19 protein-coding genes (1 of these 19 running past the window's edge) are annotated in these 57671 nt (G+C 39.3%); 16 read left to right on the forward strand and 3 right to left on the reverse strand.

What is annotated here, in order from left to right; all coding sequences use genetic code 11:
* The first annotated feature begins 270 nt into the window (after nucleotides 1–270).
* The 6 genes from C0W29_RS03470 to C0W29_RS03495 all read left to right on the forward strand — a co-directional run bounded on the left by C0W29_RS03470 (nucleotide 271) and on the right by C0W29_RS03495 (nucleotide 4266).
* Nucleotides 271–663, forward strand: a complete 393-nt coding sequence (locus tag C0W29_RS03470; protein ID WP_235862078.1) for a DUF2170 family protein — start codon at nucleotides 271–273, stop codon at nucleotides 661–663.
* A 3-nt stretch (nucleotides 664–666) separates the two neighbouring features.
* A complete protein-coding gene (locus C0W29_RS03475; protein WP_045045054.1) occupies nucleotides 667–1350 on the forward strand; it encodes a PspA/IM30 family protein in 684 nt (227 codons plus the stop codon).
* A gap of 65 nt (nucleotides 1351–1415) precedes the next feature.
* Entirely contained in the window at nucleotides 1416–2042 is a 627-nt protein-coding gene (locus C0W29_RS03480) for a YjfK family protein (RefSeq protein ID WP_036792200.1), read from the forward strand.
* Between the two features lie 18 nt (nucleotides 2043–2060).
* Nucleotides 2061–2474, forward strand: a complete 414-nt coding sequence (locus tag C0W29_RS03485) for a DUF350 domain-containing protein (protein WP_036792203.1) — start codon at nucleotides 2061–2063, stop codon at nucleotides 2472–2474.
* Nucleotides 2475–2493: 19 nt separating this feature from the next.
* A complete protein-coding gene (locus C0W29_RS03490) occupies nucleotides 2494–3096 on the forward strand; it encodes a DUF1190 domain-containing protein (RefSeq protein ID WP_045042133.1) in 603 nt (200 codons plus the stop codon).
* Between the two features lie 3 nt (nucleotides 3097–3099).
* A complete protein-coding gene (locus tag C0W29_RS03495; RefSeq protein ID WP_036792207.1) occupies nucleotides 3100–4266 on the forward strand; it encodes a glutathionylspermidine synthase family protein in 1167 nt (388 codons plus the stop codon).
* A 102-nt stretch (nucleotides 4267–4368) separates the two neighbouring features.
* On the opposite strand, the gene C0W29_RS03500 is transcribed toward C0W29_RS03495, so the two are convergent.
* Nucleotides 4369–4941: a cytochrome b/b6 domain-containing protein gene (locus tag C0W29_RS03500; RefSeq protein WP_045045053.1), complete on the reverse strand. Its 573-nt coding sequence runs from the start codon at nucleotides 4939–4941 to the stop codon at nucleotides 4369–4371.
* A 194-nt stretch (nucleotides 4942–5135) separates the two neighbouring features.
* Here C0W29_RS03500 and C0W29_RS03505 point away from each other — a divergent pair, with 194 nt between their 5' ends.
* The 5 genes from C0W29_RS03505 to C0W29_RS03525 all read left to right on the forward strand — a co-directional run bounded on the left by C0W29_RS03505 (nucleotide 5136) and on the right by C0W29_RS03525 (nucleotide 11552).
* Nucleotides 5136–6977: a hybrid-cluster NAD(P)-dependent oxidoreductase gene (locus C0W29_RS03505; RefSeq protein WP_107174114.1), complete on the forward strand. Its 1842-nt coding sequence runs from the start codon at nucleotides 5136–5138 to the stop codon at nucleotides 6975–6977.
* Nucleotides 6978–7233: 256 nt separating this feature from the next.
* Nucleotides 7234–9222, forward strand: coding sequence for a bifunctional metallophosphatase/5'-nucleotidase (locus C0W29_RS03510; protein WP_045042130.1), 1989 nt, complete (start codon nucleotides 7234–7236; stop codon nucleotides 9220–9222).
* 485 nt (nucleotides 9223–9707) lie between these two features.
* Entirely contained in the window at nucleotides 9708–9917 is a 210-nt protein-coding gene (gene cspE, locus C0W29_RS03515; RefSeq protein WP_036792221.1) for a transcription antiterminator/RNA stability regulator CspE, read from the forward strand.
* A gap of 191 nt (nucleotides 9918–10108) precedes the next feature.
* The gene (locus tag C0W29_RS03520) at nucleotides 10109–10768 is read left to right on the forward strand and encodes an ABC transporter ATP-binding protein (RefSeq protein WP_235868992.1); all 660 of its coding nucleotides are present in this window, start codon (nucleotides 10109–10111) and stop codon (nucleotides 10766–10768) included.
* Nucleotides 10769–10772: 4 nt separating this feature from the next.
* Nucleotides 10773–11552 carry an ABC transporter permease gene (locus C0W29_RS03525; RefSeq protein WP_045045051.1) on the forward strand — a complete coding sequence of 260 codons (780 nt, stop codon included), beginning with the start codon at nucleotides 10773–10775 and terminating at the stop codon, nucleotides 11550–11552.
* Nucleotides 11553–11624: 72 nt separating this feature from the next.
* On the opposite strand, the gene pdxY is transcribed toward C0W29_RS03525, so the two are convergent.
* Nucleotides 11625–12479: a pyridoxal kinase PdxY gene (gene pdxY, locus C0W29_RS03530; RefSeq protein ID WP_045045050.1), complete on the reverse strand. Its 855-nt coding sequence runs from the start codon at nucleotides 12477–12479 to the stop codon at nucleotides 11625–11627.
* 624 nt (nucleotides 12480–13103) lie between these two features.
* On the opposite strand from pdxY, the gene C0W29_RS03535 reads away from it, so the two are divergent.
* A complete protein-coding gene (locus C0W29_RS03535; protein WP_036792228.1) occupies nucleotides 13104–13304 on the forward strand; it encodes a hypothetical protein in 201 nt (66 codons plus the stop codon).
* A 326-nt stretch (nucleotides 13305–13630) separates the two neighbouring features.
* Nucleotides 13631–14278, forward strand: coding sequence for a helix-turn-helix transcriptional regulator (locus tag C0W29_RS03540; RefSeq protein ID WP_045042128.1), 648 nt, complete (start codon nucleotides 13631–13633; stop codon nucleotides 14276–14278).
* 137 nt (nucleotides 14279–14415) lie between these two features.
* Here C0W29_RS03540 and C0W29_RS03545 read toward each other — a convergent pair whose 3' ends face one another.
* Nucleotides 14416–18477 carry a GEVED domain-containing protein gene (locus tag C0W29_RS03545; RefSeq protein ID WP_052671643.1) on the reverse strand — a complete coding sequence of 1354 codons (4062 nt, stop codon included), beginning with the start codon at nucleotides 18475–18477 and terminating at the stop codon, nucleotides 14416–14418.
* A gap of 415 nt (nucleotides 18478–18892) precedes the next feature.
* Between C0W29_RS03545 and C0W29_RS03550 the strand changes: the two genes are divergently transcribed.
* The 3 genes from C0W29_RS03550 to C0W29_RS03560 form a co-directional block, all read left to right on the forward strand.
* Nucleotides 18893–38755: a GEVED domain-containing protein gene (locus C0W29_RS03550; RefSeq protein ID WP_146146380.1), complete on the forward strand. Its 19863-nt coding sequence runs from the start codon at nucleotides 18893–18895 to the stop codon at nucleotides 38753–38755.
* Between the two features lie 198 nt (nucleotides 38756–38953).
* A complete protein-coding gene (locus tag C0W29_RS03555) occupies nucleotides 38954–39868 on the forward strand; it encodes a DUF6929 family protein (RefSeq protein ID WP_045042125.1) in 915 nt (304 codons plus the stop codon).
* Nucleotides 39869–39968: 100 nt separating this feature from the next.
* Nucleotides 39969–57671, forward strand: partial view of an L-type lectin domain-containing protein gene (locus tag C0W29_RS03560; RefSeq protein ID WP_107174112.1) — the 5' portion only. It continues 936 nt past the right edge of the window; only the first 17703 of its 18639 coding nucleotides appear in the window; its start codon is at nucleotides 39969–39971; its stop codon lies beyond the right edge, outside the window.

Raw genomic sequence — 57671 nt, forward strand, 5'->3', positions numbered from 1 at the left:
TCTTTTTATTTTCCCTTTTAAATTGTATTTAAATTCATAATATTACGTTTAATGAACTGAGAGTAAATATCTTCCTCTATGATTTGCAGGTTGTGTACAGAGTTATCATTCTTTTTATAAGAATCAGAGTAAGAAAAAATCGATAAACTCTCATGTTATGAAAGATTATGACCATTGATTAAATAATAACCCTTGAATTATTTGCTTTCTGATACCATTTAATGATGATATATCAATATTTTTTGATTATTAACTCAAAGGAAAATGAATATGTGGACTGTTGATCAATTAGTAGAAATTTTAAGTAAAAATGATCAGTGGAAAATTGAGCAAACGGATCAGACGATTATTATTCGTAATCAAGATGGTGTTTCAGCTTATGTGGCGCTTGCCGGCGAGCAAATTTTGGTGGAAGCACCTTTATTTCCAATGGCGATGGTTACTGACGTAGCAAAGCTTAATGATACGATTTTACGTACTCATGAGATGTTTCCATTAACCAATATTTCGATCCATACGGTTGATGGTGATGATTATTATATCGCATTTGGCAGTTTGAGTAGCCAATCTAAGCAAGAGAGCATTTTAATTGAAGTAACAACATTATTTGTGAATGTTGAGGGCTTTCTTGAAATGTATCAACCATTATTAACCGAGGCGTAATCCATGAGTGTATTTAAAAAATTGTTTAATTTAGTGCGTGGTTCGGTGAATACCGTTGCAGAATCTGTTGCTGATGCTAATGCTATTACGATTTTGAATGAAGAATTACGTCAAAGTAAGATTGAGTTGCGTAAATCGGATGAAGCGCTGGTTTCAATTATCGCAAAACGTAAGCTCTCACAACAAAAAGTGGATAGCTTTGATGCTAGCATTAATGAATATGAAAAACATGCTCGTACAGCAATGGAAAAAGGCCAGCAAGAGTTAGCGCTTGAGTGTGCACAAAAGGTCGCTGAGTTACGCAGCCAGCAATCCACAGAGCAAGCATATTGTGATGGATTTTTAAAATCTGAAACAACGATGAAAAGTAAAATCGCTCAGGCAAAAGAACGCTTACGTCAAATCGAACAACAAGTTGATGTTGTTGCGGCGCAAGAGAGTGTCATTAAAGCACAAAGCTCTGTGGCAGCCGCTAATGCAGGTAGTAACAGTAAAATGAGTACCGCATTAGATTCTCTAGATCGTATTAAAGCGCGTCAAGCAGAAGCCTCTGCTAAGTTTGAAGCGGCAGAAGAACTAGAGTCTGAGTCTTCATCATCGTCATTAGATAAAAAGTTAGCTGAGGCGGGTATTTCAAAATCAACGTCATCAGCAGAAGATGAGCTTGCTCGAATTTTGGGTAAATAGCATCATTCCTTGTGCGTCTTTTTTATACCTTTTATCGCGAGGTAAAAGGTATTTTTGGTGTTTATATGTTCGATTTTTTTAAGAAAAAACCAGTAGAGAAAAAGTCTCTCATTCCTGAAGTTCTTGGGTTGAGATTAGGCGGTGTCATCGAATTAGATGCGTTAAAAATGAAAATCATTGAACCAGATCTAACCATTTCTGGTGCAGCAAAAACCCAATTAATTCAGGCTGTCGGTGTGGTGCAGTTAGATAATTCGACGCGATTGATTCGTTATTACACTGATGATGAAGCGATGGTTCAGGTTTTGATGAATGGAGAGTCGGATGCTGATGTGCAGCAGTGCATGCTTTCTTATTATTATTCAACGACCCCGATTGATACTGATATGCGCTGGAATGAATGGTTATCAAAAGGTGTTGTAAAATCACATTGGGATCTTGATGGTGTGAATTTTACAAAGTTATGGGAAAACGAATTACCTGTCGCTATGACAGAAACAACATGGACTTCTGAAACTGAGTGTAGTCGAACTGATCAATTTGTGATGTTGTATAGCCGTGACGTAAACGCAGATTTATGTGAGGTGTTGATCGTGTCAGCAGAAGAACAGGTAGTTAATAATAGTGTTGATCGTTGCTTGGTATTAAGTACGGCATTTGAGCTACAACCAAGTGATTTTACAGTTAATTAAAAATACAAGGAATAGTAGATGTCGGATTTAATGGTGAGTTTATCGACCCTCGGTGATTTTGGGTTGTATTTTGGGATCTCTTTAATTTTCTTGGTCGTTTTTCGTTTTATTTTCCCATTAGTGACGCCTTATAAAGAATGGGAATTGATTAAAAGTGGTAATGTAGCGGCAGCTATTGGAATGGGTGGTTCGTTTATTGGATATGCCCTTGCTGTTAGCTCTGCGATTTCGAATAGTCAAAGTGTGTTAGATTTTTCTGTTTGGGGTGTTGTAGCACTCGTATCACAAGTGATAGCGTATTTTATTATTCGTATTATCTTCCTTCCTAAAATTGCTGAGCGTATTGAACGTGATGAAGTGTCTGCAGGCGTTATTTTAGCGTCTATTGCGATTGCTGTTGGTTTGTTAAATGCTGCGTGCATGACGTATTAATGACTTTGAGGATTATATTATGAAACGTAGTAGTAATATTCATCGTAATCAGATGCGTAAATCGTACCAGTATCAGAATTGGGCTCCGATCACGATAGTTGCTTTAGGGGCAACCATAGTGTTAGCTGGCTGTAAGGATAACGAAACGCTAGCGCAAACCCAATATGATTCCTTACAAGATTGTATTAATGCTGACAGTTCCAACCCCAAACAAGTAGAAATGTGTGCAACGGCTTATCAACAGGCTGTGGATGCTGCACCAAAGTTTGATTCAGAAAGTGATTGTCAGTCTTCTGGCACTGATAATTGTCGTCAGATACAAGGCAGTAATAACACGAGTTATTGGGTTCCGGCACTTGCAGGTTTTATTGTTGGACGAATGATGGACAATGGTCGTCAGTATTCATCTCAGCCCATTTATTATCCATCCTCAAAGCGAAACTCTGATATGGGTCAATGGACTCAGGGTCGCTATAAAGAATCGACATCTCAGAATTATAAAAGCAAATATAAAAATGAAAAACCTGCTGTTAGCCGTACAATTTCACGCGGTGGTTTTGGCTCTAAAGCGAGTGCAAAATCGAGTTGGGGTGGCAGTCGTAGTCGTGGCTGGGGTGGTTAATTAATGTTACGGATCCCAATAAAAGAGCGCTCAGATTGGCGAATTACGGCCAATGAATTTGGCTTTCGATTCCATACTTTTGATGGAGAGGAATACTGGACAGAACGTTATTACTATCAATTTTCTTTAAAGCAAATTGAACACGATCTCGAAGCTCCAACGGAAGAACTTAATCAAATGTGCCTTGCTGTTGTGAATGATGTCGTAAACAGCGATGTTCTAATGGAAAAATTTGCTATACCTAAGGCGAACTGGGAACTTGTACGGAATAGTTGGTATAACAAAGAACCATCGCTTTATGGACGGTTTGACTTTAGTTATGACGGCAAAAATCCGGCTAAATTGCTCGAAGCTAATTTTGATACACCAACCTCAGCATATGAGTGTGGTTTCTGGCAGTGGATTTGGTTAGAAGACAATGTGAAATTAGATCGAATATCACGCGCTGCAGACCAATTTAATTCATTTCAAGAAAAGTTTATTGAGCGTTTGTCGACGTTAGCTAAAAAAGCCAAAACAAAAGTATTGTATTTTGCATGCAGCCTTGAGGGGGGTGAAGAAGATTATGGAACCATAACATACTTTGCTGATTGTGCTCGTGTTGCAGGATTAACACCCAAAATTATTTATCTTGAAGATATTGGAGTTGATGCTCAGGGTAAGTTTACGGATCTAAATGATCATGTTATTCGATGGATTTTTAAGTTGTACCCGTATGAAATGCTATTTCGAGAGGATTTTTCGAAATATTTAGATAATGGTACATTATATTTAGAACCACCGTGGAAAGCGATTATCTCAAATAAAGCGATTTTGCCGTTATTATGGGAGAAATATCCTCATCATCCTAACTTATTACCTGCTTATTTTTCAGATAAGAAACATTTACTCGATGATAAAAAAGGTATTGTTAAAAAGCCAATCTTTTCACGAGAAGGGGCCAACGTTAAAATAAAAAAAGAGGGCAAAGTTATTGCTGAATCCGATGGCGACTATGGTGAAGAAGGTTATATTTATCAGGCGTTTCATCCTTTGCCTAAATTTGGAGACGATTATACCGTTATTGGTAGTTGGGTTATTGGTGATCAAGCTGCGGGTCTTTCTATCCGTGAAGATAATACTTTAATAACTAAAGATTCATCTCGTTTTATTCCTCATATTATTCTATAAGACGAGAGTGTGGGATCTAAGAAAATCGGTAGCTAATTATAGCCTACCGAATTTTGGTACTCAGACTCTAGTTATTGTCGAGTAGCTCTCATATTGATGTACTTAATTAAAACGTTTGCGTTCAATCAAGAAATGCAACACTGCCATTCCACCATGGCCAATTAAATAAGCTTCAATTAGCCCTGTGAGTGATTTATGTATTTCACGTGCGTCATTGGCATAAGGGGAGTTATTTAGCCACAGTACTAACCATAGTAATGCCGCTACCTCAATTAAAATTAATGCGCCAATTCCTAAACCTTGAATAATATTACCTAAACCTTGTTCTCGTGGTTCTGGTAATTTCCCTTTTATAATCTGCTTTAAATCATCTTTTAAAACGGTGTTATCACCAAAAAGATAAGGGAAAAACTGCCTAAAAGATTGCTTAGTTAGCATGAAAATAATCATTCCAAGCGTAGCAATGACGGTCAGTGAGCCTAAAATAATATGCAGCCATAAAAAAAGCGTATTAAACATACCTGCTTTTACTGCTCCGGCATGCGTCATGTGCAATAGGTTGCTATTTAATATTTGGAGAATAATTAATCCAGCAAGGGTGGTGTGTAGATGGCGCAATCCGACATTAGGAAAGTAATAACTAATATAACGCCAAAAGGAACGTAAAAGGGGCATGCTGTCTCCAATAAAATAATAACGAAGGGGATTGAATTTTTATAAATTTAGCATAAGTGGTCGTTTTCGAGATGTAATTATCTGTCACTACAAAGCAAAATAATTATTCATAAATAAAGCTATTAGCTGTTTATTTGGCGATAAATGTTAAATAATTGCAGTTAAGTCTGTTAGGGATATTTTGTTTTCTGTGTATGGAGATCACCGTGAGTCAACCTTCAATAGTACCGACATTATCACAAATACATGTTTATCCAGTAAAATCGATAGCTGCGTTAACCCAATCTCAAGCTTGGGTTGAAAAGCAAGGGTTAGCCTTTGACCGTCGTTTTATGGTGGCCAGTGACGATGGGATAATGATAACCGCTCGTAAATATCCGCAAATGGTTAAAATTACCGCAACCCTGACGATGACAGGGTTAGTACTGCAATACCCTAATAAAGCCGATTTAGTCTTACAGTATGCTGATTTTGCGATGGAGGATGCTGCAGCGACAGTATGGAATGATAATTTTTCTGCATACACAACGACGGCATTAGCTAACCAATGGTTCAGCGAGATTATTAGTCATTCGGTACAGTTACTTTTTTGTGGTCAACAATCAAATCGGGTTCGACCTAAAATTGGTCATAATGTCAGTTTTGCTGATGGCTATCCGCTGTTGGTTATTAGTGAGGCATCATTATCAGCGTTAAATGAACGTAGTAGTGAGCGACATACAATGGCACAATTTCGAACTAATTTAGTCGTATCTAATACTGAACCATTTGCCGAAGATGGTTGGAAACGGATCCGTATTGGTGAGGTAGAATTTGAAGCTGTCAAACCGTGTGCACGCTGTATTCTTACGACGGTTGATCCACTTACTGGATATTTTAGTCCCCTTAAAGAACCTTTAAAAACGATGGCTACCTTTCGCGCAGATGCGATGGGGGAAGTGTTTTTTGGACAAAACTTAGTTGCTCTTAATGAAGGTATTATTTGTGCAGGGGATGAGATTGAAATACTAGCAACAAAGCCAAAAGAAATTTACGCTGATAATATTGAAACGAAATTATTACTTACCTGCGTAGAGCGTGAGGATATTGCCGCTGATTTTACAACCTTTTGGTTTGAGTCGCATCAGCAGCTACCTTTACCGCCTTATTTGCCGGGGCAACATTTACCGTTGCAACTTGAAATTAATGGTGAATTTATTTCACGACGTTATACCTTATCATCTAGTCCTTCTCGACCTGGACGCTATGCTGTTTCTGTAAAGAGGATTGATGATGGACGAGTCTCTAATTGGCTACATCAACATTTCCAAGTTGGGGATGTACTTGTCGCTGACAAACCAGATGGTGATTTTCATTTAGGTATTCATACCGATAAATTATTATTACTGTCAGCGGGGAGTGGTATCACGCCGATGCTATCGATGCTGAGGTATTTATCTGATCACGATAATATTCGTGATGTTGTGTTTTATCATCAATGTCGTACAGAAGCTGATATTCCTTCTCTGCAAGAATTACATCAACTTGAAAATATGCATCCATCACTTGATTTACGCATTGTTCTTAGTCAACCAAGACGCGATTGGGAGGGGGAATCTGGGCGATTAAGTATTAGTCACTTAGCGATGATCAGTGATTTAGATAAACGACAAGTGTTTGTATGTGGACCCGATGCATTTATGGTTGCCGCTAAAAAACTATTGTTAAAAATGGGCGTATCCCCAGCGCGTTATCATCAAGAAGCTTTTGGTCCTTTACGTGGCACATTAGCGCCTAAACAAACATTAAATCTTAATATTAATGGGCATATATTTAGTGGTGACAATCAGAAAACGTTGTTAGAGCAAGCGGAAATTGCGGGTATTGGCCTTAATTACAGTTGTAGAGCTGGTTTTTGTGGTGTGTGTAAAGTGACATTAGCCTCAGGGCAAGTTGAGCAGCCTGATGTTCCTGGGTTATTACTACAAGAAAGACAGCAAGGTAAAATATTAGCCTGTTGCTGTATCCCTAAAACAGATCTTGAAATCACAAAGTAAGCTTTTTCTCTATAAAAAGAGCGCGGATATTATTGTCTTTGTTGAGTTTGAAAAATATTGACTGGTGAATATAACGGCAAACTGTCGTAATAAACGAGTTGATTTAAACGGCTTCTTATTCAAGAGGCCGTTTTTGTATAAATTCACAATAAAAAAGTCATTTAAAAGAAGAATATTTTGATACTTGCTGCTGAAAAGGTATTTAATGTGGAGTATGCTTGCGACGCAAACGATTACAATAAAGTAAGGATCTCGTATGTTCAATAAGCCACTTATCGCATTATCTATCGCTTTAGCTCTTTCTGGGTGTACAACAACACCAGCCGTTCAGCACCAACCTTTCTCACTGACTGTCGCTCATATTAATGATACCCATTCTAATTTTGACCCAGTGAAGTCAAGCTTTAAAGCTGATGGTACGCGTGTCTATAACGAATTTGGTGGCTATCCTCGCCTACAAACTATGGCGAAAGAATATAAAGAAGACGCGAAGAAAGAGAATCAAAGTCTACTGTTTCTACATGGTGGCGATGCATGGCAAGGTAGTGCGTACTTTAAGCTAAATCATGGTGCTATGAATGCTGATATGCTAAGCAAAATGGGCTTAGATGCAATGGCATTGGGTAACCATGAATTTGATCTAAATAATAAAAAACTCAATGCTTTTATTAGTAGTATTAATTTCCCTGTATTAGCTGCAAATATCGATGCTAGCCAAGATGCAGATCTGAAAAATCAAACCAATTTACGCCCTTACCAAGTGTTTGCTTTTGATGGTAATAAGAAAACTATCGTCAAAGATATTAATCATTTACCGAAAGATAGAAACATCGTCGCTGTATTTGGTCTAGCACTCGATAATATGCCAAATATTGCGCCTAATACTGGCGATGTTAAATTTAATGACATGGTGAAAACGGCTCAAGCTACGGTCGATATGCTACAAAGTAAAGGGATCGATAATATTATTGCATTAACACATATCGGTAATGCAGTTGATTTAGATGTTGCATCGAAAGTGAATGGTATTGATTTAATTGTTGGTGGTCATTCACATACATTATTAGGCGACTTTACTGATTTAGGGTTAAATAATAATGGTATATATGCTCAGATGGTGAAGAATCCCGACGGTAAATCTGAAACTTGTATTGTTCAAGCGGGAGAGTATGCACAAGCGATTGGTCGAGTAAATGTAAGTTTTGATGCTAAAGGCGATGTGATCGAATGTGCGGGGCATAATACATTGCTAAGTAATGATGAATTTTATCATCATGCAGATCGAAGCAAAAAAGATAAATTTAGTCCGGTAGAAACTACACGAGTAGAACAATTTATCGATAATCATGAGAAAATCACTATAGTCGATGAAGACGTTTTATTGCGTCAGCGTATTGATAGCAAATATAAACCAGCCGTTGATAAAGCGTACGGAAAGACGATTGCCCAAGTACCGTTAGAAATTAAACATGAACGTCGTCCAGGTGATCGTGGTAGTGATAAACATGGCTCAGATGTTGCTCCATTGATTGCTGAGGGGCAATATTATTGGGCAAATGAACCTCAGGTACAAAAAGTCACTGGAATGAAAGTGGATTTCTCTTTGATCGGTGCCGGTGGTATTCGTACTAATATCGAAGCAGGGCAATACCGTGAAGGTAATGTATCCTTAGAGCTATTACCATTTTCTAATTTTATGTCTGTTGTTCCAGTTAAAGGCTCAGTGATTAAACAACTATTAGAACAAACAGTTGTTGCTACTCTTCCTGAAGGTTCTCATGCAGGTAAGTTCCCGTATGGCGGTCATATTCGTTATAGCTTTACTGAAACAGTACCACATAAAGCAGGTAAACTTGGTAAGGTTGAGGTAATGACTGGTACTGAGCAACATCCAGTATGGACACCAATTCAAGATAACAAAACTTACAATGTTGCTATTAATAATTATAACGCAACGGGAAATGATGGCTGGACGCCATTATATCAAGCACAGAAGAACCATTCTGGGCGTGTAGATCTTGCTTATATTGATGGCAAACTAACTGGATTCAAAGTTAAGAATATAGAGAAAGTAGGCGACAAATATCAAGTAATCTATCAAGGCGCAACGCCAAATTGTAAAGCCGCTAATACGGTATGTAATACTGATGCTCAAGCTTTTATTGATTACGTAGCACAGGCTCGTCATCAATTAGTACCATTGACATATTCAGTAGTGACTCTTGATCGTATAACAACAAAATAATATTTATTTAATCTATATAATGGGTAATGTGCTTCAGCATGTTGCCCTTTTTTTGCGATTATTTTAAGGTCAAAGCTCAAAAATAAAAATCTATTCATCTTTTTTGTAACCGCTATATTGGTGATATATACGGTATAAGTTGATAGAAAAATCAGCAATTTCAGTGTGTTGATTTAGATGTAAATAGATATTGAGATGGTTTTATGTAATGTAATATCTTGAATGATAAGTAATAAAAAAAATTTTTGTTTTTAGACCGTTAAAAATTAAAAATAATGCTATACAATCGGACGAATTTCATTAGTATAGACCTCGGCCTGTAATTCAGACCTATTTATATGTAACATTATGTTTTAGAAAACTTTCTCTGTAACGCTTTACCAGTGTCATGAAGCTTTCCACTCATAAGCTATAACATAAATAATTCTTTTTCTGGCTACATTACGCAATTTTGCGAATTATTTAATAAAATATTGGAGACATTCATGTCTAAATCAACTGGTATCGTTAAGTGGTTTAACGAAGAGAAAGGTTTCGGTTTCATCACTCAAGACAATGGCGGCGCTGACGTATTCGTTCACTTCCGTGCTATCACTGGCGAAGGTTTCAAAACTTTAGCTGAAGGTCAAAAGGTTTCTTTTGACGTAGAACAAGGCCAGAAAGGTCCTCAAGCTGCAAACGTTGAAGCTGCTTAATTCGCTTTTTCGTTAAAAGTTTCTAAAATACCGACATTATGTCGGTATTTTTTTATTTAAATTTTATACTTTTATTATTAACTTCCCACGCTTTATTGATCAGATTAATAACGAGTATTAAATTAAACCATTTGAGTAATTCTCTGGTTTTTATACACTTATCGTTATTCGTTATCTCTGTGTAATTCTTCATGATGAACTCACCTTCAAATACTACCGCCGCATTTTCTTGTTTACATTTTTTTGAATTACGTTCGGGTTTTGAGCATCCTCAGTTAGCGCCTTTAAGTGCCGATCTATTACCTGGGCAGCATCTTGCGTTATCTGGTGCATCTGGATGTGGGAAAAGTAGTCTCTTACAAGTGATCGCAGGATTGAAATCGCCACGGAGAGGACATTTTAATTATCAACAGCAGCAGATTGATGCAGGGTCATTGTCGTTTTGGCGTCAGCAAATATGCTATTTACCTCAACAAGCAGTAATGGGGGCTGAAACGGTGTTGGAGGTATTGTTATTACCATGGCATCTTAAAGCGATGCAATCTTCCCATCCATCGCAGCAATATTGTCAGCAAGCATTACTGCAAGCAGGGTTGAATATTACGCTCGATAAAGAAGTCACCATATTATCTGGTGGAGAAAAACAGCGCTTGGCGATTGCGCGAGCAATACTTATGCAGCGTTCGATATGGTTGATGGATGAACCAACATCAGCGTTAGATCCAGCTGCCCGTAATAATATTATTGAGTTAATCAATTCATTGAAAATTATCTGTATTTCGGTATCTCATGATCCAGTATGGCTTGCGACGGCGGATCAGGTTTACCACATGGATATGGAACAGGAATAGACTAATGACAGCCACTATCACTCATACAATCGACCTACATTGGTCAGCTATGGCCGGATTTTATTTGTTCTTACTGATTCCATTAGTATTATTCCAGCGCTGGCAGCTCGGTTTGAGCCGTACGATGATCACTTCAGTGTTGCGAATGACATTACAATTATCTGTTGTTGGTATTTACTTACACACATTATTTGGTTGGCAAAGTATTAGTCTTAACGTTGTTTGGCTAACTGTTATGGCTCTTTTTGCCAGTTATACCATTTGTAAGCGGTCTGAAGTTAACTTAAAACGGGTACTGCCTGCCGTTATTTGCGGGCAATTTATTGCATTGTTAGTGGCACTACCCGCTGTTTTAGCGGGTGTTATTCAGGTATCACCATGGTGGCAAGCACAATATATGATCCCAATTGCGGGAATGTTATTAGGCAATAGCTTAACTGCAAATGTATTGGCATTGTCACGTTGGGGAGGTTTACTTAAAGAAAATCATCATGAGTATCAATACTATTTAGCGATGGGAGCACCAAACCCAGCTCAACCGTTTATTCGTACTGCTTTTAAAGCTGCTCTCGCGCCACAATTAGCTTCAATGGCTACATTAGGGATTGTTAGCTTACCAGGTATGATGACTGGACAAATTTTAGGGGGAGCGATGCCATTGGTTGCGGTGAAATATCAATTAGTCATTATGGTCGCAATATTTGTCTCAGGCGTGCTTTCTGTCGCAACGACATTAACCATCGTTAACCGACGTTCATTTGATGCCTACGGTAACGTTTTGTAATTTTAAATGCGTTATAAAAATAAAAAGCAGCTAATTGCTGCTTTTTAATTATCTGCCTGGTAAGCACTATTATTAAATTTCTGTAATCGGAAAAATTTCAGTTGGTGTTATGATTTCATCTTGAGCTGCAATTGTTTGTAATTCCCATTCACCGCGGCGGTGGGTTTCTTTCAATATTGCGTAACATGCATTATGAGCATGTTCAAAGGCTTGTTGTGCTGACCAACTTTTTAATAAACCACCAGTAAATAACGATGAAATAAGATCACCCACACCCACAGGTTGATTATCAAAGGCTAGATGTGGACGCTGTGCTAAATAACAACCATCTTTGGTCGCTAGCATCATCGAGAACTTATCTTTTGATAAACTGTGAAGATGTTTCACTAACACCATTTTGGGGCCAAGTGTTAGCGCATGCTGACACGCTTTGACTGCATCATCTAATGTATTGATGGTCATACCTACAAACTGACTGAGTTCAAACTGGTTAGGGACAATCACATCAGCCAGTGGCATTACATCATTAATAAGGTATTCAGAAATACCGTCAGCTACGATACAACCTTTTTCAGGATCACCCATTACAGGATCACAAATGTAAATTGCATTAGGATTTTGTTGTTTTACCATTTTAACCGTATCAATAATGGCTAAACATTGATCAGCACTACCTTGATATCCGGTAAGGACTGCTTCACAGTTTTTAAGCTGATCAATGTTGTTGATGCCTTTGACAAGATCAATTAAGTCTGTTGCTGGAAATGCTTTACCTGTCCAACCTTGTTTATATTGAGTATGGTTAGAAAATTGTACGGTATGTAGTGGCCATACTTCAAATCCCATACGCTGAAGAGGGAATACTGCAGAACTATTACCAGCGTGACCGTAAACAACATGTGACTGTATTGATAGAATGCCTTTCATCGAGGTTCCTTATAACCATCGTATCTATAGGTATACTTTACATGTGCTGATATCAGAAACCTAGTCATTTTATATCGTAATTATTCCTTGCAAAAATGCAGACTATTTATTGTTCGACAATAAGTACAATTTCTTTTCACTGCTAAATAAATAGAATAAGTAATGTAATTGAAATATGTTTTATTGGTTATTTTGTCTGTTTTTTGAACGATTAATGTGTTTTTATTGATTTTTATACTTTAATTTTTTTCTTTAATAAACATATGGTTATTGTTTTGTTCAGTGGTTATCCACAATTTTTCATCTGTTTTTATAAAAAAAATATTTACAGCATCAAAAATAGGCGTTAATGTTCGATTCGTCTGTTACTCGGACCTAATGTGTGTTGAACCAAAACCACAATGTCATTTCTAATCATTGTTATTCGTTTATGTTGCAAACGTAGTAGCAGTGCCAAGCTATAAGAAGGGTGATCTTATAGTTAAGAAGTAGTAGGTCAATGAGTAAAGCTCTATGCCACGGTTAATTAACTGTTTGGTATAAAACTATTTAAACTCAAATTGATAGCCTCAAATATATATGCTGATAAGAAAGCAATATTTGGGCGTAAAGGAAATATAAACTATGACTTCACAAACAGGTATTATTCGTAGCTTCAACCCAGTTGAAAAAATTGGTTTAATTACTAGCGATCTTGGTGGCGATATTCGTTTCGATGCATCTCAAGTTTGCAGTCGTTCACAGCCTTCATCTGGTAGTATGGTTGAATTTACGTTAGATGATTCAAGCAATAAACTTAAAGCAGTTAAAATTCGTTTTATCTAATTTAATTAATGAGCTAAATGTTAGTAAATACTAATGTTTAACCATGATTAAATAAAAAATCCCGGCTTTGGTCGGGATTTTTTATATCTGTTATATTAATTTATATAGCCAATTAATTAAGTGGCCTAGCTGTGATAATGATGCCAGTTTAAGCGACTAATTAATTATTAATTTTCATAATATTGATATTGTTGTTTTACATATTAATGACCAATAGTTGATATAAATAATACTGATACTGCAATCATTGATATTATGTCTGCTTAAATCTTGATAAGATAATAAAACTACTCATTGAGTGGTTTTGCTTAGAAAAGGTAGAGAAAATGCATGAGTTGACAGATAGTGATTATGATATTCTTCACGCAATGGAAAACATTGTTGATGGTATTGCTGCAATGTGGGGAGAGCATACTGAAGTATTACTGCATTGTTTAGATTCACGTAATCCGTCAATTATGAAGATTGCTAATGGACATATTACGGGGCGTGAGGTGGGAGCACCAATCACAAATATTGCGTTAGTAAAGTTAAATGAAGGACAGGATGTTTCTAAAGCTTATATTACTAAATCTCCAGATGGTAAAACTTTACGTTCATTAACCACTGTGATTCGTAATAAGCAGCAGCAAGCGATAGGTTTACTTTGTGTTAATTTTAATCTTGACGCACCATTTCAGTCGATGATCCATAGTTTAATGCCAACCATTGGCGCTCATTGTGATCATGGTGTTACAGCAGAAACATTTGCACGTAATAATGATGAAATGATGCATAGTTCAATTGAAAATGTTCGTGAGCAGGTCACAACAGATAGTTCGATACCGCCATCAAAGAAAAGCCGAGAAATTGTGACGCGGTTACACGAGTTAGGTATTTTTGATCTTAAAGATAGTGCTCAAATAGCGGCAAAAGGATTAGATATTTCAATCCATACTATTTATCGTTATTTACGAGAAATACGCGCCCACTGATTTAGTGTATGAGTTCTAATATATAGGACTCATGATTAATATATGCATGCCAATTCAATCAATAAATTATCGTTTCAGCTTAAAATTAAAGCATCGAATTGGCATTGTTTTATTATGTAATATTCATTATATCGACATTATTGTATTGTTACGCGATAAGTGACATACCCTTTTTCGGCAGGTGCTAACACACCATTTAATATCCACTTTATTGCGCCACTATAGCCATTGGTGTTACTTCCATCGACTGTCAGAATATTGCACGACGTAATACTGGTTGGTGTTTGAGTTGCTGGTGAGTTACAACTAATCTGATTCGATAATAAAGTATGTTCTGGCACAGCATCAAAGATATTGATGGTACTAATATTGCCTAAGCCATTATTTATAAAATAAATTTTATACTCTAATATATCTCCCGGTCGAGCTTGATTACTGCGACTTTCAGTATCTGCTTGAGTGATGTTTTTTACTGTTTTTTCAATATCTAATGTACCCGAATTACCAAAACTGACTTTAATTGTATCGGTATCACTAACGGTTGTCGTGAGTGCTGTGTTACTGAAATCCATAATAGCATTAAGTTGGTATTTGTATTCACTGTGCAAGGGGACATTTTTCGGTATGATAACTTTTATAATCACGCATACTTCAGTTAGGTTATTAGCACTTACTGTTATTGGACTATTTATTAAGCCATCGGTTGGGTCTAATTTACCATCACAATTATTATCAGAGTACAGTATATGGTTCCATGGGTATCCTGATGGCGTAGTGGTGACATTATTAATATTAAAGCTGACTGTACCGCTGGTATTAATTTTAAATTTATGACTTAAAAAGATAGGTAAACCGGGTTCACCTTCGATGTAATTATCAGGATCTAATGTAGCTATACTGACTTTACCAAAATTAATATTTTCTAAAATATCGCCCGCCGCTGCTGTTACGAGCATGAAACTATCACTGATTGAACTATTAATGACTTTGCCGACTAAACCTAATGCAGGATCAGTGACATCCGATTCTGATATGTCAACCCATGTTGCTTGCGGAATAACTTGAATCTTAATTTGTTTATTAGCTAACTCAACGGGAATAATAAATTGATAGTGTCCGTTACCTGTTGTGGTTGTTTGTAGAATTTCTTGGCCGTTAGCATAGTTTGTTATGGCTACATCATCATAGATTGCTTTTACAATAAAATTAGCTAAACCTTGTTCTTCACTTTCTTGTTTGCCATCATGGGCAGTTGCAATGCCTTTACCATTATCTTCAAACACCTTGCCGTTTAATACAATTTGGTTAATGAGATTAAACATATAATCTTCGACTTCACCATTATCGACTGTACCTGTTGGGCTGGTGCAAGTGTTTGGAGTATCACATAACCGGAATCGAATAAAGGTATCACCGTTATAGCCATTGGTATAGGCGGCATTTAAAAGCACAGAAATACTGGTTGTGGTTGTATTAACATTTTGATCGGTTAGTACATTTTCTCCTATACCATTAAAGTTACCGTCATGATTAAGGTCGACAAAAACATTCAGATAACCACTACCACCTGATATTGCAATTGGAATGGTAGTCGGCGTTGCAACAATAATACTATTAGGCATTGTCACGCCTTCTTCATCATCCTCACCAGTAGTATTATCACCAGTGGCATCCGGACTGTAGAAGTAATATAAATCAGGATCCCATTTGGTTCCTAAAATTAGATCAGGCGTACCTGATACATCAACATCGTTATTACGGTGTCCTACCTGCCCGTAACTGCTAGGCGCATCGCCTTTATCAATACTTGAAATACATCCTGCTGCATCGTGAAATTCTACTTTTGTATAAGTACTTGGGATCACAAAGGTTGCATCTCCTGTCAGCATATTAATGCGATACATACCGACTTTATTAAATAAATCATAATTGCCATTGCTATTGGTATCGTGATCGCCACCAATGGTAAAGGCATAAAAATAATTTAAATCATCCGTTGCTACAGCTCCTGTCCAAATATTAGGCGCTTTAGCACCGTTAAAGTTTAAGTTAATAGTGGTTACGATATTTGAGTTAGGATCATAGCGATATAGCATCGGTGTTGTTGGATTTGTTTTTGCAGCAGCAATTGAGCCTGCATTAATGAAACCATTACCTGTTAAATCAACTGCATATATAAGTCCATCAGTTTCTGATACAGCCCAGTCAGACCCTATTCGTATGCCGTCAGGGTTAGTACCTATAATCGTATTTGGAAGTTTTTTTACGCTGTAGGTCATCTCATTTAAATCAATACTGATCAAACTATCCCAGCGATTCATTGCGATATAATAGGTTTGTCCATCACGTGAAATGGTTCCCATATTAGCCGTGAACTCGCCACCGATATTTTCAGGTAATCGATCGCCTTTATTGATCGCGACGGGACCGTCATTATCGGTAGAATTTATGCTGTAGTTGTTATCAGCATAAATGTGACCCAATGGAATAAAACTTGTTCCGCTGGTATCTGTTACAATAAGGGCAATATAGCCGTTATCAACATAGGTGGAATACATTTTTCCTGTTATGCGATCAAAAGCTAACCCATTCATTAATCGATAATTTACGTTACTTTTTATTGGGTCGAACATAAAAGTGAATGGTTGATCTGGTTCAACTGATGAGTAGGTGAAGTTATTACCGTTATCGACCGATTCTGTGACATAGAGTTTGTCACAAGTGTTATCTAAGTTGAGATCAGAGATAAAGATACGATAATCTTCAACTTCCCCATCAAATACTTCCCCGACAGGGCTATTACATGCAGTGCTAGAACAAACGCGCACGCGTAGATAGGTATAGCCTAAACTGGCCGTGGAGAGCACGGTAAAGGCATGTGCAACCGTTGTGTTCGGAGTTGTTGTGGTTGAATTTATAATTTGTTCATTAGCATCATTCCAATCGCCATCTCGATTCCAATCGATCCATGCGTATAGATGCATGGTCGTTAAATTTGAACCAGTATCAAGCGTGGTCAAAATATTTAATGTTTCATTATCTCCTGGTTTCATATTGGCATTATAACTTACGCCATCTTCATCATTAGGGCTATCTGTAGCGTCATCTTTAGTCGCTGAACTATTTTGTAAGGTACCGTCATCAGCGTCCCAATGTGTGCCTAAGGTAATATCAACTTGGTTATCATTATCAAAATTATATTGATGATGGCGAGCACCATTATCCGATTTAGTTGTGTTGTAGTTAGCATTACTTGTATTTAATCCATTATCTGGAGCATCACCGTAATCAATAGCAATTAAACGAAACACATAGGTACAATTATAATTATTGCCATTAGTTACAGTTAAAGGGTTTACACATGAAAAAGAAGCTAGTTCATAATCTGCGGGTCCTGTCCATGTGAAACTGTAGGCGCTTGGCGTCATTGGCTTGGTATCACCAGAGGTGAAATTAACAGCGATGGCATTTGAATCTGTGGCAATAAGGTTAAAATCAGCAGGTAAAGCCGAGCCATTTTGTATGGTGGCATTTAAAGTAATACTGGCTTGTACAAAGGAATACGCTCTAAATCGTACTTTATCTAATGCCGCACCTGAGCGACCATTAAACCCTGCAATAGCTTGTCCTGCTGGCGCAACAATACGATTATAATAAGTACCGGGATAATTACGATTTGGTCCTATTTTTCCGGTAGATGGTGCAGCAGGAGCCGCACCAATTTGTAATCGGTTAGTGCCTGAGTTAAATGTAACAGGGGCACAATAGAGGCGAAACCAACCCATAACCGGCCATGTGGTTGTATCGGCATCAACACCAACAACTGCTTGATTGGCAGGACAGTCCCCAGAATATAATGTGCCTGACGTCGGGCCTCCCCAAGGTGTCGTTCCCGCTGCGGTCAGCGTTGCCGTATTACTGATAACACTGACTTGTGAGCATTGTCCTCGCAATGCGGTGCCATCTAAATTACCACCTGTATTTTGATTATAAAAATCAAAGCCTGTCATTAATTGTCCTGGTGGACATACTCGCTCGCCAAACTCACCACCGCCATTACCACCAATATCAAGTAAGGTGCTTTGATAAACTAAACCGACACCTTCAGCGGCATAGATCGTCGTTGGCGGAATAATAAATATTAGCCCCAAAAAAATAATGACCATTGGTTTTAGTTTTTTTAATATCATATTTAACATTGATAAGACCTTATCTAATTGGGTGATAAGTATTCTTGAAATAATATATTTAATAAAATTATCAGTATTTTAAAATTTCATATTCTTTTTTTTGATAAAGTGTTTTTTTTTGAGGTTTTAATTTCATTAATAGTAAAAAAAAACATTTTGATAATGTTTTTTTTATTATTAGCTTTAAGACACTAGCTCTTGTTTTTTAAAGCAGTTAATTCTTTTTTTTAAGAGAAGATATTCATTTTTTTACCTTATAGTTGTTCTGCATGTGATTTTTTGTCGCTGATGTTTTATTTCCTCTAAATAAGATAATTTTATGAAACACTTTTTATTCGTAATATGTTGTAAGTTTTTTATTTTAATTGTTTTATCTTTATTTTCGTTGGTGAGCTACGCACAACAATGTAGTTCAGGGATCAATGTGTCTAATGGACAGTATTATTTTGATGGTGATAATGTCCCTGGGACAACGGGATGGGGCGCACGTAACTTAACGGTTAATCCTACAGGGTTAAGTGGAGGAACTGGATCAGGTGGTCGTATTATTGTTGATTCAACATGGGGGTGGAATAATGGTAATCAGTGGACAAATCGTAATGATGCAACAGAAGCAATCAATATTACCTTAACCATTAATGGTGTCACTTATGCGAGGTTAACTACGCCGAGTAACAGTCAAAATACAGCCACATTATCAGCGTTAAATGGGGCGAGTTTTATCAGTGGTGGCGGTAATGTTAATGTGAATCCGTTTGGTCAATATACGCATGGTGCGCAGCTGTTATTACCCAATTCAGTGACAACAATCAGCAATGTTCAAATTTCAGGGACTGAAACCCCTTTTCAAGGTTCAGGTGGATTTTTTGGTATAGGCGCACAGGCCTCTGCTGGGGATGACGGTGGTATTCGAGTTAACTCTATTTTACAGTGTGGCTTTGAAGCAACAGATGCCCCTAGTAGTTATGGTATTGCCCGCCATAATCGTGATTTAGTGGCGACGAATTTACGTCTCGGCGCTAATGTTAGCTATGAGTCTACAAATTTAAATAGTACGTTAGCTGATAGAGATAGTTTTGATGATGGTATTAGTAGCTTTCCACAAAATATAATCGATCCCGTAACTGGAGCTATTAGTTTAACGGCAACAGTCACTAATGGTTCTGGAAGTAACACTAATCTTGTTGGTTGGGTTGATTGGGATCAAGATAATATCTTTCAAGCAGACGAAGGTGTTGCGATTACTGTCCCTGCTGCTGGAAGTTCTAATTCTGCGTGTACCAATACAAGCGGTAATGATTTTTCCTGTAATTTAGATTTTGTTGTACCTACAGCTGATCGTTCTAATAGCGGTTATTTTTTCTCCCGTTTTAGACTATCAACGGATGCATTAACGACGAGCACTATATCAACCAGCGTTACTGGTGGTGAAGTGGAAGATTACCGTTTTTGTATTGGTTGTTTTGATATTAGTGGTGCTATTTTTATTGATGAAAATGGTGATAGTAATATTACTGGAGATGGAGTTACAACTAATCAACCTTGGGTACATTTATACCGTGATGATGATAATGATGGTGTACCAAGTGCGGGTGATACATTAGTCAAACAGCAAGTCGCCAATAATGGTACTTATCTCTTTTCGATGCTACCTATCGATACCTATTTCGTTGCAGTTGCACCACCAAAACTAAGTGGTGCATTGGCGGAACAAACTTATGCTGCCAGTAACACTTATAGTAATGCTTTCTGTGATGCCAATGGTGATGGTGCCGTTGGTGATATACCAAGGACGACTTCGGGAGCATGTTATAGCGGTATCGATGGTGATCGTGCTGATTCAACATCCAATTCAACAACGCGTGAACATATTACCAAAGTTGATTTATCTTTTTCTTCTGGCAATCAAACCAATGTTGATTTTGGTTTTTCTTATAATGTGGTAACGAATACTGATAACAGTGGCCAGGGCTCGCTTGAGCAGTTTATCCGTAATGCAAATGCATTAACTGGTGCTAATGAAATGCGTTTTGTGCCCACAGTACCTGCAAATGATAGTGACGGCGGTGCTGATTGGTGGGTCGTAACGCCAACATCAAATTTAACGACTATAACGGGAACTAATGGTGCCAATACAACGATTGATGGTACCGCTTATAGCAATGCCGATGGCACCACGATTATTGATCCAAATCCTGGTAATTTTTCCGCATCACAAACTATTGGTAGCAGTGATGGTTGTAGTGTTGAAACACTACCTGCGCTAGCAAAACCTGAGCTACAAATAGATCGTCCGACAAATAGCAGTGCTTATAATTCAGAGCTGTTAATAGTTAATGCCGATAATACTACGGTACGAAATGTGTCTTTAACAGGCGGCTCATTAGGTATTAATGTTTACTCAGGCGGGATCAGCGGAAGTTTATTTGAACAGAATTTGATTGGTATTGATCCTGCTGGTAATGATCGCGTGATTGGGCAGGATACTTGCGGAACTTCTACAGGGTGTGCAGGTATTGCAATTGCGAATCCGAGTAATGCATCGTTAATTAGTTCGACGGGTATTATTCAAAATAACGCTATTAAAACCGCCCATAACAATATCAGCTTTGGTAATTTAAATGGCCAAACAGCAACCGATCATTGGTTAGTTAAACATAATCAACTATTGGGTACGACATCAACGTCAGGTAGTTATGTTTATCATAATATTTATATCCGTTATGGTATTCCTGCTTATCTTGATGTACTTGGCAATCTGATGCGTGATGCAACAGGTGATGGTATTTATCAATTAGGTACCAGTAACGTAGCCCTTAATCAAACCTTTACCAGTAACGATATTCAAAACTCCGGTGCTGCGGGTATTCATGTCACTTCAGGCCATACCGATATTATTACCTGTAACGTTATTCATAATAATGGCGGTGCGGGTGTTTCTGTCGATGGTAATACTAATGTTGATGGTTACCTCATTACAAAAAATAGTTTTGCTGGTAATACATTAAACGCGATTGATTTACATCGTGGTACTACAGGGCAAGGAGTGTCATTAAATAATGATGCTTGTAATACAGATGGTACCGGTGGTGCAAATAATAATCTTGCACGTCCTGAAATTTATTTTTCATTCTTAACTGGAACGAGTTTACGTGTCATTGGTAATTACTGTGGTACAGGAACGTTTACGGTTGAAATATATAAAGCCAGTAGTGCGACAGGAGATATCGGAAGTGACGGTAAAGAGGCTGGAGAAGGATTAACTTTCCTCGGTGAGGTTACAGGACTTACAGGCGGTGCACTTGATGAAACATTAACGGTTGCAGGACTCTCTATTGGCGATGAGATTACTATTATCGTGCACCGTACAGCGGATAGTGGGTTAGGTGTTGTTCAAGATACATCTGAGTTTAGTGCTAATAGCTTAGTCGATAGCTTAAATAAAGATTGGGGAGATGCGCCAGATAGCACGTCAGCAACAGGAGTAAATGATTATCACACCCTACGCGAAAATAATGGTGCTAACCATGTAATAAAAGATAGTAATAATGACAATACGCCAGATGTGATTCTGGGGGCGCTGATTGATGCTGACTTTAATGGTTTTAATACCTTAGATGCTTTAGGTGACAATCTAGATAACCTTAACGATGAAGATGGCGCTACTGCTGAAGGCTATTATGTTATTAACCGCCCTAAATCTATTAGTGTCACAATAACCAAAGATCCTACTTTAGCCACAGCAACATTCCATCTGCATGGTTGGTTTGATTGGAATCGAGATGGTGATTGGGATGATCCCGATGAACATGTCATAAATGAAACCACAGTTGCACCAGGTACGGCTAATTATAATTTTATGGTACCTGCAACAGCAGTATTAGGTGTCAGTTATGCTCGCTTTAGAGTTTGTAGTACAGGGGACTGTAATACCCCAACGGGTGCAAGTATTGATGGTGAGGTTGAAGATTATAGCGATATTAATATCAGTTTAGATTTTGGTGATGCGCCTGATAGTGGTGTCGGTGTTGGGCCTGATAATTATCGCACACTTGAAGCTGATGATGGCCCTCGTCATGAAACCAGTCCAGATCTGTATTTAGGTACGGGGACAGATACTGAAGTAGATGGATTACAAAATGCTACCGCAACGGGTGATAACACTAATAATACCAATGATGAAGACAGTCTGACCTTACCGCCACTGACTACGTTAACCACTACTTACAATGCTACTGCTGTGACAAATAATACGACGGGTAACGATGCTTATGTGTATGCATGGCTGGATTTAGATCGTAATGGACGCTTTGATCGTGATGAACTCGTGAGTAATGGTACCGGAGCTGGTGGTGCAGTAGTGGTTGCCAATGGTGATACCAGCAAAACATTAACATGGCCAGGTATTTCGAGTTTAACTAATAATAGCGCGATCTATTTACGGATTCGTATTGTTGCTTCGTTATTAACCGATATTGCAACTGGTTCTGATGAAGATCCGCGTTCATTTGGTTTGCAAACCAGTGGTGAAGTGGAAGATTATCGCTTACAAGTGGCAGATCAAGATTTTGGTGATCTGCTAGATACCTATAAAACGTTAGCGTTAAGCGGTGGCCCTTATCATGGTTTAGGCAATATTAATAACCTGCATATTGGCAGTAATAACATTGATACTGAAGCGGATGGGCAACCGAGTGCGGCCGCGAATGATGATGATAATAATGTTAATGATGATGAAAATGCTTTTGCTACTTTGCCGGCCCCCATTCTGGCTTTAACTGCCTCAGAATACACAATCGCTGTGCCAGTTTATAATAATACGGGTAGCAGTGTTAATTTATCCGCATGGTTAGATTGGGATAATAATGGCCAATTTGAAGCGGAAGAGTATGCCACCGTCGTTGTGCCACATGGTACGGTTGTAGGTAACCCGATGACGTTAACGTTTACGGGGATTTCAGCAGCGAATGTTTCTACAGCGGCATTACGTTTACGTTTGTCGACCGATAGTTTGGCAAATACTGCATGGGGTGGTGGTGCTTCAGATGGCGAGGTGGAAGACCATTATATTCCCGTGGGTGACTTTGATTTTGGTGATGCAAATGATGTGATTGCAGGTACCGCTGGCAGCAGTGGCGATTATCGTTCTCGTTTAGTCGATAATGGACCTTATCATGGCATTATAAATTCGTTGTATTTAGGTGCTGAGATTCCGGATGCTGATCCAGATGCTTATCCATCATTAGGCGCCAGTTATGCCAATGGTGATAATGATAATAATCGTAATGATGAAAACGGGGTAGATTTTATTCCGCTGTCATTGGCACATGCGACTTATACCGCAAGAGCCACTGTCAATAACACCACCGGAAGTACAGCAACTGTTCATGCATGGATCGACTGGGATCAAAATGGTGAGTTTGAGCAAGATGAATATACCAGTGCACCCGTTGCGAATAATACCACGGGAACGGTCGATTTAATTTGGACCACTTTTACAGGTCGTATTACCGGTTGGACGGTATCTCGCGTTCGAATCACCACTGATAGTTTAACCAATACTGCTGGGGCAACGAACCTTGAGGATACACGATCGCTTGGACTTGCCAGTGATGGTGAGGTAGAAGATTATCGGGTGTATATCGGCGAACATGATACGGGTGATGCTCCCAATAGTTATTTAACGATTCCATTAGATGGCGGTCCTTGCCATGCATTAACAGCAACGAATACGTTATATTTAGGTTCGACATTATTTGATAATAATCTTGATGGTCAACCAACACCTAATGCTAATGGTGATGATATCGATGGTGTTGATGACGAAGATGGTATATCTGGTGAGTTACCATTAGTGTTAGTTTCTGACGCCACATATTCGATTAATGTTAAACATAATAATACGACAGGTTCGAGTGCCACCTTAATTGCTTGGTTAGATAAAAATCAAAATAATCAATTTGATGCTAATGAAGTTTTTGATGGCTTTAGTGTTAATAATGTCATTACTGGTACCAATGAATTAGTCACTGGACGCACGCTGACATGGTCAGGCTTATCTGGGCAAACCCAAGGTACGATGGCATTACGTATTCGTTATACAACGAAACAGTTAACGGCCAATGATTTCGGTGGTCCAGCACCTGACGGTGAGGTGGAAGATTATATGGTCTTCGTTGGTAGTTACGATTTTGGTGATGCCAGTGATGATAATAGTGGTGCGACATCGACTTCAAATTATCGTACTCGTTTAGTGGATGCCGGCCCATACCATGGCATTAGCAGTGATTTGTATATTGGTCCGAAAGTGCCAGATGCTGAATCAGATGCATACAATAGTGTCGGTGTCGCAATGGCTAATGGCGATGATGATGATTTAAATGGTGATGATGAAGATGGGGTTCAGATCTTACCATTAGATAATTCACCAATACCGACCAGTTATCACACCAAGGTTCTTGTTACCAATAATACAGGCAGTAATGCGACGTTACATGGCTGGATAGACTGGAATTTAAATGGTCGTTTTGATGGTGATGAGCATACGAGTTTAACGATTAATTCTAGTGTTACTAACCAAACGGTAGATTTAACGTGGACAAGCTTTACTGGAATCTCTGCTGGTGCCGCTGTTGCTAGGTTTAGATTAACCACCGATGATTTAATTAATGGTGCTGCGGCAACAAATCTTGAAGATACTCGCTCACTGAATGGCGCGTCTGATGGTGAAGTGGAAGATCATCGCTTGTATATTGGTAATCAAGATATGGGGGATGCTGCTGATAGCTTCTTAACCTTGGCCAATAGTTTAGGTCCTTTCCACGGTCAATCACTTTATACCTCGTTATTTTTAGGGCCAGTACCAACCAATGAAGGCGATATTGATGGCCAACCAACGACAGCTGCATTGGGTGATGATGATGATGGTCTTGATGATGAACAAGGTATAAATCAGCCATTAGCCTTTATCTCAACGGCCAATAATACCTTTGATATTGATGTGAAGTTGCAAAATACCACGGCTAATAATGCCACTCTCACCGCATGGTTAGATAAAAATCAAGATGGAGTATTTTCAGCAAACGAAGTTGTGAATACCGTAAATGGTGCTCCATGGGGGATTAATAATATTTCCCCTGGTAGTAGCTTTATTACTGATGGTACAGCCGTTGCATTGCATTGGTCAGGTATTAGTGGATTACAGTCAGGTGTCATGACGCTACGGTTGCGGTTATCAACTGATCCTCTCACCGCGACACAATGGGGTGGGCAAGCCATTGATGGTGAAGTTGAAGATTATGTGATTTATGTGGGTAAATTCGACTTTGGTGATGCGAGCGATAATGGTGCCGGTGGTACAAATGCGAGTAATTATCGTACTGAATTAGGTGATTCAGGCCCTTATCATGGTATTTCCGAACAGTTATTTATTGGCTTACAAGCACCCGATGATGAAACCGATGCCAACATTAATATAGGTGCTGGTGTTGCTGATGGCGATGATACAACGGGGCGTAATGATGAAAAAGGCGCTTATTTATTACCATTAGATAACAGTCCTGAGTCAACAACTTATGTCGCACAAGTCACCGTAACCAACAGCACTACAAAGGCAGCAACATTACATGGCTGGGTTGATTGGGATGGCAATGGTCGCTTTGATGGTGATGAATACTCTAGTTTACCTGTAGTTGCAGGCACTAGCGGTGATGTATTAGAGCTAACATGGACCGCGCCTTATCCGTCAATTATCAGCGGTGATGTTGTGGTGCGTTTACGTTTAACGACCGACACCCTAATTAATTCAGCTGCTGCGACCCCAACCCAAGAAGATACCCGATCATTAAACGGTGCTTCTGATGGTGAAGTGGAAGATCACTCTCTTTATATCGGTAATTATGATTTAGGTGATGCACCTGATAGCTATCTTACACTTGCTATTAGTCGCGGTCCTTATCATCCACAGCGTGATTTTACGACATTATATTTAGGTAATATGCCTGTTAATGAAGGTGATGCTGATGGGCAGCCAAGTGCTGATTCATTGGGGGATGATGATGATGGCTTAGACGATGAACAAGCCATTTCACAACCATTAGCGATTGTTTCACCGTCGATTACGACATTCTCTATTCCTGTGCGATTAAATAACAGTACCGCAAATGCCGCTACCGTGATTGCGTGGTTGGATAAGAATCAGGATGGTTTCTTTAGTGCAGATGAAGTGGTTGATACCATTAATGGTGCAGCTTTTGCGGTTAATAACGTATCAGCAGGTACCAATGCTACCAGTGATGCTAATGCTCTTACTTTTGTGTGGAATGGTTTAGCTGGACTCACTTCAGGCAATATGGCATTGCGTATTCGTTTAAGTAATGATCCTCTAACAGAGACTCAGTGGTTTGGACGAGCATCAAACGGTGAAGTCGAAGATTATATGGTTTATCTGGGTGATTTTGATTTTGGTGATGCACCAGATACTAGCCCTGCTGCAGCAATTAATGATTATCAAACCGTATTAAGCAATAACGGTCCACGTCATTTAATTATTAATGATCTTTATATCGGCAAAAAGCCGGATATTGATGACGGTACATTAGAAAATGCCACGGCTACCGCTGATGATATTACTGATGATGATGATGAGGGAGGCTTTATTTTTCCACCATTAACGGCAGGAATGAATGATTATAAAATATCTGTTATCGCAACAAATAATACTGGCAGTAATGCTAGCTTAGTCACTTGGATTGATTTTAATAATAATGGTGTTTTTGAGGATGACGAAGGTCAAATCATTACTATTCCTAATGGCGCTGTAGATGCAACGGGTGAGATTGAGTGGAATAATATTCCAACCATTAATAATGGCACCACATTAACGTTACGCTCGCGGTTAATTCCACGTGTTATTTCACAAATGAGTCAAGCCTCGCCATTGGGCGTTGAATTAGGCGGTGAAGTTGAAGATCATCGTATCAATGTTGGTAAACAAGATATGGGTGATGCGCCGGAAACTTACGGCACAGATCCGCTCAATAATGGCCCACATCATATTATTATTAATACCTCTAACTTGTATTTAGGTAGCAGTAATATTGATGAAAATATTGTAGTTGTCGCTTCTAATAATGCTCAAGGTGATGATTTAGCTGGTGTTGATGATGAAGATGGTATTACAGAGCCATTATCACCAATTGCAATCGATGGCAGTGGTTATTCTCTTAATGTAAATGTAAAAAATATGACTGGAAATAATGCCTATTTAGTTGGCTGGATTGATGCTAATCGCAACGGTGCCTTTGAACCGATTGAAGGGCGGGTTGATATTATACCAATCACACAAAATGGTAATTATGTTTATAAGTTTGATAGTAATCAATTAACGCATTTAACGGCTGGTGTGAGCTATATCCGCTTTCGATTATCAACGGCTCCATTAACCGTTACCGATACTGGTGGATTAGCCAGTGATGGTGAAGTCGAAGATTATTTAGTGATGATTGGTGCTGCTGATTTAGGTGATTTACCTGATACAAGTAATGCAACAGCAACCAATAATTATCAAACAGATTTAATTAATAATGGCCCATTACATAATATTGATACTTTACCAAGTTTGTTCCTTGGCAAGGTTGCACCAGATGCTGATGGTGATGCTCCTCAATCCGCAAATTCACAAGGAGACGATGATAATGGCAGTATTCCTGATGATGAAGAATCACTAGGGCATGCATTGATCCCTGTATTACCAATCAATACTGAATATCAAACGTTTGTGACTGTCACTAATGGTTCTGCCACTAATGCATATCTTTATGTGTGGATCGATTGGAATCGAAATGGTGATTTTGAAGCGGATGAAATTGCTCAGCAAGGTATTGTTGATGCAACAGGTACTGCATTAGTAAGTACAAATGGTGCCTTCCTTATTCCAGCCAATAGTGGTACTGCAAGTTATCGTCTTGGTTGGACAACGCCAGTCGCAACGGTTAACGATCGAACCTATGGTATTCGTTTACGTGTAACCACCGATGTTTTGGTTGATGATGTGAGTTCGACAATATTTGATGCTCGATCATTGGGCGCCGCTAATGATGGTGAAGTTGAAGATTACTTCTTGACTGCAAAAAATAGTGATTTAGGCGATGCGCCTGATAGCTACCGTACATCAACAGGGCGAAATGGTCCGTATCACGCTTATTTAAGTCTTTTATATTTAGGTTCTGCGAATATTGATAATGATTCGACCGTGATCCCGTCAGCGGCGAGTAATAGCGATGATAATACTAATAATGATGATGAAAATGGTGTCGTTCAGCCGTTGCCTTTCGTCGCTGCAACGGCTAACAGCTATAGTGTTGATGTCTCGGTATATAACCAAACAGGGGTAATGGCAACATTGGTTGCATGGCTTGACAAGAATCAGGATGGAGCCTTTACCGCTGATGAAGTCGTCGATGATCTTAATGTTGTGACGGGTAGCAACCCATTTAATAATGTTGGCTTTAATACTAATAATTACCCAACAGGTAGTGATAACCGAACGAATAAAGTGACTTTAACATGGAATAATTTACCTGCCTTAACACAAGGAACATTGGTGCTGAGAATTCGACTTTCTCATAGTGAATTGACTGATGCTGATTGGTTTGGTGGCGCTGCTGGTGGTGAGGTTGAAGATTATACGGTTTATGTTGGTAATTATGATTTTGGTGATGCCGAGGATGGTCAGGCAGGTACTGCAGCAGGGGCTGGAGATTACCGTACTCGTTTAAGTGATCAAGGGCCTTATCATGGTATCAGTGCTGATTTATTTATGGGGACTAATGTTACTGATGCTGAAGCTGATGCCTATCCTAGTTCTGCTACAAGTAAAGCGGATGGTGATGATGATAACGGTGGTAATGATGAAGATGCAGTGACATTTACCGCTTTAGATAATAGCCCTGTGCCAAGCAACTATAATGCTACAGTGAAAGTAACTAATAATACTGGTAATGCCGCAACTTTATATGGTTGGATTGATTTTGATCGTAATGGTCGTTTTGATGCTGATGAAGTCGCAAGTGTGTCGATTTCAACTGCGACGACAGGGGCTGATGTCATATTAACATGGGCAACAATTCCTAATATTAGCAGTGGTGATACCTTAACTCGGTTTAGATTAACCACAGATACTTTAGTTCATACTGGGGCTATGACAGATGAAGATCAGCGTTCATTAGGTGGCGCAAGTGATGGTGAGGTTGAAGATCACGCACTTTATATTGGTAATTATGATGGTGGTGATGCGCCAGATAGTTATCAAACTTCTGCGGCAACAGGAGGGCCGGCTCATCGGTATAATACTCAACTGTATTTAGGCACCAATAACATTGATGCTGAAGTTGCAGTGGGCAGTATCGGTGCCGATTACGATGATAATACTGGTGATGATGAAAATGGTTTAATACTTTCGACTGCAAATGATGGTGATAGTAACTATCAATTAACAGCAGATGTTTATAACAATAGTGGTGTTGATGCCAAACTCATAGTGTGGGTTGATTGGGATCGTAATAATAGTTTCGATGCTGATGAAGCCATTGTGATTAATAATTTAGTCAGTAATGCTACTTTAACGCCGACATTAGTGACATGGAATACCATTTCCCCAGTCATCACCCCTGGTAATTACTATGTACGTGCGCGATTAATGGCAAGTACTGAAGCTATTAGTGACGCTACACCGGGAGGGCTCGCAAACTCAGGTGAAGTAGAAGATCATATTTTAGTGGTGAAAGATCCTACCGTGATTGTGGTGGAAGCTTGTCAAAATGCCAATGCTTCTTTTGCCGCTCAAGGTGGTTTTGATGTGGAACAATTTGAGCATGTAGGTACCACAACATCCATTGATTGGGTAACGCATAATTATCTGCCATCCGCACGTGTGTTGTCTGCTAATTCGGTATTAAAAGACGGTACGTTAGGGATTAGTTTCTCTGGTAATGCAGCCAACCATATAGAAAATGGCACCACGCAAACATCAAATAATATCTATACCAATGTGCAATTTTATAATGGTTACGATGCGTCCAATAATCCAAATGCCAATGTTACTCGTTATCGTTTAGTGATGCCTGCCGATGGCTCGATCACTGTTAACAGCCTTAAATCCGGTGACGAAGATGCTGTGCTAGTGATCAGTGGGGTGACAACATTGGGCCCTATTTTATATTACGGCAGTAATCGGACCGCTGACTTATCAGGCACTTTTACCTTTAATCAAAATGACACTATTGATTTTATTTTCCGTAATACGACCCCTACGGGCTATATGGGAACGGCAGATTTTGACATTACCTTTAACTGTAAATTGGATTATGGTGATGCGCCTACAGGCTACCCAACCCTTAAAGCTGATGATGGTGCACGCCATGTTATTGAAGGGACGACAGGCGTAGATACATTAGTGCTTGGATCAGGAAAAGATATTGATCTTGATGGTCAGCCAGAAGTTAATGCTTTAGGTGATGACAATGATGCTGAAGGTGATGATGAGACTTTAGTTATTCCTGCCAATATTACTGCAGGTACTGCTGAGTCGATTGATTTTGTTGTTGCTGGTGGATCGGGCTTTATTAATGTCTGGGTTGATGCCGATATTGACAATAGCTTTACTACTGATGGCGAGCATGTATTACAAGATGTGGCTGTTGCTACAGGATCTAATCCTCTTGATGTAATTGCTCCTTATTTGGGAAGTAGCGGTAATACCTTTATGCGGGTGCGTTTATGTTCTATTGCCAATCACTGTAATACACCAACAGGATTAGCTGGTAGTGGTGAAGTCGATGATTATCAATTTAATTTATTGCCAGCTGAAAATGGTTTCGGTATCAGCAATTGTGATAACCATGCTCAATTAACCCAAGTTTGGTGGGTTCAAGGATCACAAAGAACCATTATTGATTTTACTAATTTAACAACCAGTGGTTATCCAACGATTAGTAATGCCAATGGTACTAATATGGCAACCGGTAATGGCGCAACAGAAGGTACTGTTACCATTACTGATCCACTAAATGGTGCTGTGATTGTTTATGGTGATGGGCGAGGTGTCTTTAATGGTTCGACGAATGCTGCCGTAGCTTTACCGTTTACCACGGGAGCGTCCGCAGATTTCCCTATTACCGTGACGCCAAGGCCAGGTAATGACCTCAATCAGTTTTATGTGTTTGGTAATAATTTCAATATTATCAATGCAGGAGAACTTGATTTTAGTACCTCAAATATTATCAACAGAGGTACCGTTCAAAATAATTCAGCACTTGAATCGCAATTAGTTGTTCCGCATGGTAACCGTAGTGATTCATGGTTATTGACCATGACGCGGAATGGTCAATTACAAGCCTTTGCTTTAACTGCTGGAGGAATTAATTTTACGCCAGTTATTAGTACAATTCCTAATGGCTCTGGGCCTGCGACGAATAAAGGCGCAATGGATTATTCACCTGTTACGGGTAAGTTAGTGATAGCTAGAGATGGTATTAGTCGTTTATTTATTGGTGATTTTAATCCTAATACTGGTGAGTTTATTAATGTTACATCGGTGACAACAGGTATTGCGAGAGTCGGCTCATCTCCTCGTTTTTCACCGGACGGCAAACGAGTGTTCTTTGAAAATGGAGCGGGCGGTGATAATGGTCCACTAACCTATTATGATATTCCTTCGAATACTGTCACAACGGTTAGTGGTATGCCTGGCAATGTCCAATCAATTAAATTTGGACCTGATGGACGTCTGTATGCATGGCGTGGAACGAATCTGGATGTGATTGAAAATTGGGCAACGACGCCAACGTATACCACCAGTTTAATAATGCCAGGCTCAATCGGTGTCGAGAGCTTACCTGAAGTTTATGCATATTGTGATTATGTGGGCGGTACTGTCACTATTAATGATTTTGGTGATGCTCCAGATTTAACCACTCAGACTGAAACGGGTGATTACCGTACTACGGCAGTCAATAATGGTGCCGAGCATATCTCAATATTTAGTGATGTTTATCTTGGTCAATTACCGCCAGATACTGATGATGGTACGTTACAGAATATTACTGCGACGCAAGATGATATTAGCGGTGATGCTGATGAAGATGGACTGCAATTATTACCGTTAGTGGCCAGTGCAACACATTACCAAGCAACGGTAACTGTTACCAATAATAGTGGCAATGACGCTTATCTTTATGCATGGATTGATTGGGATAATAATGGCAAGTTTGATAAAGATGAAGCAATAGCGGCGAATAAAATTACTATTAATACTGGGGCTAATTTAGCCGCACAGACACTGACATGGGCAACATTGCCTGAACTAACGAGTACTGATTCTTTCTATATTCGAGTACGGATAATGTACGAAGATCTAGCAGATACCGCGATGGGTGATGCCGAAGATCCAAGATCTTATGGCAGTGTTTCTGGTGGGGAGGTTGAAGATTATCAGTTGGTAGTTGAAGCCGTTGATTTTGGTGATGCTCCTGTAGGTTACGGTACATTAAATGCTTATCATCGCCCAAGTTCGACCTTATTCCTTGGTGAGCACCTAGGTGATACAGAAGCGGTACCCGTTCCCGATCTACTTGCTATGACAGATGATAATAATGCCTCTCCAGATGATGAAGACGGTGTTAATGTTTTACTGCCTATTCCGCTGGATGCGACTGAATATAGTGTAGTGGTAGAGGCATCTAATTTATCCATAACCACAGATGCAACATTATGGGGTTGGATTGACTGGAATTCAGATGGTGCATTTGATGCAACTGAAGCACAACAATTGCTTGTTACGCCTGCGACAATAAATGGTCAATATACGTTAACGTGGAGTGGTTTATCTGCATTAACGCCAAGCGTATCTTATCTGCGTTTACGATTAACAACCGATACTTTAACTGCGGCAGATTGGAGTAGCGCTGCCACTGATGGCGAAATTGAAGATCATAAATTAGTCATTGGACTATTTGACTTTGGTGATGCTCCTGAGAGTTACGGTACTGACCGAGTTAATTTAACGGGCGAAGGTAATGGTCCGATGCACCCAATCAGTAGCACTATTTTCTTAGGAACAGTTGCTACAGATGAAGAAGGTGAAGGTTTTGTTGATGGTATAGATAATTATGGTACCGCTATTGATGATAACTTTGCCTTTAATAATGATGAGGATGGGGTCACGATTCCTACATCGATTGCTGCACAGCCTGGAGATACAGTCGCACTTACTGTGCATGTCCAGACCGATGTGGCCGCTAAAGTTCATGGATGGCTAGATTTTAATGGTAATGGTGTATTTGATCATGCCACTGAAGCTGCGACTGCGATACCGTTAACCAATGCTGATAATAATACCGCTAAAACGCTGAACTTTACTGTTCCCGGAGATGTTAAAGAAGGGATCAGTTATTTACGAGTACGTATTTGTGCTGATACGTTGGCTTGTGATACGCCACATGGTTTAGGCGGGGATGGTGAAGTTGAAGATTATCAAGTCACACTCGTTGTACAGTACGATTATGGTGATGCCCCAGAAGCCACAGGTTATCAAACTCTCTTCTTATCTGGCGGTCCTCGTCATGCATTAGGTAATACTACGATTAGTCTTGGTTCAATACTGGGTGATGTTGATACTGATGGTTTTGGTGATGGTACTGATACTAATGGTAATGCAACAGATGATGATATCAAAGGTGTGAGTCCTAGTGATGAAGATGGTATTACGAGTTCTTTCCCATATATTTATGATTTAGGCGGCGATTTATCGTTTACTGCAATTTGTAATGATCATGATGGTAGCAGTGATCTGGCTGCTACGGTTTATGCTTGGGTTGATTTCAATCTTGATGGCGACTTTATCGATGCCGGTGAATTTACCTCTCAGGCATGTACTGATACCAGTAATACGGCTAACGGCAGTGCTGTATTAGCCTTTACTGGGTATGCGACTCCAACGTCAGGTATATCTATTTTACGAATGCGTATTACCACCGATACGTTGTTACAAGTAGATGTTAATAAATCAGCCAGTAACGGTGAAATAGAAGATTTTGAATTATATCTTTATCAAGTCAGTGAGCTAGATGGGGGGGATGCTCCTGAGAGTTACTTGGTTGAATACAGCGAAGGTGGACCATCACATGTATTCTCAAGCTTAATGTATCTTGGGGCTAATGATGTTGATGGTGAAAATGCGGCGGCTAGCGCAATGGCAACCAGTGATGATAATAATACTGCGAATGATGAACAAGGGATCACTCTGCCAAGATTACTACTGGGTGCGACAACCTATAGTGCGACAGCAACTGTCTTTAATAATACAGGTAGTGACGCGACGTTACTGGCGTGGCTTGATAGTAACCGTAATGGTAGCTTTGAAGCCTCTGAAGCCCTGCCTCCAATTACGATTTCGACCAGCGCTTCAACCAGTGATCATACGTTAGCATGGACTGGATTATCTCCTATTGGTTATGGGACATATAATTTACGAGTACGGTTAGCACCAGAAACTGATGGCTTATCAATGGCAGATCATGGTGGTTTTGCCACTAATGGTGAGGTTGAAGATCATCAATTAACGGTTTATGACTGTATTACGGAAGAGACAACAACCTTTATGGATTTAACTGTTGGTTTAAGTAATGGTCGTTATCCGCCAACGACTTGGCAAAGTAAAGGCTTGCTTATTGAAGAAACCACCACAAGCTATCCATTCACACGCATTCAAGATGTTAATGTTATTGGTCATGGTGAACCGTTTGGTGGTGGCGATACTAAGATGTTGTGGGCTCAGACCAATGCGATCTCTTATACCTTGGTGAATACAGATGGTTCGCCACGTACATCTAATTCGGTTTCTTCTGTTGGTGATCCCGCGGGTTCTGCTGCAACCATTCATGTTATCGCTCTCGATTTGAATAACGTGATTATTGGTTCTAAAACCTACCCAGATAACGGTCCAACATTTGAGATTAATAGTAGTGATACTGGTGGTGTGGCTATTCATCGAATGGTGGTTTATACATCAGGATCGGGTGCTGGTTCGACCGCTTTTGATGGCTTCTTTGGTGGTATAACTGAAACGTGTACGGTTGCCGTTGCACGTGATTACGGTGATGCGCCTGATAATGCTTCAGGAACGAGTAACGCAAATTATAATACGACTTTATCTGATAATGGTGCGAGTCATGTTCAGTATGATTTTGATACCAACGGTCAAGTTGATATTACGTTAGGTAATGAGTGGGATACTGATGATGGCACGTTGCAAAATACACAAGCTAATGCCGATGATAATACAGGGACGCCTAATGATGAAGACGGTGTTGTTTATTCTACGACCATGAAGCCTGATGACGATGAAATTATTCAAATTACAATTACGGTTGATCCTGGAACGAATTTATCTGGTTTAGAGCTTTATGCTTGGATTGATTGGAATCGTGATGGCGATTGGGATGATGTGAATGAGCAAGTTGTTAATGACAGCACAGCAACAGCGAATGCACAAACATCTTACACAGTTACAGTACCGACAGCATCGAGTTTAGGTTATACCTATATGCGGGTTAGAGTTTGTTCAGATGTTGGTTGTAATACTCCGGTTGGTGAAGTTAGTAATGGTGAAGTAGAAGATTATCGTATCTTTGTTTCTGATTTAAATTTGGATAATACTTGTGATCGGTTCCTCGTTACAAAATCGTCGAATAATGGTGCATCTTTTGAATATACTCGAGTAGACCCTCTGAACTCTGCATTTAATTTTAGTGACATAAAAACAGGGATCACTGATTATCCAGAATTAAATTCATTAGCTTTTGATCGTATTACTGGCATGGTATATGGCACTTATATTAATAGTGCGAATAATGTTGCTATCGTGATGACAGATAAGCAAGGTACTAGCTTTATTCCTCGTGGTGAAATTATATCGAATGGCAGTTATAACTTAAGTAAAATTAATGGTTCAAGTCCCCAAACTTATGTTGCAGGTGATGTCTTTACTGATGCAATAGGATCTCCGAATACCGGAACATTATCAACGTCAGGTAATGAGTATTACATTACTAATAGCGCATGGAATAGTGTTGTAACTGTAAACTTAGCGGATATGACATTTAGTATTAAACCATTACCACCAGAAATATTAGCCGGATCACTACAACGTATTGGGCCAGATTGGGCTGTGTCATATCATGATGGTTTAATTTATGGTGCAGATCTTACTGGCCTTAAGAATGCGGGTGTACCGAAATTGTATCAGTATGATATTGCCGCTGATACCGTTGTGAGTAGTAATCTTAACTTTAATGGACGTAGACCACCTAACTTTGCGAGTGGCGCTGTTGCAACCGATGATTCTACACATTTATACATGTTAACGAATGGGGGAGATCACGATACAACCGGTGACGGTAATTATGATTTGTTTAATCGAATTGGTATGTATCGTATTAACCTAGTGAGCGGCTTTACGACATTCGTTGATAGTAGTACTGATACGTCATTACAGTTTAATGATGCTGCTGGGTGTTTATTGAGTATCGATTATGGTGATGCGCCGGAATCATATGGTAGTGCTGGGCATCAAAACAATGATCCGTTGATGAATGGCATACCTAATTTGATATTGGGTACGCAGTGGGATCCAGACCTATCTGATAGATACAGTTCTGATGCAACGGGCGATAATTTATCGGGATTGAATGATGAACAAGGTGTTGCGATACCGGCTGATATTATTGTTGCTACCGTTACTTCTCTTCCAGTCACCGTAACAGGCATAATTGGTACAACTAATTATCTGAGTATTTTTACCGATTTAAATGGTAATGGTGTCTTTACTGATACATCCGAAATATTAGTTAATGATTATCCAATAACGCTAACAGCAGCGACTCAGATAGTGAATGTGTCTGTATTATTAGATGCGGCAGCCAGTGGTGGTTATAGCGGTGATAGCTTTATACGTTTCCGTTTATGTGATGCACAAAATATGTGTAATACCCCGACAGGATTAGCAATAAACGGTGAAGTTGAAGATTATATGTATAACTTGGTTAATCAAATTGTGTTGAATGGCCAAGTATTTGAAGATAATGGCAAAGGTAGTGCGGTTGCTCATGACGGTAAACGTGAAGATCAGGAGCGGGGTTTAGCGAACTTTATTGTGAAAGCAATTTATCGCGGCCCAGGCATTGCCGGTTATGTGACAGGCCAAGAAATAATTCAAACGATAACTGCTGGTGACGGGAGTTATAGTTTAGTTATTCCTGTTGAATTAGCGGGTGAAGATATCGAAGTGCAAGTTGTTAAACAAGCACAATGGTTAGATATCAGTGAAGTTGATGCTACTGAAGTAATTTTAGGTATTCATGATAAAGTTACTAACGTATCAGTAACCGATAGTTTGATGCTAGTGACTCCAGCCGCGGGCGACTTCTTGGAGTACCTTGATTTTGGTAAAGTGAAAGTACCAACATTAGAGCCTGATAATTTCACGGAAACAGAACCTGGTTTAGCTGTTTTCTTCAGCCATAAATTTAATGTTAATACTAGCGGTAATGTCAGCTTCAGTATTAATAATAAACAAGCTTCTCCATCGGGTTATAATTGGCAGCCAATACTGTATTTTGATGCAAATTGTAATGGCGAATTAGATGCGGGTGTAGATGGTTTAGTTATTAATCCAATGGCAGTAAATGCCAATGGAACGACACAAGTTTGTGTGTTAGTGAAGGTGATAGTACCGAATAATGTACCATTACATGCAGAGTATAATTATCAACTTAATGCCGATATGGTATTTAGTGATACAATAGGTACTGGGCATGGTGTCACTCGATTAGTAAGTGATATTGATACAATTAGAGTGAGTTTCCATGGTGCGGGTGAGCTTGAAATAGAGAAAACGGTAACCAATATAACTCAAATGGGAACTGAATCGCGTAGTAATCAAGCTCAACCAGGTGATGTGTTAGAGTATAAAATTTACTTTATTAACAATGGCTCTGGTAATATAGACAATATTAAATTATTTGATGCCATACCTGAATATACAGATCTTTCATCTGTGATTAGTTGTACCTCTCCTGCGGTGTTATTACCATCAAGTCTTACCTGTAATATTACAACAGTAGATGGCCTTAATAATATGGGTTACGAAGGGGGGATTGAATGGCAACTAATTGGTACATTAGTGCCAGCGGAAAGTGGATATGTGACTTATCAAGTTACCATAAAATAATAAGGTATATATTGTTTTCAAAATAATATGCATAAGTATTCGCATATTACTAAAAATAAAACCATTATTAAGTAAGTTATTAATTTAGCTTGCTTAATAATGGTTTTTTTTTAGGTACGAAATTTGCTGATTACCTTAATAGATATGGGAGTATGGAAATTAATGTAAAGTTACTAAGGGATAGAGGGATAACTAGTGATGGTTAAAATATGGTTTTTTTTAATAGTCAGTCTTTGTATACCTAATGTGGTTCATTCTTGCGTGTTGAGAATATCTAAAAGCATTAATCATCATAATCTTCCTTTCTTATTTGGAATAACGAACTATGACAGTGAAATTATTGCAATAGGTGGTGTAAAACCAACTATTTATACATTTAATGAAAACGTCGAAATTAAAACCAGTAAAGAAATAATAGATAACTTTTATGGTTTTGAAATTAAAGATATAAGTATCCAAAAGTTTAATGATAAAAATAATATCATATTCATTCTTAATGAGTATGATGGAAAAAATACAGGTATGGTATATACGCTAGAAGGGAAACAAGAATTATATAGAGAATTATCTATTTTATATAAAAAGTTAGCGATTAAAACGAAACTTTCATCAGGCAAAAATATTAATATATCTGGAATGGCGAGTGATGAAAATAATGTTTATCTAATAACAAATTCCAGTAATAATAACGATTTTTTATTTTCAATTGCTAAAGTTAAATTTGAAAATTACATAATAAACAATCATCTTTCACTAGATGATATTTACGTTTATCCCGTTGACTTACCAATTAAAAATGGAATTAAGGCTCAGCTTTCTAGTATTGCTGTTGATGAAAAAGAAAATGCTTTATATGTTACAGCTTCCGTCAATGATGAAAATAATATTTTAGGGAATTATTATGGTTTGATTTATTTAGAATATATCAAACCTGGTAGAGTTATAAAAATGAATTATGACGCAATAGAAATTAAGTATAATAAAAAACCATTACTAGAAAAAATAAAATCTATTGCTGTAACGTCTAATCATAATAAAGAGATAAAAGGAATACTATTATCTCATAATCGAGATGGCACTAGTAAAGTATTTGATTTTACGTTTAAAAAATAACGGCATTATTGTGTTTAGCTGAGAATGTTTTTATTAATGTGCGCTGGTGTTAATAAATAATTAGTGAATCAGTGGTCTCAAATATATATGTAGGTTTATTATGTTGAAAAAAAATACAACACATCAATTTCATCGAATAGTGATAGATCTAGTATTATGTTTGGCTGTTTTTGCTAGCCTTTTATTTTCTATATCAGCCCATGCTTCTCATTGGCGTGGCGGTGCTATGACCTGGGTTTCTAGTGCCATGGATCCTGATGGTATAAAAAATGACGTCACAATAACGATGAAAACGGCATGTCGAGTTGGTGCCAGTTGTCAATCTGCAGGTTCATTAACGACTCCGGGATTAACAAAAACCAGTTCAACGCAAATAACAGATCAAACTGTGAACGGGGCTTATCGGTTACAAATATTTGAACATGTTGTCAAAAATTTAGATTTAAATACAACCTATAATCCCTATTATAATTCTGGTGCTCGAATAGGGGCACTTTTAAATAATGCTAATGGTAGTTGGAGTATACAATCAACGATTTTATTAAAAAATGGTAATCGTTCTCCATTAATTGATATGCCAATTTTATATCAAGTTCCACAAAAATATACCGATGGTTCAACATTGGTTAATTACACGAAATTAATTCCTGCTTTAGATCCTGATGGCGATACGATTAAATTTAGAATGGCTAATAATTCTGAATTAGGTGGAGGTAGTAGTGCCAATGCGCCTGGTATGTCTATTGATGAAAATTCAGGCTTATTAACATGGACAAATTCAGGAAATATGACAGCAGGTTTGTACAGTGCTGGTATTGTTGTTGAAGATTATGATGAAAACGGCGTTCTCAAATCAAAAACGCATTTTGATATTATGTGGGAGCTTAAAGGGGTTGCTGAGTTAGCTGATTATACTGGGTATCCAAGTGATGAAGTTGTGGTTAAAAAAGGAGACGATTATTCATTCACTATTACTGGAACTAATATAGAGGTACTGAGCCTGGGTGATTTTAATGGCGCATTAACAGAGCCGACGCCGAATACATTTACTTTTACACCTGGTCCTGTTGGTACTGGCTTAGCTCCAGGCATTTATCCAATGACATTCCAAGTTATAGATACAACAGGTACTTATACTGATAGTTATTTTACAGTAACTTATATTGTTCCAGATCCTCTAGCACCAGAATTACATGATATTCATGGTGATTTTTCGGGGTATTTTTCCGGTGATCTTGTTCAGCTGGATGTTAGTAATGATGCCACATCAACAGATATAGATAGTACCCACTATAATACCGGTCAACTTAAAATTACTCCGAGCTATAAAGATTCGGCTAATGAAAGGGTTTATATTAATTCCACTGGTGACGGGGTTGGTCAAATACGCCACGATACGGTTAATGGTAATGTTTATTTTGAAGGTAATTTAATTGGTACCGTTGATCCAACTAAAGATGGTGACGGGGCTGCATTACAAATAAATTTCACGACAGATGATGCAACACCAGTAGCGACTGGCGCATTAATGCGCTCAATTTACTTTCAAGATAACAGCGGTGTTTCTGGTAATCGAAAAGTTAGCTTATATATTGTTGATGATACTGGACTCAGTAATATTTATGCTGCAAATGTGAGTGCAGTGCTATCTGATACGGGAGATGCGTTATTAACGGGAGATCATGCCTATCATGCAGAAAAAGATTCAGATAAAAATTCCAGTGTTGATTTACGTTTAGGTACATTATGGGATGGTGATGGTGGCTTGAAGAATATATTAGCAAATGCTGATGATAACGATGGCACCGATGACGAAGATGGCGTTATTTTTCCGGCTTTTGGTAATCTAGTGGGTTCGACATTCAATTTATTGATCAATATTCAACAAGAATTCGATAATGGACGTCAAATACATGCTTGGATTGATTTTGATGGTAATGGTGTTTTAAACAATACGACTGAAAAAATCATTACAGATATAAGTGCAATCGAAGGCGATAATAGTTATCCGATTACGATACCCAATAATGCAAAACTAGGTAATCGTTATTTACGTGTTCGTTTATGTAGCAGTGGTGAAACATGTGATACCCAAGGTGGTAAAACCTATGATGGTGAAGTAGAAGATCATCTCATCAGGATAGGTGATATTGATTTTGGTGATGCGCCAGATACCACTGCATCAACGGGGGCGGATGATTATTTAACCCTTGATAGTAATGGCGGTCCATATCAATTTGTTCATCCTGATCTTTATATTGGTTCAACTGCTCCAGATGCTGATCAAGGTATATTGCAAGATGCCACCGCAACAGCAGATAATCTTGATAGCACAGATGATGAAAGTGGGTTGAACCTTATACCCATTCAAAATTTATCGACTGATTATAAACTGTATATCCCCACAACCAATAATACGGGTGCTACAGCAACATTAATTGGTTGGATTGATTTTAATAATAATGGTCAGTTTGAAGATTCAGAAGGGCAAATAGCTTCAGTGCCTTCAGGTGTTACTCAAGTTAATACCGAGTTAGAATGGAATGCTATTTCTCCAAGTAATCAGCCTTATTTATTTATACGTTTACGTTTAATTGATCGAGCTGTAACAAATATTACTGAAGTATCTTCTCTAGGCCCTGATGGCTTAGGTGAAATTGAAGATCATCAAATTTTAATGAATGATATTGATTTAGGTGATGCACCAGATAGTTATGGCATAGATCCGTCTTTAGGTGGGGCTTATCATTTAATTAAAAACACTACCGATTTATACCTTGGCGATTCAACCATTGATAATGATACTAATGCCCAAGCATCTTCTGATGCATTAGGCGATGATATTAGTGGCAGTGATGATGAAAATGGTGTGACATCAATTCTCATGCCTATTCCATTAGGAAGTACTTCATATGCTGTTGAATTAAACCTTAAAAATATGACGGGTAATCCTGCTTATTTAGTGGGTTGGATTGATGCTAATAGAAATGGAGTATTTGATGCGATTGAAGGAAAGGTTGATACGATTTCAACAGGGCAAGATGGGACTTATACGTATACATTTAATGTTGATCAATTACGCTATTTAATTCCTGGGCAGAGTTTTTTCCGCTTTCGTTTATCAACAGATCCTCTCTCTGTTACCGATAGCAATGGTGTAGCGAGTGATGGTGAAGTTGAGGATTATAATGTTTTATTAGGTGGTGGGGATTTTGGTGATTTGCCTGATACTTCCAGTACCACTGCTGTAAATAACTATCAAACTGATTTTGTCAATAATGGTCCATATCATAGCATTGATGCATTATCGAGTTTGTATTTAGGTACGCAAGCTCCTGATGCTGATATAACTTCTTTACAATCGATTAATGCTGATGGCGATAACCTCGATAATATTAATGATGAGGATGGGTTACTCTCTAAAATATTGCCAGTATTGTCGAATGGCGCAGGTTACCAAGCAAATGTTTCCGTCACTAATAATTCAGGAAAAAATGCTTATTTATATGCATGGATTGATTGGGATAGAGATGGCAGTTTTGAACCTGATGAATTAATTCAACAATCAGTCACACAGCCTTATGGTGTGCAATTTATTCCGGCAAACAGTGGTACACAAACTTATGCCTTGAGTTGGCTAAATGATGTCGCTACTGTCAATAATCGAACTTATGGGGTACGTCTACGTGTAACAACTGAAGTGCTAACTGATGATACAGCAACGACAACTATTGATGAACGATCGCTAGGATTAGCGCCTGATGGTGAAGTTGAAGATTATTATCTTACTGCTAATAATATTGATTTAGGTGATGCCCCTGATAGTTATAAGACTCTGGTACTAAGTGATGGGCCGGGTCATGCCTATGTCAGTAATTTATATCTTGGTGCTTCAACGATTGATCATGATGTAACTACGGTGCCGAGCATACAGAGTAATAGTGATGATATAACAGGCAGTGATGATGAAACGGGTATAGATCAACCGATTCCAATTTTACCATTAAGTGCAACCTCATTTAGTATTGATCTTTCTGCCTATAACCAATCGGGTTCAACGGCGACATTAATTGCTTGGTTAGATAAAAATCAAGATGGTGAATTTAGTGCGAATGAAGTTGTTGATGAATTACATGTTGCCGCTAACAATACGCCATTTTTAAATGCCTCTTTTAGCTCTGATAATTATCCATCAGGCAGTAATAATAAAACCGATAAAATAACTTTAACTTGGAATAATCTGACAGGACTAAACATCGGCAATATGGTGTTACGTGTTCGAATTGCTAATACCAGCTTAACGGCCAACGATTGGTTTGGCTTTGCTAATGGTGGTGAAGTTGAAGATTATACTGTGTATGTCGGTAATTTTGATTTTGGTGATGCTGCTGATAGTGGAGCCAATGCGAATTCAACCAGTAATTATCGGACAACGCTAGCAGATGGTGGTCCTTATCATGGATTATCAAGCACCTTGTTTATGGGGGCGAGTATGCCTGATGGTGAAGCTGATGCTAATAATTCTGTTGGGGCAGCTAAAGCTGATGGTGATGATAATACTGCGAGTGCAGATGAAGATGGGGTTCAACTTGCGCCGTTAGATAATAGCCCTGTGCCAACTAGCTATACCACGAAAGTAAATGTAACGAATACGGGTACTCAAAGTGCGACTTTATATGGTTGGATCGATTGGGATAAGAATGGTCATTTTGATGGTGATGAAGCGTCAAGTGTTGTTGTACCTGCTGGCACCACAGCCCAAGATATTGACTTAACTTGGACTAGTTTTACCGGCATCAGCGCTGGCGATACCGTTGCTAGATTCCGCTTAACTACCGATACCTTAACCAATAGTCAAACTAACCAAACGTTAGAAGATACCCGTTCATTTGGTGGTGTATCGGATGGTGAAGTTGAGGATCATAGTCTTTACATTGGTAATCAAGATCTCGGTGATGCACCTGACAGTTATCAAACCTTGAGCAGTAACAATGGTCCATTCCATGGGCTTGGTAAATACAGCACACTTTTCTTGGGTAATACCTCTGTCAATGAAGGCGATACCGATGGCTATCCAACGGCTGATGCAAGCGGTGATGATAGTAGTACCACAACAGATGATGAACAAGGGTTAGTGCAGCCATTAGCCTTAGTGTCAGCGAGTGCAACGAGCTATAGCGTTGATCTAAAATATAAAAACTCAACAGGCAGTGATGCAACTTTAATCGCTTGGTTAGATACCAATCAAGATGGTCAATTTAGTGCAACTGAGGTGGTTGATACCATCGATGGTAATCCATTTGTTATCAATAACGTGCCTAATAATAGTAATTTCACAACGGATGCAAATGCTAAAACATTAATGTGGAATGGCATTAGTGGATTAACTCAAGGTGGCATGGCATTACGTATTCGTATTGCGAATCAGCCTTTAACTGCCGATGATTGGATGGGCGGCGCTATCACGGGTGAAGTCGAAGATTACATGGTGTATATCGGCGACTTTGATTTTGGTGATGCCGCTGACAGCGGTGCCAATGCGAATTCAACCAGTAATCATCGAACAACATTAGCCGATGGTGGCCCTTACCATGGATTATCAAGCACCTTGTTTATGGGGGCGAGTATGCCTGATGGTGAAGCTGATGCTAATAATTCTGTTGGGGCAGCTAAAGCTGATGGTGATGATAATACTGCGAGTGCAGATGAAGATGGGGTTCAACTTGCGCCGTTAGATAACAGTCCGGTGCCGACTAGCTATACCACGAAAGTGAATGTCACGAATACGGGTACTCAAAGTGCGACTTTATACGGGTGGATTGATTGGGATAAGAATGGTCATTTCGATGGTGATGAAGCGACAAGTGTTGTTGTACCTGCTGGTACTACCGCCCAATATATTGACTTAACCTGGACTAGTTTTACCGGTATTGGTGCTGGCGATACCGTTGCCCGATTCCGTTTAACCACCGATACTTTAACCAATAGCCAAACGAATCAAACGTTAGAAGATACCCGTTCATTTGGTGGTGCATCGGATGGTGAAGTTGAGGATCATAGTCTTTACATTGGTAATCAAGATCTCGGTGATGCACCAGACAGTTATCAAACCTTGAGCAGTAACAATGGTCCATTCCATGGGCTTGGTAAATACAGCACACTTTTCTTGGGTAATACCTCTGTCAATGAAGGTGATACCGATGGCTATCCAACGGCTGATGCCAGTGGTGATGACAATAGTACCACAACGGATGATGAACAAGGGTTAGTGCAACCGTTAGCCTTAGTGGCAGCAAGTGCAACGAGCTATAGCGTTGATCTGAAATATAAAAATTCATCAGGCAGTGATGCAACTTTAGTCGCTTGGTTAGATACTAATCAAGATGGCCAATTTAGTGCAACGGAGGTGGTTGATACCATCGATGGTAATCTATTTGTTATCAATAACGTGCCTAACAATAGTAATTTCACAACGGATGCAAATGCTAAAACATTAGTGTGGAATGGCATTAGTGGATTAACTCAAGGTGGCATGGCATTGCGTATTCGTATTGCGAATCAGCCTTTAACTGCCGATGATTGGATGGGCGGCGCTATCACGGGTGAAGTCGAAGATTACATGGTGTATATCGGCGACTTTGATTTTGGTGATGCCGCTGACAGCGGTGCTAATGCTAATTCAACCAGTAATTATCGCACAACGTTAGCAGATGGTGGTCCTTATCATGGATTATCCAATACCTTATTTATGGGGATCGGTATGCCGGATGGTGAAGCTGATGCTAATAACTCTGTCGGGGCTGCTAAGGCTGATGGTGATGATAATACTGCGAGTGCAGATGAAGATGGGGTTCAACTTGCGCCGTTAGATAACAGTCCGGTGCCGACTAGCTATACCACGAAAGTGAATGTCACGAATACGGGTACTCAAAGTGCGACCTTATACGGGTGGATTGATTGGGATAAGAATGGTCATTTTGATGGTGATGAAGCGACAAGTATTGTTGTACCTGCTGGCACTACCGCCCAAAATATTGACTTAACCTGGACTAGTTTTACCGGTATTGGTACTGGCAATACCGTTGCCCGATTCCGTTTAACCACCGATACCTTAACCAATAGCCAAACGAATCAAACGTTAGAAGATACCCGTTCATTTGGCGGCGCATCGGATGGTGAAGTTGAGGATCATAGCATTTATATTGGTGACTATGATTTTGGTGATGCACCAGATAGTTATCAAACAACAACGGCATCTCAAGGTCCAGCTCACGGCTTAATAAATAAATCAACACTCTATATTGGTACTAATACTATTGATGCTGAAGCTGATGGTTATGCGAGTGATAATGCCGCTGGTGATGATACTAATGGTAGTGATGATGAAAATGGTATTACTCAAATATTGCCAATTTTATCGACTAGCACAACCTCGTTTAATACCACTATTGCTGTGCGTAATTCAACAACATCAGGCGTTGATGCTACTTTAATTGCATGGTTAGATACCAATCAAGATGGTGCCTTTAATGCTAATGAAGTTGTTGATTTTATTGACTATGACAGTAGTGGTAATAGTGCATTTAATACGGATAATATTCAGTATAATAGTGCGAATAAAGATGTGATATTAACATGGAATAACCTCTCGAGTTTATCTCGAGGCTCTATGGCATTACGTATTCGTTTAAGCCACGATCAATTAACGGCGGATGATTGGTATGGTGTCGCAACTGATGGTGAAGTAGAAGATTATATTATCTTAGTGGGGGATGTTGATTACGGTGATGCTCCGGATACAGGCGCAAATGTCGGATCGGATAATTATCGCACTACTTTAAGTGATGATGGCCCGCGTCATATTATATCTTCTGATTTATTTATGGGTACGGTAGCCACTGACTTTGAATCAGGTGCAGTAACGCCGCTTCCATTTGCATTTGTCGATGATAATAATGGCAATAGTGATGAAGATGGGCTGGTCTATGGACCATTATCAACGACGCAAACCGAATTTAATGCAACGGTAACCGTTACCAATAGTAGTAGTGTGAATGCCTACCTGTACGCTTGGATTGATTTTGATCGTAATGGTCGTTTTGATCGTGATGAATTTAGCGCGAATGATGTGATCACAATTGCAGCTGGTAGCGCGGGGAGTACCGAGTTATTACAGTGGACCAGTATGTCTGGACGGAGCAACAACACTGATGTTTACATGCGGGTTCGGCTTACTCATGAGTTGTTAACTGACAGTGTGACAGGTGCAAACGAAGACCCTCGTAGTTATGGTGCTGTATCATCAGGTGAAGTCGAGGATCATTGGGTACAAGTAACGAATAATGCTGATAAAGGTGATTTACCTGATAGCTATTCTACTTCAGATGCCTTGGGTGGGCCGTGGCACTACAGCAGTACACAAATAAAAATAGGCGTACAAGCAACAGATGCTGAAACATTAAGCCAAGCGACATCAGTAGCAAATGGTGATGATGTGAATGGTGATGATGAAGATGCGACTATTAGTGATAGTGTTGCAGGCGCAACTGATTACAGCACCACAATAGCAGTAACAAATAATAGTTTAGGGCCTATTTATTTAAATGCGTGGGTAGATTGGAATCTAAATGGCAGTTTTGAAGCAGCTGAACATTATTCAGATACAGTGGCAGCAACGGCTACTTCAAAAACCTTAACCTGGACGGGCTTAACGGCATTAATCACGGGTCATTATCCAATACGGATTCGGTTAGGTGATGTTGCGTTAACGAGTAGTGGATTTGTCGGTTACGGTGGTGATGGTGAAGTTGAAGATCATCTTATACAAGTATTACCTGTTGTGTTAAGTGGAGAATCGGCACCTTCCGTTGATTATGGTGATGCGCCCGCTAGTTATGGTACTTATGATGTTGATAACGGAGCGAAACATACCCTTTCTGCCGGATTATTTATTGGCGCAACTGATCCTGATGTTGATATAAATGGTCAACCATCAATAAATGCAGATGCTGATGATCTAACCGATACTAATGATGAAGATATAACACTTACTAAAGTGTTATCACCATCGATGTCGAATTGGGATATCGACGTTATTGTAAATAATAATTTAGGTAGTGCTGCAACATTATATGGGTGGATTGATTATGATCGTGATGGTGTATTTGAAGCCGCTGAATTTACTTCTGTTGCAGTACCTAATAGTGGAACGGTTAATCTTGCTTGGAGTGGATTAACAGGAGGTACTGTTGGTCAAACATATATTCGTTTAAGATTAACCACCGATGATTTAAATGCGACTCAACCTGATTTACCAGCAACGAATGTCGATGAGCGTTCATTAGGCGGCGCAACAAACGGTGAAGTTGAAGATATTAGTCATAAAATAACCTTCCATCTACTTATTCAACAGAATGCTGGGTCGTTTGAGTATCGGATTGAAGGTAATAGTAGTAATTATGATGTTATTGGCGTATTTGAAAATAAATACGGTATCGGTAATGTTACTTATGAGCAATTAGTACCAACAGACGATATTACTACTGACTTTACTTTGACAGATTACCAAATGGTAATGTATCAGCATGATAAAACCAATAATACCAGTAATGATAGCCGCGCTGAACTTGATGCATTAATCGCTTACCGTGACCAAGGTGGAATATTACTGACTATTGCAGAGGGGGGAATATTCACAGATTCACCTGAGCGACTCAATGCTTATATTCTTCAACAGATGGGCTTCCCAGGGGCCTCTGCTACAGCTTTTGCTGATTATGCTCGCGGTAGATATTTACCAACTTTCCATCCATCAACTTCGGCAGGCGCACTTGCTCAAATATCACCTGTTGATACGACAAATTCATTATCCACAGTAAAAGGTATTGATCATCGAAGCATCTTATATACCACACCTGATGTTAGTGGTTCGTGTAATGATATTGAAGCGATGGCATGGTTAATTCCTTATAACCCAACCTCAACGGGAGGATATGACTTCCCTAAAGCTGATGTTGGTCCTTATATCGGTTCTGGAGAGCGTCAATTCTTCTTCACGCCGAACTATTGGAATTACAATGCGGCGGTATATCAAGAGGTTGCTAATTTTGCTTATGATTATTATGAAGACGCGTCTGCATTTAATGCTCGTAATAACTGGTTAAATGATCCGAGTAAAGTTAATTCTCTCTGCTCTGTGATTGAAGTTGATTTTGGTGATGCTCCTGATGTTGATTTAAATACGAGCCAAGGAAACTACACCACAGCTAATCAATTTAATGGCCCTAATCATCTCAATAATGGGGATGTGTATATAGGCTTAGCGCCAACCTTAGAAACTGATGCCTATGCTACGGTTGCAGCAGATGGTGATATGGATGATGGGGTGACACTTACGCCAGCATTCAGTGGTGAAAATACTTATAGCGTGACTGTTAATGCAACTAATAATACATCAATAGTTGCTAATTTAGTGGCGTGGTTTGATTTTAATCGTAATGGTCAATTTGAAGTATCAGAGGGAATGACGCAAGTTGTACCACCTAATACAATCGCAAAAGATTACCCATTCACCTTTACGTTAGGCGGTAATCTTGCAGCGAATAATTATTACGCTCGTTTTAGAATTTCAACTGATTCATTAACAACAGCCAGCGAATTAGGCGCTGCTAGTGATGGTGAGGTCGAAGATTATCTTATTGTTGGTGTGGCATCAGGTCTTTATGATGGTGGTGATGCTCCTGATTCTTACATGACCTCATTTGCAAGTGGTGGCCCATACCATGTGCAAACTAATAATCTGTTTATGGGCCAAAAAGCCAATGTCCAATACCCTGATATTGAATCACCAATACCAAGTATCGGTGCTAATAGTGACGATAATAACGGTAATGATGATGAAGACGGCTTACAACTGCCTCCACTATTCGTCGGAGATAGTGAATATACCTTACAGGCACTAGGACGTAGTGTAATAGGCACTGGCAAGACTGCAAAAATAGTAGTGTGGGTGGATTGGGATCGCAGTGGTACTTTTGATCCTAATGAGGGGAAAATTTATGATGGTATTCCTCATAGTGGAAGTTACACTCATGCTGATTTTACATGGACTGGGTTAAATATTACTGCCGGTGATTATTATGTTCGCGCTCGTATTATGCCAAGCACTGATGCGATTGATGAAACGATGCCTGGTGGTTATGCCTCACTCGGTGAAGTAGAAGATCACGTTATTACTGTGTCACCATCATCATTGACGTCTAGTGGATGTAACAGTGAAACCTTCATGTCACATAATTTCCGTGACTTCAATAATGATGGTTGGTTAATCAACGGCTTAGTCTCAAATGATCCTTATACTGTAAATTCTGCAATAATGCGAAATCGCGGTTTTTATGTCGTTGCTGATGCGAATTGGGATGTTACCTTAAAACGCCGAATTGAAACACGCGCGGGTGATATCATTAAAGTCAATGTATGGGTTGGGCAGTTAGGCAGTAATGTAAATGATTACTTTGAAATTTTCCTTGATAATGTATCAATTGGAACTGTTGCTAGTACGACGATGACGGGGGGTCATGAAGCCCCACAACAAGTGTTTGTTCAGGGAGTTGCACCAAGCAATAATATGGAATTGACCTTATTAATGCATCATCAACTACCTGGGAATAATGATTACAACGTCACTGATATTACGGTTGAGCGTATTGGTGCTGGTGGGTGTACTTATGATTATGGTGATGCGCCAGATACCTATTTAACCTTAGATGCCAGTGTTGGTGCTCGTCATGTAGTGACTGGTACCAATGGTTATATTAGTAACATGATCTTAGGTACAGAGCGTGATGCTGAAAGCGATGGTATTCCGAATGTAGCTGCTGATGGTGATGATACTGATGGCACCACTGATGATGAAGATATTGTTGTTCCAGCGTCGATTGTGGCATTAGCATCAACTGATATCGATTATGTTGTTAGTGGTAGTAATGGCTTCCTTAATGTATGGGTTGATGCCGATATCGATGGTGAGTTTATTACATCGAGTGAACATGTCATTCAAGATCAAGCGGTGAATATAGGCTCAAATAATATTGCGACCTTAGTGCCTTATCTAGGTGTGACAGGGGCTAGCTACTTACGTATTCGAGTATGTGAATCAGAAAATAATTGTAATTCTCCAAGTGGGTTTGCTGAAGGCGGTGAAGTCGAAGATCACGTCATAACAATTACAGCACCGAATCTGGACTTTGGTGATGCGCCAGATACAGGTTCAGGTATTGGTCTTGGTAATTACCGAACATTATTTAATTTAGATCCTTTAGATTCAGGTCCTTACCATTCTCCTGATGTTGATTTGTATTTAGGTGCATTGAGCGCTGATAGTGAAAGCGGAACGGCAGCTAATATTCCAGCGTCTGGTGATAATGCAACAGGTACAAATGATGAAGACGGTATCGCAATATCACCATTATTAGTCACTAATATTAATTACAGCGTGACCGGATCCGTAACGAATACAACGGGTAATGATGCCTATCTTTATGTATGGATTGATTGGGATAGTAATGGCAGCTTTGATAAGGATGAACTTGTTGATAGCGGGGTTATTACTGTTACGGGTAATACAACTAACCAACCTCAAACATTACCATGGACAACTCTACCAACATTAACCAATGGCGATACTTACTACTTACGTGCTCGTATTACTTCTGATGTATTAGATGATAGTGCGACAGGTAGCGATGAAGATCCGCGTTCTCTTGGTATGGCAACTAATGGTGAAGTTGAAGATCACCGTATTGTTGTTGGTGATGTAGATTATGGTGATGCGCCTGATAGCTACAATACTTCAAGTGCAAATCAAGGTGCTTATCATGTGGTATCAACAAACCTTTATTTAGGTGATCAAGTTGGTGATACTGAAGTCAATGCTGTTCCTGATAAACTTGCGCGCAGTGATGATAGTAATACCAGTCCTGATGATGAAGATGGTATTAATATCCTAAGACCAATTCCACTCGATGCTATTGATTACAGCACGATAGTTGAAGTGACGAATAATACGGGTCATCCTGCAACATTATCGGCGTGGATCGATTTTAATCAAGATGGATCTTTTGATGCAACAGAAACACAATCAATTGTTATTGCTAATGGAACAAACCAAGATCAAGCTACTTTAACTTGGACCGGGTTAGGTGCTGTTGGTTTAACTAACGGTATGACTTATATCCGTTTACGTATTACGACAGATGCATTAAGTGATAGTGATTGGGCGGGCGGCGCGAGTGATGGTGAAGTCGAAGATTTCTTACTTGCAATCGGATTGGGCGATTTAGGTGATGCACCTGATTCTTATGGTACCGATAGGGTAAATGTTGCGGGTGAAATAAGTGGCGCAATGCATATTGTTGAGCCAACGGCTGTGGTTTATCTTGGTGCTGTTGCTCCTGATGAAGAAGCGGATGGCTTTGTTGATGGTATTGATAATTACGGTAATGCAACTGATGACGATGTTGCAGCAGATGACGAAGAAGGTGTCACGATTCCAACAATTATTACTGCTCAGCCAAGCGTTCCTGTTCAGTTAATCACCCGTGTACATACTGATGCTAATGCGACATTACATGGTTGGATTGATTTTAACCGTAATGGTGTGTTTGATGTAAGTACAGAATCAGCAACTTCAGTGTCATTAATAGCAGCAGATAACAATACCGATAAAACCCTTTCTTTTGCTGTGCCTAGTGATGTATTAACTGGAATTAGTTATTTACGAGTACGTATTTGTCGTGATAGTACCGATTGTTCAACCCCACATGGATTGGCAGATGATGGTGAAGTCGAAGATTATCAAGTTAATCTAGAAGTTGAATATGATTATGGTGATGCTCCTGAGAATATGGGCTTTAAGACCCTTGAAGCGAATGGTGCTCCTCGACATGCGACAGGAAGTTCATATATCTATTTAGGTACTGTTGTTGGAGATGCTGATAGCGATGGGTTCGGTGATGGTAGTGATGATAATGGTGATGCAACCGATGACGATGTTAAAGGGGTTAGTCCTAGTGATGAAGACGCCTTTACATCGATCCCTACTTATTCTCGAGGATCTGGAACGTTAGCATTAACGGTTATCTGTAATGATCATGATGGCAGTAATGACCTAGGCGCAACAGTCTATGGTTGGGTTGATTTTAACCTTAATAGTGATCTATCTGATTTAGGTGAATTTGCATCGGCTCCTTGTAATGATACTAATGCGACAGCCAATGGTACTGCAACGCTCAACTTTACCGTTGCTGACGATACCGGCTCTGGAGAGATGTATGTTCGGTTACGGATCACAAAAGATATATTAGCTCAGGAGGATATTAATCTTTCTGCTGGTGATGGTGAGATAGAAGATCATGCCATATCAACTAAAGATTATGGTGATGCACCAATGACGTATGTTGCTGGTGGAATGGCAAGTCACTATGTGCGTAGTAATTATATTGGCTCGGCAGTTGATGTTGATGAAAGTCATTATACCATTGCAGATGGTGATAATTTAGCTGTTGGTAGCGGTGGTAATGGCGATGATGAAACCGGTTCCACGATTAAGTTGTATAACCAGATTCAAAGTACTGGTTTAAATATGACGGGATCGAATATTGAATTAGATGTGACTCATGATGGTTATGTCTCTGTCTGGACTGACTGGAATAATGATGGTGACTGGAACGACAGCGATGAGCAATCGATAAATGATATGGCGGTAACTGTAGGTAATAACATTTTACCAATTTCAGCTTCAACTGCGATGACAGGGACTGCGTTCTGGACACGAACGCGTTATTGTACTAATAGCGGTGATTGTAATACGGTTACTGGAATAGCAGATGATGGCGAAGTCGAAGATCACCGGATCGCGTTGACAGATTTGAGTTGTCTACCATTAGGTTCTCAATTCCGTATGGTGACGGGAGCTAATTCTTATGTCGATAATAGTACCAATGAAATTATTATTACTCCTGATGCAAATAGTCAACGTGGTGCGTTCTGGACTACCGACAAATTTGATTTAGCGTCGGCATTTAGAGTCCGTTTTGGTATTTACCTTGGTAGCAATGATGCTGGTGCTGATGGGGTTACTTTTACCTTACAAAATTCTCCTCTTGGTAATAACGCGATAGGTCAATTAGGTGGTGGATTAGGCTCTCAAGGGTTAGATCCTGCAATAACCATTGATTTTGATACTTATTATAATGGTGCGAGTTACCTTGATATTACTAATGATCACACCGCTATTTACGATCCAGCCTCAATACCATTTACTCGAATTGGGGCCACAACACATGATTTAGGTAATATCGAAGATGGTCAATATCATGAAGTTATTCTTGATTGGGATCCGACTACAAACATATTCACTTATTACTTTGATGGCATGCTAAAAGAAACCTTGACCCGTGATTTCATTAATCTTGATTTTAATGGTGATAGTAATGTTTATTACGGCTTTACTGGTGCGACGGGAGGAGCTAAGAATCTTCAGAAAGTGTGTATCCTAGAGCAAACTATTAGCTTTAGTGAATATGATTTAGGTGACGCACCTGATGTAGCGACTGGCTTTAGTAATGCTAATTACAACACCAAGAAAGATAATAATGGCGCTGCGCATTTACGTTATGATTTTGATGAAAATAACCAAGTTGATATTACCTTAGGTACCGAGTGGGATACTGATGATGGTACTTTACAAAATACCGCGGCGACTGCAGATGATATAACCAATACTCCCAATGACGAAGATGGCGTCACGTTGAATACGACGATGAAACCAGGTACTAATGAAAATATCACGATCTCGACCACGCTGGATCCTGGTTCTGATTTAACCACTGTTAATGTTTATGCTTGGATAGATTGGAATCGTAATGGTGATTGGAGTGATGCTGGAGAGCAAATTGTTAGTGCCGCTGCGGTGACGGCGAACACGGGGTTAACCTATCCAGTGACGGTACCACCGGGTGCTAGCATGGGTTATACCTATATGCGGGTACGTGTTTGTTCTGGCACTGAATGTAATACCCCTGTCGGTGAGGCGCCAAATGGGGAAGTGGAAGATTACCGTATATTTATCTCGGATTTGGTTACAACAGCAACTTGTGATCAGCTCTATGTAACGAAAGCGGTCACCGATCCTAATTATACCCTGACTGCTGTTACTCCAGTGCAGCCATTAAGTTTTATTTTCTCGAATATTAAAACTGGTTTGTCTATTAATGGATTGAATTCATTAGCGATTAAGCGTGATACTGGAATTTTGTATGCGACTTATCGTGACAGTAACCAACAGTTAGCATTGATAGCGACTGATACCTTAGGTACTAGCTTTATTCCTCTGGGTGTGATTCGTTCGCAAGGTACTTACACGATTAATTACATTAATGGTTCTACATCACAAACGGTTAATGCTGGTGATACCATAACAGTTGGTGGCTCATTTAGTTGGCCTAATACGGGTAGTTTATCTCGCGATGGTAGTGAGTATTATATTACTCATAGTCAATGGGACAGTTATCTGGTTATTGATCTGGCAGCGATGACATTTGAAGTGAAACCTACCCCTGCGGTAATGATTGATACTGGTGCTGGCGCATTACATATTAGTGCTGATTGGGCTGTATCAGAAACTGATGGTCTGATTTATGCGGCAGATATTTCCGGTAACGGCTTTACTTATGGCTTTAATATGGTTGAAGCTGAGCCAACAGTGCCGAAGTTGTATGCATTAAATCCGGTAACGAATACCGCTACTGTTACGAACCTCAACTTCAATGGGGCGAAAGCACCGAACTTATGGAGTGGTTCAGTAGTAACCGATGATTTGAACCATCTTTATGTTCTGACTAATGGTGGCGATCATGATACGAATCGTAATGGTAGTTATGATGTATTTGATCAGGTCGGTTTATACCGAATTAACATGCTTACCAATGATGCTTCTTATGTTGTCGGTAGTGGTGATGGCTTCTTATCACAGCATGATGCCTCTGGTTGTATTGCCAGTGTTGATCGTGGCGATGCCCCTGAAACTTACGGTAAAGCAGGACACCGTAATCGTGATGTAGCACTCAGTGGTACTCCTGATTTAATTCTAGGTACGCGTTGGGATCCAGATATTCATGACTTCTTCAGTGATGATGCCACAGGCGATAATGTCACGGGTGAGGATGATGAAGAAGGTGTTGCGATGCCTGCCGATATTATTGTCTCAACCGCAACCGTTATCCCGATTACGATCAGTGATACTACTGGTAGCGGCGGTCGATTGAATATCTTTGTCGATTTAAATAATAACGGCGTCTTTACTGACCCTGGTGAATTAGTCCTTGATGATTACAGCGTTACCAATGGGGTGAATAATGTCCCAGTGACCCTGAATGCGGCATATACCAATGGTTATAATGGCGATACCTTTATTCGATTCCGCCTGTGTGATACTGCTGATGTTTGTGATACTGCAACAGGGCTGGTTGATAATGGTGAAGTGGAAGATTACCAATTTAATTTGATCAACCAAATTGTGCTTAATGGATTGGTATTTGAAGATAATGGTAAAGGCGGGGTCACAGCGCATGACGGTAAGCAAGAAGGTGATGAACGAGGACTCGCTAACTTTGTTGTTAATGCTATTTATAAAGGCACAGGTATTAGTGGTTATGTGACCAATCAAGTGATTACCTCGACCGTGACGGGAGGCGATGGTAACTATACCTTAGTCATACCGGTTGAATTAGCGGGTGAGCCGATT

The sequence above is a fragment of the Photobacterium kishitanii genome (assembly GCF_003026355.1).
GTDB lineage: Bacteria > Pseudomonadota > Gammaproteobacteria > Enterobacterales > Vibrionaceae > Photobacterium > Photobacterium kishitanii.

What these genes read in the sequence shown, in the direction of transcription:
- C0W29_RS03525 (WP_045045051.1), top strand. Translation starts at nt 10,773, where the DNA reads ATGACAGCCACTATCACTCATACAATCGACCTACATTGGTCAGCTATG.
- C0W29_RS03535 (WP_036792228.1), top strand. Translation starts at nt 13,104, where the DNA reads ATGACTTCACAAACAGGTATTATTCGTAGCTTCAACCCAGTTGAAAAA.
- C0W29_RS03470 (WP_235862078.1), top strand. Translation starts at nt 271, where the DNA reads ATGTGGACTGTTGATCAATTAGTAGAAATTTTAAGTAAAAATGATCAG.
- C0W29_RS03545 (WP_052671643.1), bottom strand. Translation starts at nt 18,477, where the DNA reads ATGTTAAATATGATATTAAAAAAACTAAAACCAATGGTCATTATTTTT.
- C0W29_RS03495 (WP_036792207.1), top strand. Translation starts at nt 3,100, where the DNA reads ATGTTACGGATCCCAATAAAAGAGCGCTCAGATTGGCGAATTACGGCC.
- C0W29_RS03485 (WP_036792203.1), top strand. Translation starts at nt 2,061, where the DNA reads ATGTCGGATTTAATGGTGAGTTTATCGACCCTCGGTGATTTTGGGTTG.
- C0W29_RS03505 (WP_107174114.1), top strand. Translation starts at nt 5,136, where the DNA reads ATGGAGATCACCGTGAGTCAACCTTCAATAGTACCGACATTATCACAA.
- cspE (WP_036792221.1), top strand. Translation starts at nt 9,708, where the DNA reads ATGTCTAAATCAACTGGTATCGTTAAGTGGTTTAACGAAGAGAAAGGT.
- C0W29_RS03490 (WP_045042133.1), top strand. Translation starts at nt 2,494, where the DNA reads ATGAAACGTAGTAGTAATATTCATCGTAATCAGATGCGTAAATCGTAC.
- C0W29_RS03480 (WP_036792200.1), top strand. Translation starts at nt 1,416, where the DNA reads ATGTTCGATTTTTTTAAGAAAAAACCAGTAGAGAAAAAGTCTCTCATT.
- C0W29_RS03475 (WP_045045054.1), top strand. Translation starts at nt 667, where the DNA reads ATGAGTGTATTTAAAAAATTGTTTAATTTAGTGCGTGGTTCGGTGAAT.
- C0W29_RS03500 (WP_045045053.1), bottom strand. Translation starts at nt 4,941, where the DNA reads ATGCCCCTTTTACGTTCCTTTTGGCGTTATATTAGTTATTACTTTCCT.
- C0W29_RS03555 (WP_045042125.1), top strand. Translation starts at nt 38,954, where the DNA reads ATGGTTAAAATATGGTTTTTTTTAATAGTCAGTCTTTGTATACCTAAT.
- C0W29_RS03540 (WP_045042128.1), top strand. Translation starts at nt 13,631, where the DNA reads ATGCATGAGTTGACAGATAGTGATTATGATATTCTTCACGCAATGGAA.
- C0W29_RS03520 (WP_235868992.1), top strand. Translation starts at nt 10,109, where the DNA reads ATGATGAACTCACCTTCAAATACTACCGCCGCATTTTCTTGTTTACAT.
- pdxY (WP_045045050.1), bottom strand. Translation starts at nt 12,479, where the DNA reads ATGAAAGGCATTCTATCAATACAGTCACATGTTGTTTACGGTCACGCT.
- C0W29_RS03510 (WP_045042130.1), top strand. Translation starts at nt 7,234, where the DNA reads ATGTTCAATAAGCCACTTATCGCATTATCTATCGCTTTAGCTCTTTCT.